General features: G+C 36.3%; 31 protein-coding genes (1 of these 31 running past the window's edge). 22 read left to right on the top strand and 9 right to left on the bottom strand.

Features of this window, described 5'->3' with window-relative positions; genetic code table 11:
• On the bottom strand, positions 1–638 hold the 5' portion of the coding sequence (locus tag EV197_RS12585; RefSeq protein WP_130287144.1) for a DUF2306 domain-containing protein. Its footprint begins 34 nt before the window's first position; 638 of the gene's 672 nt are visible here — the first part of the coding sequence; its start codon is at positions 636–638; the stop codon falls past the left edge of the window.
• Positions 639–739: 101 nt separating this feature from the next.
• A complete protein-coding gene (locus EV197_RS12580) occupies positions 740–1,603 on the bottom strand; it encodes a LytR/AlgR family response regulator transcription factor (RefSeq protein ID WP_130287143.1) in 864 nt (287 codons plus the stop codon).
• Positions 1,604–1,832: 229 nt separating this feature from the next.
• On the opposite strand from EV197_RS12580, the gene EV197_RS12575 reads away from it, so the two are divergent.
• Positions 1,833–2,450 (top strand): MarC family protein, encoded by a 618-nt coding sequence (locus EV197_RS12575; protein ID WP_130287142.1) that lies wholly within the window; start codon positions 1,833–1,835, stop codon positions 2,448–2,450.
• 325 nt (positions 2,451–2,775) lie between these two features.
• Here the strand turns inward: EV197_RS12575 and EV197_RS12570 are convergent, their stop codons facing one another.
• The gene (locus EV197_RS12570; protein ID WP_130287141.1) at positions 2,776–5,820 is read right to left on the bottom strand and encodes a T9SS type A sorting domain-containing protein; all 3,045 of its coding nucleotides are present in this window, start codon (positions 5,818–5,820) and stop codon (positions 2,776–2,778) included.
• Positions 5,821–6,055: 235 nt separating this feature from the next.
• Here EV197_RS12570 and EV197_RS12565 point away from each other — a divergent pair, with 235 nt between their 5' ends.
• The 10 genes from EV197_RS12565 (at position 6,056) to EV197_RS12525 (ending at position 27,052) form a co-directional block, all read left to right on the top strand.
• Complete coding sequence (locus EV197_RS12565; RefSeq protein ID WP_130287140.1) at positions 6,056–6,532, top strand: hypothetical protein; 477 nt, start codon at positions 6,056–6,058, stop codon at positions 6,530–6,532.
• A gap of 160 nt (positions 6,533–6,692) precedes the next feature.
• A complete protein-coding gene (locus EV197_RS17095) occupies positions 6,693–6,851 on the top strand; it encodes a hypothetical protein (RefSeq protein ID WP_165389059.1) in 159 nt (52 codons plus the stop codon).
• 10 nt (positions 6,852–6,861) lie between these two features.
• Entirely contained in the window at positions 6,862–7,302 is a 441-nt protein-coding gene (locus EV197_RS12560) for a VOC family protein (RefSeq protein WP_242610731.1), read from the top strand.
• Between the two features lie 99 nt (positions 7,303–7,401).
• Entirely contained in the window at positions 7,402–9,069 is a 1,668-nt protein-coding gene (locus tag EV197_RS12555) for a tetratricopeptide repeat protein (protein ID WP_165389058.1), read from the top strand.
• Between the two features lie 101 nt (positions 9,070–9,170).
• Positions 9,171–14,081 carry an immunoglobulin-like domain-containing protein gene (locus EV197_RS12550; RefSeq protein ID WP_130287138.1) on the top strand — a complete coding sequence of 1,637 codons (4,911 nt, stop codon included), beginning with the start codon at positions 9,171–9,173 and terminating at the stop codon, positions 14,079–14,081.
• Between the two features lie 331 nt (positions 14,082–14,412).
• On the top strand, positions 14,413–15,294 hold the full coding sequence (locus EV197_RS12545; RefSeq protein ID WP_130287137.1) for a phage tail protein: 882 nt from the start codon (positions 14,413–14,415) through the stop codon (positions 15,292–15,294).
• An 11-nt stretch (positions 15,295–15,305) separates the two neighbouring features.
• A complete protein-coding gene (locus EV197_RS12540) occupies positions 15,306–23,861 on the top strand; it encodes a T9SS type A sorting domain-containing protein (protein ID WP_130287136.1) in 8,556 nt (2,851 codons plus the stop codon).
• 58 nt (positions 23,862–23,919) lie between these two features.
• Positions 23,920–24,834: a hypothetical protein gene (locus tag EV197_RS12535; RefSeq protein WP_130287135.1), complete on the top strand. Its 915-nt coding sequence runs from the start codon at positions 23,920–23,922 to the stop codon at positions 24,832–24,834.
• A 2-nt stretch (positions 24,835–24,836) separates the two neighbouring features.
• Positions 24,837–25,220, top strand: coding sequence for a hypothetical protein (locus tag EV197_RS12530; protein WP_130287134.1), 384 nt, complete (start codon positions 24,837–24,839; stop codon positions 25,218–25,220).
• A 173-nt stretch (positions 25,221–25,393) separates the two neighbouring features.
• Positions 25,394–27,052, top strand: coding sequence for a T9SS type A sorting domain-containing protein (locus EV197_RS12525; protein ID WP_130287133.1), 1,659 nt, complete (start codon positions 25,394–25,396; stop codon positions 27,050–27,052).
• A gap of 106 nt (positions 27,053–27,158) precedes the next feature.
• On the opposite strand, the gene EV197_RS12520 is transcribed toward EV197_RS12525, so the two are convergent.
• From EV197_RS12520 to EV197_RS12505, 4 genes are all read right to left on the bottom strand, one after another.
• Positions 27,159–28,319, bottom strand: a complete 1,161-nt coding sequence (locus EV197_RS12520) for a BamA/TamA family outer membrane protein (RefSeq protein ID WP_130287132.1) — start codon at positions 28,317–28,319, stop codon at positions 27,159–27,161.
• Positions 28,320–28,623: 304 nt separating this feature from the next.
• A complete protein-coding gene (locus tag EV197_RS12515; protein ID WP_130287131.1) occupies positions 28,624–30,165 on the bottom strand; it encodes an acyl-CoA carboxylase subunit beta in 1,542 nt (513 codons plus the stop codon).
• A 71-nt stretch (positions 30,166–30,236) separates the two neighbouring features.
• A complete protein-coding gene (gene accC, locus EV197_RS12510; RefSeq protein WP_130287130.1) occupies positions 30,237–31,679 on the bottom strand; it encodes an acetyl-CoA carboxylase biotin carboxylase subunit in 1,443 nt (480 codons plus the stop codon).
• A 5-nt stretch (positions 31,680–31,684) separates the two neighbouring features.
• Positions 31,685–32,170 (bottom strand): acyl-CoA carboxylase biotin carboxyl carrier protein subunit, encoded by a 486-nt coding sequence (locus tag EV197_RS12505; protein WP_130287129.1) that lies wholly within the window; start codon positions 32,168–32,170, stop codon positions 31,685–31,687.
• A 174-nt stretch (positions 32,171–32,344) separates the two neighbouring features.
• Between EV197_RS12505 and EV197_RS12500 the strand changes: the two genes are divergently transcribed.
• Both EV197_RS12500 and EV197_RS12495 read left to right on the top strand, forming a co-directional pair.
• Positions 32,345–32,941, top strand: coding sequence for a LysE family translocator (locus EV197_RS12500; RefSeq protein WP_130287128.1), 597 nt, complete (start codon positions 32,345–32,347; stop codon positions 32,939–32,941).
• 60 nt (positions 32,942–33,001) lie between these two features.
• Positions 33,002–33,502 (top strand): DUF1761 domain-containing protein, encoded by a 501-nt coding sequence (locus EV197_RS12495; RefSeq protein WP_130287127.1) that lies wholly within the window; start codon positions 33,002–33,004, stop codon positions 33,500–33,502.
• Positions 33,503–33,538: 36 nt separating this feature from the next.
• On the opposite strand, the gene EV197_RS12490 is transcribed toward EV197_RS12495, so the two are convergent.
• A complete protein-coding gene (locus EV197_RS12490) occupies positions 33,539–34,543 on the bottom strand; it encodes a metal-dependent hydrolase (protein ID WP_130287126.1) in 1,005 nt (334 codons plus the stop codon).
• A 1-nt stretch (position 34,544) separates the two neighbouring features.
• On the bottom strand, positions 34,545–35,744 hold the full coding sequence (locus EV197_RS12485) for a hypothetical protein (protein WP_130287125.1): 1,200 nt from the start codon (positions 35,742–35,744) through the stop codon (positions 34,545–34,547).
• 262 nt (positions 35,745–36,006) lie between these two features.
• Here EV197_RS12485 and EV197_RS12480 point away from each other — a divergent pair, with 262 nt between their 5' ends.
• From EV197_RS12480 to EV197_RS12440, 9 genes are all read left to right on the top strand, one after another.
• Positions 36,007–36,435 carry a response regulator gene (locus tag EV197_RS12480; RefSeq protein ID WP_165389057.1) on the top strand — a complete coding sequence of 143 codons (429 nt, stop codon included), beginning with the start codon at positions 36,007–36,009 and terminating at the stop codon, positions 36,433–36,435.
• Positions 36,436–36,472: 37 nt separating this feature from the next.
• A complete protein-coding gene (locus EV197_RS12475; protein WP_130287123.1) occupies positions 36,473–37,375 on the top strand; it encodes a sensor histidine kinase in 903 nt (300 codons plus the stop codon).
• Positions 37,376–37,584: 209 nt separating this feature from the next.
• Positions 37,585–40,020 carry a TonB-dependent receptor gene (locus EV197_RS12470; RefSeq protein ID WP_130287122.1) on the top strand — a complete coding sequence of 812 codons (2,436 nt, stop codon included), beginning with the start codon at positions 37,585–37,587 and terminating at the stop codon, positions 40,018–40,020.
• A gap of 12 nt (positions 40,021–40,032) precedes the next feature.
• The gene (locus EV197_RS12465) at positions 40,033–44,829 is read left to right on the top strand and encodes a fibronectin type III domain-containing protein (RefSeq protein WP_130287121.1); all 4,797 of its coding nucleotides are present in this window, start codon (positions 40,033–40,035) and stop codon (positions 44,827–44,829) included.
• 8 nt (positions 44,830–44,837) lie between these two features.
• On the top strand, positions 44,838–46,259 hold the full coding sequence (locus tag EV197_RS12460) for an EndoU domain-containing protein (protein WP_130287120.1): 1,422 nt from the start codon (positions 44,838–44,840) through the stop codon (positions 46,257–46,259).
• A gap of 2 nt (positions 46,260–46,261) precedes the next feature.
• Entirely contained in the window at positions 46,262–46,987 is a 726-nt protein-coding gene (locus EV197_RS12455) for a hypothetical protein (RefSeq protein ID WP_130287119.1), read from the top strand.
• Positions 46,988–47,126: 139 nt separating this feature from the next.
• Complete coding sequence (locus EV197_RS12450; protein WP_130287118.1) at positions 47,127–51,764, top strand: hypothetical protein; 4,638 nt, start codon at positions 47,127–47,129, stop codon at positions 51,762–51,764.
• Positions 51,751–53,853, top strand: coding sequence for a fibronectin type III domain-containing protein (locus EV197_RS12445; RefSeq protein WP_130287117.1), 2,103 nt, complete (start codon positions 51,751–51,753; stop codon positions 53,851–53,853). Before EV197_RS12450 ends, EV197_RS12445 begins: the two co-directional genes overlap by 14 nt.
• Positions 53,854–54,201: 348 nt before the next feature.
• Positions 54,202–57,671, top strand: a 3,470-nt coding sequence (locus tag EV197_RS12440; RefSeq protein WP_207224213.1) for a hypothetical protein, incomplete at its 3' end; no start/stop codon positions are given.

Below are 57,671 nucleotides of genomic sequence, written 5' to 3'. Positions count from 1 at the left end.
TGATAATACAGTAAAAGTGGTATACCAATTAATGAGGGCAATGCAAAGGCCAAAAAAGGATTCATTAGTTCAAACCGGGTTACTATCGTTGATAAAAAAGCAGTAAAGGTGGCAATATATCCGCCCATCATATTACCAATATGCGCCAGATACCAATGGTAAGGCTCTTTAGGAGTTTTTATAAATTGTTTTAGATTGGTATAGGAGATTAATAATCCGCCGATACCAAATCCGATACTTAATAAAGCGCCTGAATTTATTCCGGGTCTGGCAAGGAGGTAATATATGCCTAAGAGTATAAAAATACTATTAGCTAAACCATTAACGATGCCGGCAGTCCAGTCGTACCATTTTGGTCGTTGACCTTTATGAAGCTTTTTTAACTTAAGAAACCGTACACCACTAAAAACACTATAATAGCTTAAAAATGCAATTAGAAATAAAAAACGGTTAAACCGATATCCAGCTATCACAATTCCAGTGATAAAAACGACTGTCATCGCTAAGAAATAAATTCTACCAGCTTTATTATGATTTGCTCTACCTTTTTTACTTAGGATAGCAATAGCACCGGTAATAAGAGATAAGGTACCAGCAAGAATATGTATGTATAGGATATAGGTAATGATTGTCTCCATATTTTTTTTGACAAAAATGGTAATGGAGAGGCCTTCTAACCATGTGTTAGTAAGGTTTTGGTATCAAATGGAAGGATTAGTTACCAATGGGATGCTTAGCGTTATAGGTTTTGAATCAAGCTTTCTAATTCTTGCCTTTTTTGTCGGGACACAGGCACCCTTTCTTTGATGTTTCGTAATACTAATTCTAGATTACGCGCATTGCCATCCACTCGTATTATTTTTTCTAAGTTGATCACATAACTTTTATGGCAATGAAAAAAAAGATGTTTTGGGAGTGGTTCTTCTAAAGATTTTAATCGATTACGAATTAATTTTTTTTCAATTTTGTTAATACCTGAATCATAATACACTTCGACATAATTGCCGTCGGATTTGAGAAAATAAATTTGCTCAGGATTTAAGATAAGTTCCGTTTTTTGGTTTTCGGCATCAAGTTTTATTTTATGAGTTGAAGATTCTGTTAATTGCGCTGTTGATCTTAATTTTTTGGTCAACTTCAGAGCTTGTTGTAGCTTTTTTTGATGATGTGTGTTCTGATCAATAACGATCAATACTAATACAGGTATGGCTCCTATTAAGACGGTTTTTATAACTATAGAAACAAAAAGAGTGGTAATAGGTTGATCTGATAATCCGCTGATAACAAAAATCAAGAAAATACAGCATATTATGGAAAAAAGAACGCTCAAAACGAGCACAAATTCTTTCCCAACGGACCATTTTTCTTCTTGCATAAAACCGGGAAAAATCTTTTTGTATAACTTTACAATACCCCAAACATTTAAGGAGGCGATCAATCCATTGAGAAAACCAAATGCGAATCTATAAGTGAGATTTAAAGTACCATAACCAAAAGGGGCAAATAGTAAGATAACCAAAAGCGTCACTACACCGGGTATTACAATACTCTTCCAATTGTATATGAAGGGGTGAGGTTTATTAAATACTTGTACTAGCCACATTATCTTTTGGGTTAATTGCAGAAGGAAATAAAAATAAGCTTTTCTTTACAAATAGCACTCACTTAGGTTTTAGTGATTAAATTTAAAACAGATAGCAATTATTTTTCCTTACATCTTTTTTATTTATCAGTCTTGGCAGTTTGTTGCTTGAAATAACTTAATTTGTTTGTATTTTGGTTATGCAAATTGAAAGGAATTAATAACAACAAGTTAGTTTCATACTATAAAAATGGTAGAGATTGTAACCACTATATTATTCTTAATTGCCGTTATAGATCCGATAGGGTCGGTGCCGGTATATCTGGAAGCAACAAAGCATTTGGACACAGCACATAAGCGATTGGTTGCTATAAAAGGTTCTGGCTGGGCATTTATTATCTTCCTCTTTTTTATTGTCATCGGTCAGTTGATTTTAGAAGGGATGGCTATTTCGCTAGAGGCTTTCCAAATCTCAGGAGGAGTCATTCTATTTTTATTTTCGTTGACTATGGTTTTTGGAGATGGTAAACCCGAACGCGAAAAAAGTCAAATAAAAGACTATAATCACGTTACTGTTTTTCCGGTTGCCATACCTTCTATTGCATCACCAGGAGCAATTATGGCTGTAGTATTGATGACCGATAATCACATTTATACCATAAAGGAACAAGCGCTTACCACTTTGTTAGTCTTGGTAGTAGTGGTGTTAACCTGTGTTTTACTATTGCTGGCAAACGGAGTTCAAAAACGTATCGGAGACTACGGTATTACGGTGATAAGTAAAATCATGGGATTAATCTTAGCTTCCTATGCCACACAAGCCATTTTAAGTGGATTGGGTACCTATTTTTTAAAATACCATAATTAACTCAATAAATAAATTGAATAGGGGGTAGGGTTAAATCGTGTTAAGACGTTTATAGTGTAAGGGAGATAACAATTTGATTGATATGGAGTCGGTTAAACTGATAACCTTATAAGCAAAGAAGAATTAGTCATCCAATGGTGGATTGGATAGCGCTAGGTAGCATGGAGTGCCAAAGAGTATGGTTTTGTAATTTGGGAGAATTAACCGGTTTAACTTTTAATTCTATACAAACTTACTAACTCCAGCTACAACTAGCAACTTGCAGGTATTAGGTAATCCTTATTTAAGGCTAACTGTGGTATTTTAATCTTTTCAATATCCAATTTTATTCTTTTACTACCTTTGTTACGTAATGCTTAGCATTGACTTGCAGAGTAATAAAATATACTCCCTTAGCATAAGAACTTAAATCGAGTACCAATTGACTTTCAGTAGCATCTAGTTGTTGAACGAGTTGACCGTTTAGATTATAAATGCTTACTGTTAGAGGCTTACTTAAATCATCCTGAATAGTTAGATAAGCAAAATTTGCAGTAGGATTTGGGTAGATGTTGAACCAAGAAGTGTTCTCCTCCAGATCTGATACCGATAGGGTTTGTTCTTCCATAACTTCTAAGTAAAATTCGCGATTAATCGAATTGCTATCATTAGTACAGGTCCATAGTTGTATGATGGTACCGTCATCGGATTGTCCACTTTTGAGATCCATACATTTATCTGCAGCTTTATTTACAAACTGGTATTTACAATTACTTGTTTCATTAATAATATAGAGTTGAGAGTCACTTCCATTAAATGCTTGTAGCTCCAGCTGTGTACCATTAGACACATCAGGAGCGGTTAGGTATAGGTTATTGCTTACATTTTTAACTGCATAATATCCTTCATTTTGCGCTTCCAAGACCCAACTGTTAATCGTGCTGTCAGTACAACTTTGTTGAATTATAGTATTCTGCTCATCCATTGTTACACATTTATTATGTCGAGTTCTTATGCGATATACTCGATCGGTTTGAATAAGATTACTCTCGCAACTCTCTGTAGCACAATTAGACACTTTTAGGCTGTTAAATCCTCCGTTTACTGTTGTATTACCGACCCTATTAACATTTGGCCAGGCATTATGGCACCAGTCTATTAATTCATTCAGTATGGTGCAGTCAACCTTAGTTTCTTTTAACCTTTGAATCGTATAAAACAGTTTAGCGCTAAAATGCCCCTGGTATAAACCAGAGTTAGGTAGATCACGGATTTCTGTTATGTTTTCCCTGTCCAACATATATTGAATTTCACTACCACCCCAATCATCATCAGGATTACGATCCCAATCATTCAGATTGTTTTTTGATTTGTTTACCTCATCCAAAAACTGAAGTAATAGTGCCTCAATAACCCATTTGTCCAGTTCTGGATGAATGTTTTGTAAGGGCTCTAAAATTCTTTCAGGATTATTTTTCCCATACCACATGGAATTTTGATGATTGATACCTAAAAAGATAAACGGACCTTGATTTCTTATCCTAAATCCTGATTCATCAGGTTTGTAATTATCAAATCGTTGGGTTCCTAGATTTCCGCTCCAGTTTCGGATTTGATACATTTGATTTACGGTAGAATAGTAGCGAAGCGGCTCATCAATCCCGGATTGCTGCATGGTTTTTCCTATAAATTCATTGAGGTAATTAAAATCTGAAGGTGTTGTACCTCCAACCAAGCCATTACCTCCGTTTAATATAAATTGCAAGTGATACCAATTGGTCGACTCAAAAAATCCAGTAGCTCTTGATTGCCCTTCAAAAGCGTCACTATTGTTATCATAGGCCAAACCGGTAAAATGAGGAGGTATTTCAAAAACGTTATATTTTCGAGAAGGCCATTGACGTGTGCCAGGTTGATCTTCAGGATTGGTAAACCAATCCGCCTTATCTTGCAGTTCATACTCATTCATGATTTGAAAATTCTTTACTGCCATATAACGTGCTAAACTGGTAGCAGCGATTTCTGCATTGATTCCATCATTTAAATGTTGATAAGCAGGGCTGTCATTGAATAAGGTCCTCCAATGTCTCGGGTTGGTGGCACCATCTTGTATAAAATTTCTAAATGTACCGTACCAATCCCAATGCTTTCTAATGAAGCGAGATCTAATTTCGTTCTCATTGTTTTTATTAGCATCTAACCATGCAATAAAATCCTCGGTAGCAGCCAAGGGTCTTGTGCCCTGATTATAAATAAAGTCATTTCGAGAAAAGGCATCCATAGGGTGTACTATGGGCAACCAATGTTTCCAATCCGGAAATTGAATCGCTAATGGTATTAGCGTACGATCGTCCATCTTGTTAGCGTTGAAATAATCATATACGGAGTATTTAGATATATTTTCACCAAACAGGTAGGGCGCCATTTCGGCATCGGTTTCTAATACCCATTCTAACCCAGCTCCAGCAGACCATTCTGCTATAGGTTTGTCTTTTAGTACAGGGCCTGGTTGATACGGCGGATTCCAAGGTCTACCATAACGTGCTACGCCGGGTTCGGCTGAGAGACTACGAATGTATGCCGCGATATCTTTACCTTCCTGCTCCGATAACCCGTGAAATTTTGATCGTTCAATAATCGATAGATTAGAGTAACTAAAAATTTCAAGGTCTCTACCGTCTCGGGTATGACAGTCAGTGCATTTGGCACGTATAGTTCTTTTAGCAGGTACCGAGTGGCTATACCAAAAACCTTCTGTATTATTTAAATCATAGTGATTCCAAAGATTACCTCGATTATGCCATAAGTCCCTTCCATTAGATACGGAGCTTCCGGCTGGAGCTGTCCAATCTGCCGGATCCTCTTGTGTAAACCTCGATTCTGGTAAAAGTTGTTCACCATTACTATCCAATATATTCAGGGCGACCACTCTATAGCCAATAGAGATACCATCAGAAGTATTAAATCTAAATTTTAAGGTATTAGCACCCGTAATCAGACCACTCAATGGAATGATTAAACGAATTGTACTTACTGCTCCGTGTGCCATGCCTCCATAGGCAAGCTCTTTAGGGTGAACATTAGCTGTTGTATGATTTAAAGAGATCCAATTTCCATCATTTACTTGTATACTCGCTTTATCTTGATAACTGATATTGTTCATTAGTAACCAAAGCTCATTGGCCGCTGACACCTCAGAAGAAGATAATGTGATGATGCGCTCTACTACAGTGCCTTCATTGCCTAAAACTTCTATGGGTAGTAATATAGATTCATTTTGAGAAGGAATGTCGGTATAATTACCTCGAATAGCTTGATTGTCATTGGAAATAAAAATGGCACTGAAAAGTAAAGAAAAAATAATTCCAGTAGCAAAAGGGATATGTTTCATTTTGGGGATTTAAAAAAATAGCAAAGTCTTAATGTTATGTTAATTTTTAAAGATACAAATCTTTTCAAAAAAAGCTACATCCTTTATAAAATAATAGCAATTAATAAATTTTAGAGCTACAATTTAGTATGTAAAGGACTGATTACTAGGGTAAAAAAGTGAAAAGCCTTATGATTTTTCATTTGTTTTTATTATACTTGCATAGCAATAATTACGGTTTTACCTCAAATCTATTATGTTTAAATACTCATTCATTTTCATCGCACTATTGTGCATTGGATGCAACACGACCCCAAAAAAGGAACTTCCTAATACGCCAGAATACACCAATTTAATTGGACAATGGCAAGTAACCCAATCAGATCTTTTACCTTTTGAGCATCAATCCTACTGCAAACAACTAGGATTGGAGAGTGTATTTGCTTTTGATAAGTATGGAAAGATTAAGATCTACGGAGATAAGAAAGAAGAGCAATTCTGTAATCTAGATCAAAAATTTTGGATTAAAGATGATAAATTAGTCATTTTTGAGGATGATTTTGGATTTGATTACCAGATAGTTTCTCTAACTTCTGAAAAATTGATTCTACATACAGATCATATGCCTGCATACCTTTTTGAGAATAGCGCAAACGACGCAAAAAGTAAATCTTTTGATATTACCAGATTGCAGGATAAGGGTATTACAATACAGCTATCTAAAATACAGTAATCAAGGTATTGGTTGTTTTGTAGTGCTTCCTTAGAGCTCAATGTTTTTTTAAAGAATAGGTCTAAAAATTTACTAACAGCAGCTATTCACTTATTTAGCTACTAGTTTTTATCAAAAACGTTGCTTATATTTAGGTTTTAATCTTAAAACCTTTAATTTCATGTTACAAAATCTTTCAAAATTAGGAACAAAGCTTACAAAAGAGGAAATGAAAGCCACCAAAGGGGCTTGGGGAGGAAGAACAACTCCTTGTTTCTGGTGTCTTTGCGATTATTCAAATCCACCAGCACCAGAGTCTAATTGCTGTTGTGTAAACTAAATTACTATAAATGAAAGCGGACTTCGGTTCGCTTTTCTTATTAAATCTATTTTTTTTTGATATGAACATGAAAAATCCAATAGTCTGGTTCGAGATTTACGTTAATGACCTGAAAAGAGCACAACAATTTTATGAAACAGTATTTCAGGTATCTTTAGAATCCATATCACCACCTTCAGAGGAGGATAAATCTTTCCAAATGCTATCTTTTCCATCAGATATGAATAGTCACGGATCTTCTGGTGCACTAGTAAAAGTAAACGGAATGACAGCTGGCGAAAATAGCGTACTCGTATATTTTGAGAGTGAAGACTGTGCTATTGAAGAAGCTCGTATAGCATCTGCTGGGGGTAAGGTCATCAAATCAAAATTCTCCATTGGTGAATTTGGTAACTGTACTTTAGCTGAAGATTCAGAAGGAAATATGTTTGGGATTCATTCCATGGCATAAGGTGTTTAATAATGCTATCGTGTACCTTAAAACTATTTTTTGGTGATTTATCGAGACCAAAGTGTATTTTTGTGTAGAAACCAAATCGAGTATTTGATCTTGAAAACTCCTTATAAACTCATACTTTTCTTTTTCTTATTTACTATTGCTTTAAGTTCTCAGACTGAGGAAAGCTCCCTAGCTGATCTAAAACGCAAAGTAGCCGAGTCAGAGTCTGATTCAGCTTTTGTAGCTCATAAGATAGCGCTTATCAAGTACGTATTAAATAGAGATATTGATACGACAAGGGTACTGGTAAACGAGGTTTTAACAGACTTGGAAAACATAGACAACAGTACTTCTCCTTTTTATTATAGTAAGCGGGTAGAGGCTATTAATTACCTGGCAATTGTTGACGCTAAACAGAGTTTTGCTGAAAAAGCGTTGTCAAATTACTTAAAGGCTTTAGAGATGGCTGAAAAAATAGAGGACTCAATTGTATTAGGTTTTACCATACATAACCTAGGAATGTTTTACAGAAGACAAAAAGAGTATAATAAAGCCAAAGTTTACCTTAAAAAGGCAATTGCCATCAAAGAAGCTATTTATCAAGACTCAGATGATATTGCATTATCCTACAATATGTTAGGGGTAACACATTTCTATAAGAAAGAGTTTGATTCGGCACTTACTCGATATAGTAAGGCAAAACAATTATATAAAACCAAACTTGGTAAAACCAAAGTAAATGGAAATTTAGCATTATTGTACTATTCTTCGAAACAATATGATAAAGCCATAAACACTTTTCAGGAAAATGCTGAGATTTTTAAAGAGTTAGGGATTTTAAGTGAATTGAGTATTACCTATCAAAATCTTGCCGCTTCTTATAATGGGTTGAAAAATTACCATAATGCAATTTTAATATTGGATAGCGCAATTGCCTTGTCAAAAAGGATCAAACATAAAGAGCGATTAGTTCAGCAGTATGCTAGCCGTAGTTCTGCGCATAGCAATAATGGCAACTACGAACTCGCACTAAGAGATTATAAGATGCATAAGGCATATTATGATTCCATAAATGACATTGATCGGGCAAAACGCATCACAGCTTTAGAATTGAATTATCAATTCGAAAAGGAAAAATTACAAAGTGACTTAGCGTTACAGAATGAAAAAACGAAGCAGCGATGGTATTTAGTACTACTGCTATTGTCGGTTTTATCAGCCCTGATCATATTTTGGCTAATTAGAAAAAATACCAGGCAACGATTGGATTTGTCAAATGAACGGCTTCAAAATGAGCGCTTAGAAAAGGAAACGACCCGGCGAGAACTTGAACTCAAGGAATCAGAATTAAAAAATGAATCTTTGAGTAATCAAGTTAAACACGAGTTTCAAGAACAGATAGCAGTTCAGTTACAAGAAATTATTAAACTTAACGATGATCACGCTAAAACCAAGGCGATAAAATCGCTATTAGCATCTCTAAAATCAACTACAACAAAAAATACGGTTTCGACTAATTTAAGTGCATTTATAGAAAAGGTCAGTCCTGAATTTAAGATCAAATTGTCAACTGATTTTTCGTTTTTAAATGACAAAGAAATAAAGTATTTGTATTTGATGAAAATGGGATTATCTAACTACGAAATTAAAGATGTTTTAAATACCACATTAGCCTCTGTAAAATCAACTAGATACAGGATAAGAAAAAAGCTTAAAGTGGATTCTGATCAGGACATCATTCAATACATAGAGCAATATTCAAATAACGATATTGCTTAAGTCTTTTAAAATAAGAGTTGATACCCATTTGATACCCCTTATTACTTTCACATTTTATTAAGAAACGTTTTATTTGCACTAAATTATCAACGTCTTAACCCATGGCAAAAAAACTACTTTCACTTTTAGCTTTATTTTTTTCTTTAGTAACATTTGCACAAACTACTGCTATTCCGGATAGTAATTTTGAACAAGCCCTAATAGATCTGGGGATTGATTCTGATGGAATAATCAACGGGCAGGTATTGACCTCAGATATTTCTTCTATTACTTCTTTAACTATTGAAGGAAAAAACATAAGTGACCTTACTGGTATAGAAGACTTCGTAGCCTTAGAAGCACTGGAATGTAGATACAACAATATTACGGAAGTAGATATTTCTAATAATGTACTATTAAAAGATGTGTTATTCGGTAATAATAGGTTAACCACATTAGATTTAAGTGCAAATAATGATCTTATTTTGATAGGAGCTGAAAGTAATGATTTGAATGAAATAGTTTTACCTTCTACGCCTACAAAAGTTATAGGAGTTAATTTTAATAATAATGAGTTGACCAAACTGGATTTAAGTGTGCTTCCCGAGCTCAGGCAAATACGATTGAATGATAATTTACTATTAAGTGAATTGATAGTCACTAACATAAGCTACACTAGGGTAACCACTTTTGAAACTCGACGTACACCTTTATTAAGCTGTATTGAGGTGGATGACCCCACTTATAGTGCTGCTAACTGGACTACTATTGATGCCAATAATAGTTTTAGTACGGATTGTCCACCTATTATTACGTTGATAGGAGCTAACCCACAAATCATTGAATTGGGTGCTGGTTATACGGAACTGGGTGCAACTACAAATGATGGATCAGCGATAGTGATTGATGATACAGAGTTTGTTGATGCTACAGGCACATACACTATTTATTATGATGCTACAGATGCAACAGGTAATGATGCTATACAGATAACCAGGACGGTAAATGTGGTGGATTCCAATTCTCAAGTAGGGAATGCGCTGGATTTTGATGGTGCCGATGACATTGTGGTAGTACCTAATAACACAGTGTTAGAATTTGAAACCGGAATTATTGAAACTTGGGTCAAGCCAGACTGGGATTCCGGAACTCAAGGGTATAATCCTTCTTTTCTTGGGTTACGAGACCAAAATGGTGCTCGATTTAGTTTTCATATAAGAGATGACTATTCGGCATTAGACCTCTATAATGGTGGTGTAAGTACACTTAACTATACTTTTACACAGGGGCAATGGTATCATATTGCCTTAGTTTTAAAAGCGACTGAGACAGATGTGTATATCAATGGTGATTATGAAGGAACCATAAATAGATCGATTAATACAAGCCAAACGGGAAAGAATCTTAATATCGGTAGTAGCAATGGAATTTCTGAATATTTTAAAGGGGAGATAGATGATATTCGTATTTGGTCTGGTAGCACAACCTATTGCGAAACCGTGTATTATAGATATGCTGAACTAGTAGGTAATGAAACTGGTTTGATTGCCTATTATAATTTTGATCAAGGCATTGCGGGAACAGATAATTCCTCTGAAACTGTACTCACCAATTTATCCTCAAATGGATTAAATGGTACACTTTTCAATTTTACATTAGCCGGAGGGAGTTCAAACTGGATAGTTTCAGGCGCAACTCATGTGCTAGCAGACAATTGTTACACCGCTATTCTAGATCAAAACTTTGAACAAGCATTAATTGATTTGGGAATTGATTCTGATGGAGTAATTAATGGTTTGGTATTGACCTCCGATATTTCTGCTATTACCTCATTGGTGATTGAAGAACTTGATATTTCTGATTTGACTGGTATAGCTGATTTTACAGCATTAGAATTGCTTAGGGTACGAGGAAATGATTTAACGCAATTAGACCTGTCGAGTAATTTAGAGTTAAGGACATTGTATGCAGGTTATAATTTTTTAACTACTATTGACTTATCTTCAAACACAAAACTAAGTCGTTTAGGATTGGAGGGTAACGGATTAGTGGAATTTATCATATCTCCTTTAGCATCTAATTTATTTGAATTTAATGTTGCAGATAACAACCTAAAAGAAATTGATTTAAGTAGTTATCCAACTTTGGCTTTGGTTATAGTAAAGAATAACCCTGTACTTGAACGCATTTCGGTAAAAAATGGTAATAATGGTGACATCTCTGTATTTCAATCTGCTAATACACCCTTGCTATCTTGTATCGAAGTAGATAATGTTTCTTATAGTGAAACTAATTGGACCGATATTGACAGTGCTAATAATTTTAGCACAGATTGCCATTTGGATGATACATATGTACCCGATAATAACTTTGAACAAGCGCTTATAGATTTAGGGTATGATAGTGTTTTAGATGATTATGTGTTAACAGACAATATTGAAGTGGTTACTAGGTTAATTCTTGACTCTAAAAACATTTCTGATTTAACTGGTATTGAAGACTTTCAAGCTTTGGAGTATCTAAGATGTAGATCAAATAATTTGCCTGATGTCAATTTTTCTAATAATTTGGAGCTACAGGAACTTTTTATAGGAGCAAATGATTTAGAGCATATAGATGTATCAGCCAACACCAAACTTTTTAGATTGGCGATAGAATCAAATCAATTAACGATACTTCTACCATCAGAATTGCCTCAAAGCCTAAGCATTTTAAATGTTGATAATAATAATCTTTCCACATTAGATCTCAGTGATTTTCCTAATTTAAGAACTTTGAGATTTAAAAATAACTCTCAATTGAGCTATTTTGATTTTAGAAATGGAAACAACACTAATGTTACCACCTTTGAAGGCTCTTCTAATCCAATGTTAAATTGTATTGAAGTGGATGATCCTTCTTATAGCACAACAAATTGGACCAATATAGATGCACATACTTCATTTAGTCCGAAGTGCACTCCGCCTCTAATTACATTAAATGGAGCCAATCCACAAATAATAGAATTAGGAGCTGGCTATACGGAACTAGGAGCGACTACAGATGATGGTTCTGATGTAACTATAAATACGTCTGACTTTATAGACGCAGTAGGCAGTTACATTATTTATTATGACGCTACAGATATCTATGGCAATGATGCTGTGCAGGTTACTCGTACAGTAAATGTGGTAGACACTACAGCTCCTGTGATTACATTATTGGGGGACAATCCTCAAACTATAGAATTAGAAGCTGGATATGCGGAACTAGGAGCGACCTCAGATGATGGTTCTGATATCATTATAGATGCTTCAGAATTTATGGATGCAGTAGGTAGTTATACTATCTATTACGACGCTACCGATACATACGGCAATGATGCTGTGCAGGTTACCCGTACAGTAAATGTGGTGGATACAACAGCACCGGTGATTACATTAACGGGTGACAATCCTCAAATTATAGAATTAGGAGACGGCTATACAGAACTGGGAGCAATAACGGATGATGGTTCAGCTTTACAAATTGACACTTTAGAGTTTTTGGATCTCGTAGGTAGCTATACTATTTATTACGACGCTACCGATACATACGGCAATGATGCTGTACAGGTTACCCGCACAGTTAATGTAGTGGATACCACAGCACCGGTGATTACATTAACGGGTGCCAATCCTCAAACTTTAGAATTAGGAACTGGATATGCGGAACTAGGAGCAACTACAGATGATGGATCTGATGTAATCATAAATGCATCCGCATTTGTAGATGCTATAGGTAGTTATACTATTTATTACGATGCTACAGATGCTTCAGGTAATGATGCAGTTCAAATTACTAGAACAGTAAACGTGGTTGACACTACCGCTCCGGTCATTACATTATTGGGCGCTAACCCTCAAACTATAGAATTAGGAGATGGCTATACGGAACTAGGAGCAACTACAGATGACGGTTCCGATGTGATCATTAATGCATCCGCATTTGTAGATGCTATAGGTAGTTATACTATTTATTATGACGCTACAGATGCTTCAGGAAATGATGCAGTTCAAGTTATAAGAACTGTAAATGTGGTAGACACTACCGCTCCGATAATTACATTGACAGGTGCCAATCCTCAAACCGTAGAATTAGGAGCTGGGTATTCGGAATTAGGAGCGACAACAGATGATGGTTCTGATGTGATCATTAATGCATCCGCATTTGTAGATGCTGTAGGTAGTTATACCATTTATTACGATGCAACAGACGCTTTTGGGAATGCTGCGGCACAGCTTATCCGTACGGTGAATGTGGTGGATACTACTGCTCCTATAGCTAATTGTATTGGTGAGCTTCCGTTTTCACTGGACGAAACAGGAAATCTTACCATTACTGCAGATGCTATTGATAATGGCTCTTCAGATCTTTCAGGTATCAAATCCTTAAGTATTGATAGAGCTACCTTTGATTGTTCTGATATCGGAGCACCGATTAGCATCACCCTAACGGTTATAGATAATAATGATTTAGTAAGTACTTGTAGTACTACTATACGTGTAGTAGATACTTCATATCCAGTGTTTGATACAGCTACCTTACCCGTTGATGTCGTTGTAGGCTATAATAATGCAGAGAATACAGGATATATATTACCAGATTATAGAGAACAAATTATACTTACGGATAATTGTTCCACTACCTTGGATATTCAACAATATCCTTCACCCGGACAAACCGTTGGTAATGGAGTACGCACTATTACTATTGAGGTTTTTGACGAGTATAACAATTTTAATTTCTATGAATTTTCATTAACTGTTGATGAAACCTTAAGTATAGAAGACAATACTATTGAAGGCCTATCCGTCTATCCGGTGCCTACAAAAGACATAGTGTATTTTGGCATGGAACTAGATGAAATCTCAGTGATTACGATCACAGGTCAAAAAGTTCAACAACTAAATAATACAGCGTCCATTAATATTTCAGCCTTACCTGATGGGGTTTATTTTGCTCATATTATAAAGGGTCAAAAGCAGGATGTTGTTCGTCTTATTAAGAATTAATTGAGTGTTTTTCTCATAGCATACCTGTAAAAAATTAAGCTAGAGAGGGTAACAAATCTCATTCAACAAAGTATTTATCAATGTTGATACCCATTTGATACCCTCTGTTTTTTCACATTTAATTAAGAATTGTGTTGTTTTGCCTTGACATTCAAATCAATCATTTTAGATAAAACGAAAACTAAACTTTTGGACATAACTTCAATGCGTACTCAGGGTAAAAGGTTTGTAATTTCTTACATAAATAATACGTGTTATTACTTATACCGTAACTAAAATAGAACATCTAATTTTAAACAACTTTCAACCATCAAATAAATTAAACCTAATCATGAAACACACTTTACTAATCTCATTTCTTTTCACATTTTTTATTATTTCTACCGGTATTGCACAGTCTTCAGCTAATGCATCTGGAATTGCTATTCAGGGTATAGCAAGAAATGATAATAATACGGCATTAATTAATAGTGCTGTAAACCTTACATTTCAGTTATACTATCTCAATGCTTCAAATTTAGAAGAGACTGTTTATTCTGAAACCTTGTCACTAACTACGGATGCTTTTGGAGTATTTTCTCACGTAATAGATCCTGGATCTGTAAATAACGCTATAATCGCTAATAATCAGGTGTATCTGCGTATCACAGAAGGTTCCACAGTAATTTCTAATGAAAAGCTAAAGCACGTACCTTATGCTATTTCTGCAAATAATGGAGTACCTACAGGCTCTATAATGCCTTTTATCGGAACTACAGCTCCAGAAGGTTGGGTGCTTTGTAATGGACAGAGCTTAACCTCTGTGCCAGGTGCCGCGAACCTTATAATTTTATTGGGTTCTAATAATGCACCTAATCTACAAGGTATGTTCCTTAGAGGAACAGGAACCAGTCCGGTTAACAACGAAGCAGGTCCTTCTCTTATGGCAACGCAGGATGATGCTTTTGAATCCCATAATCACCCTAATGATTTATCCATAGTCAATGATGGAAATCACACACACGATTCTTCTTTCGGTACACAGCGATTTGATAATGACGACAATGATGGTCCTGGTGATGGTTATGTACGACCAGGTAACGGTACAGAAAATATTGTAGTTACCTCACAGGATGGTTCTCATAGTCATAATATCAATGGTGGGGTGCTAGCTACAGGAAATAATGAAACCAGACCGGTGAATTACGGGGTAAACTACATCATTAAACTTTAAGCAAAACACTTATGAAAAAAGTATATATACTACTTGGGCTTTTGCTCTTGGGGAAGGCTGTTTTTGCTCAAAATGAAGATGGAGCACAGATGGTAACCGTATCACAAAGTGTTCAATCTAATGGATATACGATACAGGTTGGAGTGCCTTTTTTAGGGCAAAACATGAACAATACGGAGCGTACTACAAATCCTGTAGACATTCGCTTTCCCTGGGAGGTTTTATATCTCTATAATACATTCGCAGAGGAATCCTTTGATGTGTCAAAGGGATATTTCGGTGATAAAGTACTGCTTACCTGGAGTATTAGAAATAATGCAGATTTAATTACTAATATTAAAATTTATCGCAGAGCGTATGGAACTGACGATTATGATTTTATCAGTAATGTGTCTCCTATAGCTACAGAATATGCAGATCAGTATGTAGAAGGAGGAGTGTTGTATGAATATAAGTTAGAAGCTGAAGGGATTAGTCATATACCGGACTTGTATAAAACTTTTATAACTGGTGTAGGGTTTAGAAGTCCTACGGCGGTGATTACTGGTAATATCAGTTACGAGGGTGGTAACCCGGTTAAAGATGTTGTTATCAAAGCAACGCCTCAGGGAAGTAGCCTAAATGTTGGAAGCGCTTTGTCGATTCCTGCTTCAGGAGAAATTGAAATAGAAGGATTAGATACTCCAATTACAACAAGAACAACATTACAGGCGTGGATTCGTCCTGCTTCATCTTACCTTGATGATTCTGGTAATGCGATTAGAGCATTTGCCATCAGAAGTTCTACAAACCCATTAGGAGCAAATAATCCAATCGAAGTAAAAACAAAATTATTGGCCGCTTCAAATAGTTTGCAAATAGATGTTGCCGGTAGTGTTTATGAATTATATAATTATTACCCTTCAGGAAACGTAAATGATCGGGGGAATGACGAATTATTGCCGGTTTCAGAATTTAATACTAAATATGTACATTTCTCTATAGTGTTACAAGATGGATTGGTACCACTGGTATATATCAATGGTAGGCAGATTAACGAAGCCTACAGAGATAGTGTACATCAGGCATTAGTAGATAGCGATAGTTCATATAGCGAACCCTATTTTCAGGTTGCTGTACCTACTTCTACGGTTGCTATGAAAATTAATGGTGTATCTACGGATTGGGATGATATCTATATAGGAGGAAGTCGTGAAGCACATATTGATGAAATCAGGATCTGGAATGATGTGGTTAATGAGGACAAAATTCGCACCGATTTTAAACGATATATCAGCGGAAATAATAGCAGTCTTATTGCCTATCTTACAGCTAATGAAGGCATAGGGAATTATGCTTTCGATTTATCCAGAACTGGTTTTAATTATAATAAAAATCACGGTAAACTATTCAATGATTTTACCGCAGATAGTGATAAGGTTTCATGGATTTCAGGTACTGGTAATATTCCTACGTCAGATCAGTTAGGCGTATTAGGAGTAAGTGATAGTAATGGTAATTACGAGATTACAGCTATTCCATATTCAGGATCAGGCGAGTCCTTTAGGATAACACCTTTGTACGGACAGCACCAGTTTGAACCGAATCAACAATTAGTGTATTTAGGGCAAGGTTCTGAAGTCATCAACAAAATAGATTTTACAGATATTTCTTCATTTGTTTTTAGAGGAAAAGTGTTGTATGATACAGATGGCGTTTTTCCATCTTTCGTAGAGGTAAATGGGGGTAGTTTTGTAGGGCTTACAGATGGTGATGAATATGTTAGCGGTCCTGGAATTCTTGATGAAGGATATAATTATTATACTAAAGGATCTGAAAAGTTTTCAAAAGGAGCATATGCATACAATAACAATAATACACCCGATGATGATTCAGACGACTATCTGGAGCGTTATGCTCAAATTCCTTCAGAAGGCGTTCAGGTATTTGTAGATGGTGAAATTGTACTCGATGAAAACAACGTTCCTGTAACCTCTGATAGTGATGGAACTTTTGAAATTAATGTACCTATCGGTAATCATTATATTTCCGTTAAGAAAGATAGTCACGAGTTTGCATACAGCGGACGTTTTCCTGCAGGAAGTGGTAATTATTTTGAATTTTTTGAGGATGCTGAGGAATCAGTAGTTTTCTTAGATAATACACGTGTTACACTTGTTGGTAGAGTTGTAGGAGGAGCTGTGGAATCTCAAAAAACAATAGGTTTTGGTGCGGATGGTGTATTTTCAGGTTCATATACCGACGCTGATGGTAGTCAACAGAATGTTACAATCAGTTCAAAAAATAACATAGGTGTCGCTAACCTTACCTTAGACTATACACCAGTAGGAGCTAGTGTCACTCCTTATACACGGTATAGTTTTGTGACCAACGAAGAAACCGGTGAATATAGTGTTTCGGTGATGCCTTTAGCTTACGAAATTAATCAAATTACAGGGTTACAAATAGCTAGTAATACTACCCTTAATATATTGAGTGCCAATGAGACTGTAAACATGAGTACTATTCCTTTGAAGGAAACTCCTATTTATGAGTATCCTGATGGTAGTATTGAACAAGGGCCAGAATACCATTATGAAAAAAGTTTTACCTACCGTGCTACACCTGTTTTAAGAGTTGTAGAGCAAACTTCAGATCAGACTATTGATGTTAATGGAGATTTACTAAGTACCGAAGGTTTCGAATATCCTGTTTACACACAATTTGGTACCTATTCCATAACTCTAAAAAGTTTTGAGCGATATATTAATTATGATGAGGCAGATGAAGTAGAAGATTTAGTACCTGTTATTGATGGAGAATTAAATATTACAAATAACCTGGCATTGGATAATTCAGAATCAGTAGAAAGAGACCCTAATGAGGCGAGTATCATCCATTATACATTTAAGGGAGGTATACCATCAATAACCCCTCCTTTTACGAATACACTGGATATCAAATATAGAATACAGGGAGTGGATTATGAGGCAGAAAATTACATTGCTGAAGGGATTATTCTTGGAGGTCAATCAGACGGGAGTCAGACTTTTATTACCCAGGCGCCGGATATTCCTGACATCATCCTCCGTGATCCTCCAGGATCAGAGAGTTTCGCTTCAATTGAAGCAGGAGAAAGCATTACTTTAGAAACAGAATACGAATACGAAAGTAATGTAGGAGGATCTCAGAGTTTGAAGTTAATGCTAGGGGCAAAGTTTGAAGCAGGAGGAGGCCTAGCAGGTCCTGTTATCACTTCAGAGAATACCAATAGTGTATCTACAGGTATAAGTATAAATGTAGAATCTGAGAAAGGTTTTGATCTTTCAAAGACCTATACCTTTAATCAAACCATTTCAACAAGTGATAGTCCAGAATTTGTGGGTGCTGAAGGCGACTTGTATATAGGACAATCCAAAAACTATTTTTATGGAGTATACGATGATATTCAATCTTCAGCATCGGCTGTTGATGGTTCGGATAACTTTGAGTTAACCAATATAGACGGACAGAGTGTGTACTTAAGTAAACAGAAAGCCATGTACTTTGTTCAGGAGCCTTCAGAGACATTTTTTGTCTACTCACAGAAATATATTCTAGCATCATTAATACCTAATTTAGAGTTAATTATAGCTAATATCGATAATGGTATCATTTCAGAAGATGATCCAGGTGTCTTAACCAGGGCTGAATATGTGCAGCAAATAAATCTTTGGCGAAAAGCAATTCAGCGAAATGAAAGAGCAAAGTACAGAGCATTAAATGATAGAACTGCATTAAAATCTGAACTAGATACCAATGCCGAGGATTATGTTAATGACCTCGAAAGCGAAATAAACTCAGGTCGTCTAACACCAGATGTGGTAGCTACTTACAGAGAGAAACTTGCTCAGTCATTGGCTTTAAAAAATTTAATCACTGATTCTTTTGAAGATAATATCTCATTTGACGCCGGTGCGGGGGAAATATCACGAAGTGCAGAAACGGCTATTGTGGATACAGAAGCTACTGAATATGAATTAACAGTGATAGAGCAGGTAGCTCTAGAGTTAGGTTTTGCATTGAATAGCATGGGGCTGATTAGCAAAACGAAAGGCCATTTTAGGCAAGAAGCTGAGATTAAGGTCAATGAATATGAAAATACAACCTTAGATATTTCGTATACCTTAAAAGATGACGATCCTGCAAACTTATTTAGTGTTGATGTAGTCAATGTATTTGATGGTAATGGACCTGTATTTAGTACCATTGGAGGAGCTACTTCTTGTCCTTATGAAGGACCTGAATATTCGCTGTTTTATAATCATTCCACATATGATGCAGGTGATGACGATATAGAGGAATTAGTAGAGACAGAACGGGAACAGTTGTCTTATGCAACACAAAAGACAGAGGATCCTCGTATCAGTGTTGAAGTAGCAAGTGTTACAAATATACCTGAGGATAACAAAGCAGAATTTGTTTTAAAACTAGAGAATAGAGCAGACTTTACCAGTGATGCAGCTAGTTTCAACTATTTTGAGTTGTTGATTGATAACACTACCAACCCAAATAATGCAGTTTTTAATCTTTTTGATAATGGTACGGTAGTTTATGTGCCTTATGGTCAAGAGGTTCAGTATACGCTTACCTTAGAAAAATCTGTATCTGATGTTTATGAATATAATGATATCAGGGTAGTATTACAGTCGCGTTGTGATCCCGTAAATGTGTATAGTGATGTACGTGTTTCTGCAGCATTTGTTCCTTCTTGTTCAGAGGTAGCAGTAACATCTCCCACAGAAAATTGGGTATATAATAGAGATACTGCCTATAATAGTGATGGAACCAGCAACCCGCTTGCTATTAATTTGACAGAGTTTGACACTTCTTTTAATAGTTTCCAGAAAATTGATCTGGAATATCGATTAGCATCATCGCCTACCTGGACGAGGTTACATACCTATTATGCTACAGAAGATTTTTATAATGATGCGGTTGCGAATAATGAAACGGATATATCAGTAATCACTACTGCTAATTTATCATACGCTTTTGCAATTGCAGAACGTTCTTTAGCGGATGGCCTTTATGAAATAAGAGCCAGAAGTACATGTACCAATGGTACAGAATATATTTCAGATATCATATCTGGTACCGTTGATTTAACTGCACCAGAACGTTTTGGTACGCCATTACCAATAGATGGTATTTTAACTGCTGGAGAAGATATTCAGGTTAACTTTAACGAAGGTATTGTTTATAATCCGTCAGTAAGCAATATCGAAATCAAAGGGGCTACCAATCAGTTACCTATTAATAATAATGTTTCGCTTTATTTTGAAGGAACTAATAATACGGCAGTGATTAGTAACCCGAGTATTATATCAGGGGATTTTACTTTTGAATTTTGGATGAATAATGCTACAACTTCTTCAAGTGCTACTATTTTAAGTCAAGAGGGCGATTCATTCGAAATAGGAATCGATAGCGGGCTCTTATATTTTAATCTTGCTGATTTATCAGTACAAGGTGCAATGAGTAATGATGGACTTTTTCATCATTATACCTTTACGTATAACAAAGGCACTGGTGAAATCCAAATCTTTGAAGATGATAGGATATTGTCAGAAGGTCCAGGTAGGGTAAATATTCAATTTACCAACAAGAATGACCTAACCATTGGAGGTAATTCTTTTGTAGGAAATATACACGACCTAAGAATGTGGAATAAGTCCTTTACACTCGAAGAAGCCTATGCAAATCGTTATACACAATTGGTAGGTAATGAAAATAATCTTGTCGGCTACTGGCCGATGAACGAAGGTCGCGGAGAACTGGCTAAAGATATAGCTAGATTTAAACATGCGGTTTTAAATACTATATCTTGGGATATTAAACCAAAAGGTAATTCTTATGAGTTTGATAATGGACAATATTTAGAGTTAAATAATGTGTCCTTGGTTCAGCTAACCAACGAAATGGATGCCACATTGAGCTTTTGGTTAAAAACAGATAGAGCTCAGGAGGCTACACTTTTTTCTAATGGAAGAGGAGATGGTACTGATATAGTTCAAGCTGATGGAAGAGCTAACAAATGGTCTGTTGCTATGTCAAATGCAGGTAACTTATCACTTATAAGTGAAGGAACCTCCTATGAACTTACTACAACAAATGTAGCCGATAATGGATGGCACCATATAGCAATTTTGTTCAATCGAAAGGGATCACTACAAACCTATGTAGATGGAGCCTTAGTAACTTCTAATGCCATCTCAAATGTCGGAGGTTTTTATGGAAATAAAATATGGTTAGGCGCTAGAGGTCATATAGATCTTGCTGGTGTTGAAACCGTTGACCAAAATTTTACCGGAAAAATAGATGAAGTTCGGTTGTGGAACACCTTAAGAAATGAAGAGCAGATTATCAGAGATCAGTATAATGAAATCGACCCTGAAAATTTAGGTCTGATGCTATATGCTAAAATGAATGCTCCTGAAACAAGTACAGGTAATGGACCAAGCTATTATCACGATGATAGTAATCAAACTACAAATGTAAGCAATGCATTACTATCCTCTGGAATAGTGAATTACACTGAGGATACTCCAGCTATTCAGCCAGAGCGATCAGTGATTAAATTTGATGTAAACCATATTATTAACGACGATGAAATGATTTTGGAGCCTGTAATTACGGATTGGGCTTCATTAGAAGGACAGATCATCGATATTACGGTGCATAGAATGTTTGATCAGGCAAATAACATGCAATTATCACCTATTACCTGGACTGCTTTTGTCAATAAAAATGAAGTGAGTTGGTATGCAGAAGGTTACAATGATATAGTAGAACTAATACAGGAAAATGAAGAGCAAAGTTCCTTTGAAATTACCTTGTTAAATAAAGGAGGGAATAATCAGCCTTATACTATAACTAACATACCAAGCTGGATGTCATTAAGTTCAACTTCTGGGACACTTTCACCTGATAGTAGAAAGACAATTACGGTTACTATTGATGAAGGATTAGCTCCTGGAGAATATGTGGAGGATTTATATCTAGAAACTGATTTTGGTTTTGATCAGAAGATTCAGGTTTCTATAAAAGTTCTCGCGGATGATCCAGATTGGACTATTGATCCTACCAACTTTGATTATAGTATGAATATTGTTGGTAGAGTGACTATCGATGGTGTCTTTTCCAATGATAGTTATGATAAGATAGCTGCATTCTATAACGGCGAAGTAAGAGGCTCTGTTAACTTGGCGTATAATGCTTCGTATAATGAATATTTTGCTTTTCTTACGGTATATAGTAATACAATTCAGGGAGAAGAACTGACATTTAGTATTTGGGATGCGTCTCAAGGTAAAATTATTCAGGCAACTATAAACCAGGAAGCGATCTTGGTCTTTCAAGAGAACGATGTGGTTGGGACCTTGAGTGCGCCTGCTATCTTCGAAAATACAGATGAGCAGACTAGCGATATAAACTTAAATCAAGGCTGGACATGGATTTCCTTACCTGTTGAGGATGAAAACTTATCAGATGTCAATAGGTTAACAGCGGGAATGCGTCTGGAAACATCGGATAGAATACTTAGCCATTCACCATCCTTACTAGAAACCTATTATCAGGGTAACTCTGGTGGTAGTTGGTCGGGTACGGTTAGTACCAATGGTGGCTTATCCACGGGTAAAATGTATAAAGTCTATACTGCAAATGGAGAAGTTTTATCTCTAAATGGTGCAGCCGTTGATGTTAATACTTGGAGTTTCGATATCAAAGAAAATTGGAATTGGTTACCCTTTGTTATAGGTAGCAGTCAATCAGTAAATGAAGCCATGGCTTATTTTGATGCTACGGATGGCGATGTAATAAAATCACAGAATTTATTTGCGGTATACGACCCTATAAATGGTTGGGTAGGTACTTTAAAATATTTACAACCAGGTAAGGGGTATATGATTAGTTCAGCTATGGACCAGAGTTTCCGTTATCCAGCATATTTAGATTTGACAGCTAATCATATGATGATTAAAAATGCCGGAGATCAGCCTGCAATTGATCGTGAGTTTGCCAGATACGGGCAGAACATGAATGCGATTGTTGAACTTCCTGAAGGGTATACCATGCTGTATGTGTATGATCAAGAAGGAAATGTAAAAGGAACGTCTTCAGTAAAAGATTATATGAATAATAGTCTTGCTTTTATTACTATTTATGGAGATAAATATGAGGAGCTGACGTTTTATGTGAGTAATGGTAACGAACAGCAAAGAACAACCACTAGTTTTGAGTTTACTGCTAATGAAGTATTAGGAACATTGAAAAATCCAATAGTATTAGAAGCTATTTCTGAGTCTTTTACAATATATCCTAATCCATTTACTGAACAATTTACCATCAGTGTGAAAGCTATGGTTGATCAAACCGTAAAAGTTAAATTATATAATTTAACGCATCAACTAATACTTTCTACAACTGAGGAAGTTAAGTCTGGAGAGCATACGTTTACTGTTAATACTAACATAGCACAAGGCACCTATATCTTACAAATAGAAACCAATACCACAATTATAACTAAAAAATTGATCAAGAGATAAGATTTAAATTACCGGAGTAGTAAATTATTTTGCTTCTCCGGTATTAAAAAGTATAGATATGAAAAAATATATAATTAACTTTTTAATAATGCTACTTTTTGGGCAGGCTGTATTTAGCCAAGCTCCTAATTGGCAGGTTAATGAAAACGATTTTCAATATACCATGTCATTTGTTGCATTTTTAAATATAGACGGACAGAATTTAGAAGATCCCAACGATCAGGTTGCAGCTTTCGTCAATGGAGTTTGTAGAGGGGTTACTGATCTTACTTATGTAGCTAGCGAAGATCGATACTACGCTTATTTAACCGTGTTTTCTAACACGAATGGTGAATCGATTCAATTTAAAATATATGATGCTTCTAATGATGCAATAAGTGATATAGCAACTGATGAGAGTTTCGAGATAAATCAACATTACGGAGATCTTTTTCAGCCCTATAGTATTGCTAGTCCTCAATTAAATAATGAAGCTGAAATCTTAGATTTTGAACTGGACAATGTTTATATGAATGATCAGGTTTTTGACGGTAACCAAATTACGTTATATGTTAATAATGGCGTTGATATTTCAAACTTAAGTGCTTCATTTAGGTTAAGCACGGGAGCAAAACTGTATCTGGACAGAAGTGAAGTACTATCTGGTGATACTCGACTAGATTTTAGCAGTCCTGTTACATTCGAAGTGGTATCAGAAGACAGATCGATCATACAAGACTATACGGTAGCAATAAATGTAAGCTCAGGAGATTTTACATTTTATAAAAAGGATGCAGTATGTTATGCAGGCGGTGCTTTAAAGATCACTGCTGTTAGGAGTGGTGATGAAGTTACATTATTACACAATGGTGTCATCATAAAATCTGGAACCATTACTAACGGTGCGTTAATTTTCGATGACTTGGAAACTGGGGATTATACCATCCGAGTAGCGGGGAATAGCAAAAGAATAATAATCAATTTAAAAAACTGACTATGAAAACATATATATGCATAATTCTTATAGCATTGGTATTCGTTGGTTGTTCCAAGGATGATGGAGTTACTACTTTTAGCGCAAATTCAATAAATTTTGTTCAAAGTGATGGCAGAGCAATAGTAGATCGTGATTGTATTGATCCGAATGGTCAGTATGCTATTGTAATCGAAGCAAATGCTGTGGGTAGCGGTCCTGATACACCAACCAAGATTGAATTTACAGTAAATGGCGCATTGTATAGTACAACTTTTACAAATGACGAAATGAAAATTATTCCAATCACTTTACAGGATGGAAATAATATAGCAGAACTAGTTACAAATGGTATATCTAGTTCTATTTATGTGATTGTACAAGATGATTTTGTGCTAGTGCCATAGACATCTATAATTTGAGCAATAAGAATAGAGTTGATCATAATTAATCTTATAAAACCTTGTAGAATAAAACGCTACAAGGTTTTTAGTTAAGATCTTAAAATTTAGTTTAGATACAGCTGTACACTAAAAAAAGGTTTTTTGTCGTTTGTAGTGTAAAACCAATCATCTACACTATGAACAACTATACACCTGCTAAGCATCAATTAGTTTATATATTTTTGCTTATTTGCTTTTTTGCGAAAGCAACCGATTACCATGTAGGACCATCTGAAACATTAATAACAATTGCTGAAGTACCCTGGGCTACATTACAGCCTGGGGATCGGGTATACATACATTGGCGTGCAACACCGTATAAAGAAAAATGGGTAATTAACCGACAAGGAACGGAAACTAATCCAATAGAGATTATTGGTGTTAGTAATGCCCAAGGAGAACAACCTATTATCGATGGAGCAGATGCAGTTACCCCCACTAATTTGAGTTATTGGGGCGATCAACGAGGTGTCATTAAAATCGGAGGATCTAGTGTTCCGCAAGATGGTTTACCATCCCACATTATTATTGACAACCTAGATATCCGATCTGCAAGACCAGCTTATAGCTTTATTGATGAGAATGAGCAGTCACAAACCTATACCAATAACGCCGCGGCGATATACGTTGAAAAAGCATCGAATTTAACGATCAGGAATTGTACATTAAGTGATTCCGGTAACGGATTATTCATCGGTGCTTTTGACGGACAGACCGCCAATATCTTAATTGAAGGTAATTATATCTATGATAATGGAATTGTAGGTAGAATCTTTGAACATAATGCATACACCGCTGCATTGGGGATTACGTACCAATTTAATCGTTTTGGGCCGCTGAGAGATGGAGCATTGGGCAACAACCTAAAAGATAGATCAGCCGGGTTAGTAGTTCGCTACAACTGGATTGAAAGTGGTAACAGACAGTTGGATTTAGTAGATGCAGAAGATTCTCAAGTATTGGTTAATGACCCATCATATAATACCACCTATGTGTATGGTAACATTTTGATTGAACCAGATGGTGCAGGTAATTCGCAAATGGTGCATTATGGAGGAGATAGTGGTACTACTGCGGATTACCGAAAAGGAAATCTGTATTTCTATAACAATACGTTGATATCTACTCGATCTGGTAATACCACCCTTATTCGATTATCGACTAATGATGAAACCGCCAATATTTTTAATAATATCGTTTATAACACGGCTAGCGGAAGTAACCTGGCTATGATAGACGGTAGTGGAACTGCGAATATCCAACACAATTGGTTTAAATCTGGCTATACGGATTGTCACTGTACACCTAGTGGCGCTGTTACCGATCTTGGTGGGAATATAACCGGAGAAAATCCAGGTTTTGAAGACTTAAACACACAATCCTATAACCTGCTGGCCAATTCTGCAGTCATCGATCAGGGGATGGCCGTTCCTGGTAACCTCCTTCCTGATTATGCTGTGGAATCAATATATAGCAAGCATCAATCGTCTTTACCTCGCGTAGTTAATAACGCTTTAGATATGGGAGCTTTTGAATTTGATGAAAACTTATCTGTCATTGATGTAGAGCTCAACGAACAAATTATTGCGTATCCCAATCCGATAAGAAATAAGTTGAATATCTTAGGGATTACAGATCGGTTAACTAGCCCTATTGTGCTCTATGATAATCTTGGGCGAAAAATAAAAACAGTTGCTCTTAGCCAAAACACCATAGATTTATCTGATTTTTCAAGTGGTGTCTATTATTTGAATTTAGGGAGTAGTAAATCAACGATAAAGTTAATCAAAGAATAGTTTTTTTGATTGAGCGCAAGGAGACTCAGCATTATTCTTTACCGGTTGAGGTCAAAGGTAACATGAGTTTTATACGATTAGTTGGAAGGAGTTAACTGCAGAGTGCTTAAAAAGCCTCTGCAATATTGAGATAAACGTTATTGGTGCTATCCCCAAATCCCCAATCAAAACGTAGGTTGAGGTTTTCCTTTTGATCTAGTAAAAACCTAAGCCCTACACCATAGTTAGGTCTTAGATTACTAAACTTAAAATCGTTTAAAGAAGTGTAAACATCTCCCGCGCCAACAAAAGCAACCAATCCAAATCTAGAATTCTTGAAGTTTTTTCGGTACTCCACCTGACCGGCAAGGAGATTACGGTCAATATACCTGCCTTCTTTATATCCGCGTAATATTTCGCTACTTCCAAAGAGTGCATATTCTGAAAGCGGGGCATCTTTATGTAAAAAATGACCTATAAACTGAAACCCCAGTACATCGTTCGTCTTTTTAGATGTTCTAATAAAATGACGAATATCAAATCGTGTAAGTTCAAAATTATATTCACCACCTAGAACCTGGCCGTAGAGACCATGCGTAAACTCCAGATACCAACCATTTTGAGCATTTAAGATATTGTTTCTACTGTCATATAGTACAGCAAATTCTGCGCCAACGGAAGTAGAGCCATCATATCCCAGCGGTTCGTTGGTGTCTAACAATCCATCTGCTACAATCTCGGTTTTGTAGATATGATTATATCTAAATCCGGCTCCTATAAATAGGTATCTGGCAAAGAGTTGTTTCAGGAAAATTGGTTCTACCGTAAGTTGATAAAAATTATAGGTTTCCTCATTGCTATCAGGAGTGTCTCTACCTAATCCATAAAATAGCCTAGGAAAATTCTGAAACAGTAAATTACCTTCAATGACCCATTTTTCCTGATTGGTAAACACTTCAAAGCCAGAGTATACAATAAATTGATTTTTTAAAGTGTATTGTAATGTCATAGGCATATTGGAGGTTCTCGTTTCTTCCCCGCTGCCTTTAAACTTAAAAAGATATTTGGCACCAATACCGAACCCTAAACTTGTTTCAGGCGCGTAGCTAATTACCGGAGCTGCGATGAATTTAGATTTATACAAGGTAGAATCCTCTGCTGCGGCTTTTTTATTGGGATAAAATGTAAAGATTTCCTTGAATTCCTCAAAATCTTCCTGACCTATTGCTGTAAGAGTTGACAAGGAGCATAAGCATAAAACCAGTACCCATTTATAACGTATCATCATATAAAGTTAGATAAATCTACAAGGGCTCAAAAGTAGGTAAAATGGTTAGAACTTATACGCTTAATTAGCATATGGAGAAATACTTTACGCGATAGCGTTAGTTTTTATTTATTAGTAAAAGCTACTGCTTTGTGAAAAGCCTCTTAAACTCTCAAAAATTTTTAATGCAAAATACTTAAGCGTAGTTATTATTATTGGTTAACGAATAAAAATATAGAAGGTTGCATACTTAATATGCAACCTTTTATAAACCAATACAGGTATCTTTTAATTGTTTTCAACTCAAGTGCAGATTGCAAATAGGTTATAGCGGAATATTACCATGTTTGCGATCAGGCCTATGTATTTCCTTATTTTCGAGCATACTAAACGCCTTTACTAATTTTCTTCGGGTATCCTTCGGAAGAATTACTTCGTCAATAAAACCGCGTTGTGCAGCTCTGTATGGATTGGCAAATTTTTCGGCATATTCTGCTTCTTTTTCAGCAAGTTTAGCCTCAGAATCATCCGCCTCTTTGATTTCTTTTCTAAAGATAATTTCGCTGGCACCTTTAGCACCCATAACCGCAATTTCAGCTGTTGGCCAGGCAAAATTCATGTCTGCTCCTATATGTTTTGAATTCATTACATCATAGGCGCCACCATATGCTTTACGGGTGATCAGAGTAACCTTAGGTACGGATGCTTCACTCAATGCATATAATAATTTAGCCCCGTGAACAATGATTCCATTCCACTCTTGATCTGTACCCGGTAAAAAACCTGGAACGTCTACCAAAACGAGCAGTGGAATATTGAAACAATCGCAAAAACGTGTAAAACGCGCTGCCTTTTTAGAACTGTTAACATCTAAAACACCGGCTAAAAACATAGGTTGATTGGCCACTATACCAACGCTTCTTCCTGCGATGCGTGCAAATCCTACGATGATGTTTTCTGCATAATCTTTATGAATTTCAAAGAAAGAATCCTGATCGATAATCCCTTTAATAACCTCGTGCATATCATAAGGTTTGTTAGGATTGTCTGGTATCAGATCCGTCAATTCTTCGCGAAGCTCTTCATTTAATTCATAGGGGAGTTTAGGAGTAATTTCTTTATTGTTTTGTGGCAGGTAACTGATCAATTGTTTCAAATCTTCTAAACACTGTACATCATTAGCAGATGTAATATGAGCCACCCCAGATTTAGTAGCGTGTGTACTGGCGCCTCCTAGTTCTTCAGAAGTTACCGTTTCGTTAGTTACTGTTTTAACCACGTTTGGACCAGTTACAAACATATAACTGGTGTCTTTAACCATCATGGTAAAGTCAGTAATCGCTGGCGAATACACCGCCCCACCGGCACAAGGCCCCATAATTGCAGAGATTTGTGGAATAACCCCTGAAGCCTTTACATTTCTGTGAAAAATATCAGCATAGCCCCCTAAGGATTTTACGCCTTCCTGGATACGAGCACCACCAGAGTCATTTAGTCCAATAATTGGAGCACCGACCTTAACGGCCATATCCATTAACTTACAGATTTTTTCAGCGTGGGTTTCTGATAAAGAACCTCCAAAAACGGTGAAATCTTGAGCGAAGACGTAAACAAGTCTACCGTTGATCGTTCCATATCCAGTAACGACACCGTCTCCATAGAATTTTTGCTTTTCCATACCAAAATCTGTGGTACGATGGGTAACCAGGATGCCTATTTCTTCAAAAGATCCTTCATCCATTAGATAGGTCACACGTTCTCTGGCGGTCAATTTTTTCTTTGCATGCTGTGCGTCGATCCTTTTTTGTCCGCCTCCCAGTTTTGCTTCGTTTATTTTATCTTGTAATGTCTTTATTTGTTGATCCATCTTATAAATTTTTAGGGAATAGGATTGTGCTTAGCGAGGTATTTAGCGCTTATCACTTCGTCCTAAATTTCCTAATTTAACGGTAGTCTTAATTTTTTCTGATCCTTGAGGTATTGCTGAACTGCAAAAAGCGCAGCGATTTTCGCTTCACTTTCTTGAGCGCTTTCAATTTCTTCTGGGTTGTAGTATTTTTTTACGAAATGTGTATCAAAATTACCACTTTTAAAAGCGTCGTGCTCGCATACATAACGTCCAAAGGGCAGTGTAGTTTCTATTCCCTTTACCTCATAATTATCAATAGCTTGCTTCATCAAGGCAATTGCTTCCTCTCTGGTATCGGCATAGGTAATTAACTTAGCTAACATCGGATCGTAATAAATAGGTACATCCATACCTTCCTCAATACCGTTATCCACTCTAATTCCGGCACCTTCAGGTAATTTATAGGTTTCTAAATTTCCTACGCTAGGTAAAAAATCATTCAGTGGGTCTTCGGCATAAACCCTTAGCTCTAGGGCATGACCTTTGATTTGCAATTCCTCTTGAGTGATCGGTAATTTTTCACCTCTGGCGACTCTAATTTGTAATTCTACCAAGTCTACATCAGTGATTAATTCGGTCACAGGATGTTCTACCTGTAGTCTTGTATTCATTTCTAGAAAGTAGAAGTTATGTTGCTCATCTAACAAAAACTCTACGGTACCCGCACCTAAATAATCACAAGCTTTAGCAACTTTAACCGCGGCTTCTCCCATTTTAGCTCTAAGATCAGGAGTTAATACGGCAGAGGGTGCTTCTTCTACTACTTTTTGATGGCGACGTTGTATACTACATTCTCTTTCGAATAAATGAATGATATTACCATGGCTATCTGCCATTACTTGTATTTCGATATGTCGAGGTGATCCTACATACTTCTCAATGAATACCGATCCATCGCCAAAAGCGGATTTAGCTTCGCTTATCGCCCTATTCATTTGCGATTCAAAATCTTTTTCTTCCTGTACGATACGCATTCCTTTTCCGCCACCCCCAGCAGATGCTTTGATTAAAATAGGGTATCCAATATCTGCTGCAATTTTTTTAGCTTCGGTTACATCTGTAATGGCTTTATCGATACCGGGAACCATGGGTATGTCATAGGCTTTCACGGCATCTTTAGCCGCAAGCTTGCTTCCCATTACGGTAATGGCTTCAGATTTGGGACCGATAAAGATCAATCCACTTTTAGAAACAGCTTCCGCAAAGGCTGCATTTTCACTCAAAAAACCATATCCAGGATGTATGGCATCTGCATTTAGCTCTTTGGCTACAGCAATGATTTTATCTCCTCTTAAATAGGATTCGTTTGAGGGTGCTTCACCTACACAAACCGCTTCATCAGCATAGGTTACGTGGGGAGCATTTCTATCTACAGTAGAATATATAGCTACTGTTTTAATTCCCATTTTCCTAGCGGTTTTCATTACACGGATGGCAATTTCACCTCTGTTGGCAACTAATATCTTTTGCATATGTTCTACTCGAATTCTATTAATAATTGATTTTTATCGACCGGTTGGCCTTTGTCTATTGTAATGGACTTGATAACTCCGTCTCTGGGAGAAACAATAACATTTTCCATCTTCATAGCTTCAAGGATAAGTAGTGGGTCATTCTCTTTTACTTCTTGTCCTGTTTTTACCATGATATCTAATAGCAGTCCTGGCATTGGTGCTGTAATGGAGTCGATGTTTGCAGCAGTGTTGAGTGCAAACCCCATTTCACTGATCTGTTGATCTAACTCATCCTTTATCTTTACAGTGTAGCTGGTATTATCAATTTTAACCACATAGTGTTTGTTAAGGAAATCTTCCGCAATAATAGAAGCTTGTGTAGAACTATGGTCCTTAATAATGTGAAACGTAGATTTTCCTGCGGCCACACTATCCAATTGTAGTGCTTCTTCTTCGGTAATACTATATTCCGAAGAATCATTTAAAAGTACTTTATAGGTTTTGCCCATTAAAATGATTTTTTCGTGTGGTTAAAGATAGTTATTATTACAAAAAATGTAGAAGATCCATAATTTTTTAAGAATATATTAGTTAGTAGAAGCTCTTTGTGGTGCAAGAATATAAAATAAGATACCTTGCGTATTATTTCTTTACGCCAATTAGAATATTAGTTATTGCCACACATGCCATTTATTGAAGGATTTTTTATTGGATTATCAACGGTCATTTTTGTAGGGCCTGTGTTTTTTCTGTTGCTCAACAGTAGTATTCAAAACGGTTATAAAGCAGGTTTTGCTGTAGCTACAGGTATTATCGTTAGTGATTTGGTTTATGTAATTTTATGTTATTTGGGTATTTCTGCTTTAGTAGGTACTACAGTTCATCAATTTTGGATTGGAATTTTAGGTGGATGTATGGTATTGGGTTTGGGTGTATATTATCTCGTTAAAAAGAAGTTTGCACGCCAACAAAAAACATCTGTTAAAAGTGTACTAGGCTTTTTTTTAAAAGGATTTAGTATTAATTTTTTCAATCCCTTTGTGCTTGCGGTTTGGATCGGAATTTATCAGTGGGGTCAAGTAAAATATGATTTATCTTCTTCATTTTGGATGTATTTGACTGCAGTACTATTGGGTATATTTTGTACAGATAGTATCAAAGTGATTTTTTCTAAAAAGTTGGGCTATTTTTTATCTGAAACCAGATTATTACTTCTTTCACGAATTATTGGATTGTTATTAATATGCTTTTCTCTACGCTTGTTTTATAGCGTTCTATGAAGTATTCAAGCTATCTGTATTTTGTTTATCTTTGAGTAACAACCTTATAAACAAATCATTATGGAATTCAATTTTTTAATCGCTGCGCTTGCGGCATTAATCCCACTTGTTGTGGGTTTTATTTGGTACAACCCTAAAGTTTTTGGTACTTCTTGGATGAAGGTTACAGCTCTTAATGAAGAGAACCTTAAACAAGGTAATATGGCAATCATCTTCATTTTGAGCTATATTTTTAGTTTGCTCTTGGCAGTGATGCTGAATACTATTGTCATTCATCAGTTTGGTTTTTATTCGACTTTAATGAGCGATCCAGACGTATTGGTCGAAGGCACAGAGCTCAATATGTATGCCCAAGATTTTATGGCAAAGTATGGACAAAACTTTAGAACGTTTAAGCACGGAGCATTTCACGGTTTACTAGCTGGATTATTTATTGCCTTACCTATTTTGGGGACAAATGCGCTTTTTGAACGAAAAGGGTTTAAATATATAGGGATCAATGTAGGCTATTGGACAATTACCTTAGCTTTAATGGGAGGTGTAATTTGTCAATTTGCTTAGTTTCTAGAGAAAAAGAAGCTTTTGAATACGGTACTTTTAGTCACCAGCGATTCTGGATAGGAGCGCTGGTAGTAATTTGGAGGCATCACGCTCAGTTCTTTCTTTTTCTTTGGCTATAAGTTTTCCATTTTCATCATAGTATAAAATATACGAAAAGACAAAATCACTTGTTGAGCTAAATCCCATTTGCCCAAATCTTAGATCATTAAAGATCCATTTATTATGATCTTTACGGATGGCGTACCAGCCTCTGGTTAATTGTATTAACCGTTGGACAATCGATTCATCTTTAATAGCGGTTAATGCACTGTGATTTTTGGGAATAGATGTGAATTCAACTTGCTTAGTGTTATCAAAAATTGAATAATATCCGATAAGGTATGTATCATCGCAAGCCACATTGGCCGTCCATAAAAAACTGGTTAATGGAGCGGGTCGAGTTTGGATTTCGGTATAGGATATTTGTTGTGATGCTAAACTTTGTTTGAAAACAGTAAAGGTATACCATTTTAAGGCCAAGGTAATAAGTAGATAACAGGAGCTTATCATAAGCCCCAGTCGGTTTAGCTTTTGACGTTTGGGATTATTTCGTTTATAAAACATCGTAGCGATAACTAATCCCAAAAAAGGTAAGGTGTATAGGGGATCCACTACAAAGATGTTCTTAAAAGACAGTTTGTAAGGTAATGGCCAAAATAACTGAGTTCCCCAGGTCGTAAAGGAGTCTAGCAAAGGATGTGTAAAAAGTCCCCAAAACATAAGCAGGGTCCAATCTTTCCAGCTTGCATTATTCTTTTTGTATACTTTATGCAATAGCCACCCAAAAACAGGAGCTGCCATTACACAAAACAGAATGGAATGTGAAAAACCACGATGCCATTCATTAGCAGTTACATCATCTACAAAAAATTTAGTGAGTACATCTAAATCGGGTATGGTGCCGGCAACAGCTCCCCATACTATGGCTTGATTGCCTATTTTTTTTCCTAATACAGCTTCACCAACAGCGGCACCAAGTACAATCTGAGTTAAGGAATCCATATTAACTTAGCTGTGCTTTAAACGGGGTTCTTATTTCATAGTCATTAGGAGTAATGAAATCAACCAGTGGTTTTAGTAATTGATTGGAAAGGGTATTACCGTGTTTTACATACAATTTCATTCTCTTAGGTGTCGCACCAACAGTGCTTTTAATGGTCTCTGCAGTTCTGCCTAACCGAAGCTCTTTGGTCCGAAGTTGAATAGCAGTGCTTACATATTCATATAACATTCTTTGGTACAAGGCGTGGGATTTGTTATAGGTGTAATTAATTCCGATATGATTAGCTTCAAGTACTTGATCTTGAGGGACAAAAGCAGTAGTAAATCCTATCAAATCGTCATCTAAGAAATAGCCTTTGAATATGAATTGATCTCCAAGTTGATCTTTGAAACCTTCAAATGCTCTAGCATTTAAATGCCCCAGTTTAAAATCCGCATTTTCAATTACAGAGCGGTATAGCTTATCGATAGCCTCAGCATAAAGTCTTATGTTCTTACTATTAAAATCTTTAATTGAAACAGCAGCTGATTTTTCAAATGTTTTTTTAGCTCTTGTTCTGAATTTGGTTCTAAAGTCTGTTAGATAATCCTCAAAAGTATTCCAATGGGGTTGTAGCTCGAGAACCATATTGACATCTACCTCAAAAGCTTTGTAGTGGAGTTCTTCAAAATCATTACCCAGTAGTTGCACTTTTTCCTGCCAAAATTCTTTCAAAAGAATAAAAGAGGGCTTATCATCGGCGTGGACAACAGTTCTGATGTCTTTTAAGGCTTCAGTGAGCGCTTTGGTTGCTTCTTGAGTATTTATTTTAGTGGTGTCAAAAGAAAATCCATGCGCACCGCAGGCAAATAGATTACCACAAACCAGGGTTTTAATTTCAAGATTCTTTAAAAAAAAGTTTTGTATGGCATCACTTACCTTACAAGGTAGTTTTTGTTGGCTAATCTGTTTTGGGTTTACTTTAATTAATTGCGTATACGCTATCCCAACAGGTATTTGATCTTGATAAAAAATAACATACCAAAAATCGATAGTGGCTGCTAGCGAATCCTCAATAACAGCGAGATAGGGTAAGACTAAGTATAAATTGTCTTCTTTATTTATAGCTTGCCAATCCTTATTTGGTACCTTATTACAGCTTTGAAATAACGAGTAGGTAATTGCTTTTGATTGAGAATTTGATATGATCCTATGTAGCATATTCTATGAATAACTATTCCAATACGTATTAGTTGTTTTTATTGCTTAAAGTTACAGGTATTAGGGTTAAAACTTTTGTAAAAATAGAGTTTTATCACTATTCGAAAGTACTGTTGCAATAAAAATCAATGGAAAGTACTCAATACAAATATGGTTAAACCGTACTTTTTGTCGAAAAAAGATTTGCTTATAACGAAAACTAAATGCTGAATAACAGGCTTTTGATAAAAACTTACGTTCTTTGATCCGTATTTAAATGGTTATGAGGCAATCTGTTAATTCTGTTTTACTGGTTGATGACGATAAAGCAACTAGTTTTTTTAATGAAATCATAGTGTCGAGACATAAAGGATTTAATCAAATTGAAAAAGCCTTTAGTGGTCAGGAAGCATTAGCGTATTTAAAAGAAATAAGGGATAAACAGCAGATAAAGCCAGATTTGATATTACTAGATATCAATATGCCAGCAATGAACGGATGGGAGTTTATAACAGAGTTTGAAAAGTTAGATAAGTCATTTACTAATTCAATTAAAGTTGTGCTATTATCTACATCTTCTTGTAAGGATGATTTGGAAAAGTCTTTGACTAGCCCTACGGTCTTAGATTTCATTCATAAACCGTTGTCATTTGATGCTTTAGATATACTGATCGACACTCATTTTAATGAATATACAAAAATTAATGCCTAAAAATAGTTTATTAATTTAAAGATAATTACCGCCCCAAATGCTTTACATTCTTTTACTTTTATTTGCTGTTTTTGCTATCTCATTTGCCATTCTTTGGGTTCATCATCAGCGTCTAAACAAACAGTTAGTGATTGATCTGGCACAGAAAGAGAAAGACCTTGCAAAACAAACCTATTTGCTAGAGTTAAAAAATACAGAGCTCAAGCAATACAATTACCTGGCGAATCATGATTTCCAAGAACCGTTAAATACAATATCGTGTTTTGTCGGTTTACTACGAGAAGATTATGAAACGAATTTTGATGACTCTGCAAAGCAAAGCTTAACTTTTATTGAAGAAGCTTGCGACCGAATGAAAAATTTAATGTCAGATCTAAACCATTATAAAGTATTAGGCAATCAACAAAAAATGGAGTACGTGGATACTACTCAAATAGTCAATGATGTGCTTTCAAAACTAAGTGATGACATTAAAAAATATAATGCCTATATCCATTGTGATACCTTACCGAAAATAAAAGCAGTACCCGATGAAATTCGGTTGTTGTTCGAACATTTACTATCTAATGCACTCAAATTTACGGATAGTCAAACCGAACCGCGGATCCATATCACTTCCGAGATGGTTATAAATGCCTATGATGAAAAGCTGTATCAATTTTCAGTCACTGATAATGGTTTTGGAATCTCAACACAACATCAAGAAAAAATCTTTTCTATCTTTCAACAATTACATCCCAGAGGCCAGTATAGTGGCCGCGGCACCGGCTTAGCTGAGGCTAAAAAGATTGTAGAATCTCACAGCGGAAAAATGGGTTTAGCTTCTGAAAAAGGTAAAGGAAGCACATTTTATTTTACCATACCCATCCCGGAAATGGAAAAATCACCTAAAAATTTCAATACAAAAATCACTGAAAACAGGTATAGTACAAACGTATAATTACAATACTTTTGGACCAAAATTTAAATATCAAGATGGGAAAGATATACCTAGATAGAAAAAGTTATAGAAATGTTAATGAAATTTTGGCTTCAAGCTTTCTAAGCTATAGTTTTGCAAATCTTTTATAAAAATCTAGATTTTTGGGCTCAAGATCACTACTTATTTTCACAACTTTTATCTGTTCTTTAAGTTTATATAGTCAGGATTTGGAACAAATTGGCAAAGCAAAACTGCTTAATTTAACAGGAGGTATAGCAGCCAACGGCGTTTTCTATGATGGTACAGCGAATAGAGATCCGTTTACCTATTTCGTAAACGGTAATTTAAATTTAAATATAAGTGGGGTTTATAATATTCCATTTTCATTTTCCTATACCAACCAAAAATTTAATACCAGCAATCCTTTTTCGTTCAACAGATTAAGTATTCATCCTTCATATAAGTGGATAACCACCCATATAGGTGATGTTAATATGACATTTTCGCCCTATACGCTAAATGGACATCAGTTTACGGGAGTTGGAGTAGATTTGGCTCCACCGAATACCAACCTTAAGGTTAGTGCCATGTACGGTAGGTTGCTCAAGGAATCGGAACATGACACAATCGCAGTTAATTCTGAGCCCGCCTATAAAAGGATGGGCTATGGATTAAAAGCTGTTTATGCTAATGAAAAATTTTCTGTAAGTGGAACTGTATTCTCTGCAAAAGATGATGAAGGTTCTATAAATCAACCGGTACCGATTGAGTTTGAGCTGCAGGCAAAAGAAAATGTAGTTGCTAGTGCCGAAGGAAGTGTAAAGCTGTTTGATAGAGGAGAAATACGAGTAGAGTATGCAACATCATTAATAACTGAGGATATCAGTGCTGAAGGAATTAATCAAAAAGCAGTGTTTTCTAATCTAATTGCTACCAATGCAACAACTCGGCAATACAGGGCCTACAACGCCAATTTTAACTATCAAGTTGGACAGGGTACTGTAGGTGCAGGTTACGAATATATAGATCCGGATTATCGAACTTTTGGAGCGTATTTCTTTAATAATGATTTAGAGAATTTTACGGTAAATGCTTCACAAACCATATTTAATAATAAAGTAAATATTAGCGTCAATGCAGGACTACAACGTGATGATCTTGACAATACCAAAAGCAGCCAATTACAACGTGTGGTTAGTGCGGTTAATGTAAACTATGCGGCTTCAGATAAAATTACGTTTACAGGGGGCTATTCCAACTTTCAATCTTACACCAATATCAAAAGCCAGTTTGATTTTATCAATGAGGTGTCACAATCCGATAATATAGACACCTTAGATTTTCAACAAATTACACAAAGCGCTAATCTTAATGCCAACTTTATTTTAAAAGATGCCGAAACCAAAAAGCGCAACTTAAATATAGCCGTATCGTATCAAGGAGCTACAAATAAGCAAGGGGGAGAGGTGGCTGAGAATGGAAGTTCTAATTTTTACAATGGGAGCTCTACGTACACCCTGGGATATCCTAACATCAATTTAAATGTGTCAGGTTCAGTGAATGTTACTTATAACACTATTGGTACCGAAGAGAATATCACTTTTGGTCCTATCGTATCTGCAAACAAATTATTTTTTGATAAAAAACTAAGAACTTCGGCATCGGTAAGTTACAATCAAACCAACATAGCTGGAGAAAAACAAGGTGATGTTACTAATATTCGATTAGGCGGAAATTATATATACAAGAAGAAACACGGTTTAAACCTTACTTTACTTACTCAATTTAGAAATTCGGAGAACTCTTCCAATCAGGATTTTACAGCGACTATAGGGTACAATTATACCTTTGATAAAATTAAACCTCCAAGAATTCAATTTAACAAACGCGAAAAAACAAAGAAAGAGCGTACTAAAAAATCCAGAGATAAACGCAAACGATCTAAAAAAGAGGAAGAAGCATTACTTAATTTTAGATACCGAGACTCTAGCTATCAAGGTACTATGGCAGAAGTGGATGTGCAGTTAGAAGCAATGCAAAATCATAGTTATTTTGATCATATTCCTGCCTATAAAAAAGGAGAGCTAACCATGCTGAGGAGTATTGCTTCAGATCAAAGAAATACAGAGGACTATAAGGAGAATGCTTTGATATTTTTGAAGGAACTTTATAGCTATGAAGATTTCTTAAAGAATTATAATCAAATGGTTTTTGAAATTCTAACCGAGCTACGAAGAGATATGAATCGCCTGGATTATGCCTTTGAAAAAGCATTTGTAAAAGCCAAAGTAACCGTTGATAATCATCAATTACATCAATTAAGTGATGAAGAAAAACAAACTAAGGGTAGGGAATTACAAAAGCAATACGTTACTCTTATAGAAGCCAGAGAAAAAGCGTTAGCTCGATTAATCGGACACCGCTGGATGTTGCCTATAATCAGTAGTTATAATACCTTGGTTAAGGTTGAAAAGCCTGATAAACTTTTAGCAACCCTGATGGAGAAAGAGAAGGATAATATTTTTAGGCTAAAAGACAAAGGCGAATCTGAACAGAAAATTGAATTATATTTAATAACACGAATCATTGATTTTTACTTAAAGGAATCGTTGAAACATACCAGTCCTGATAAGTTTGAATTAAAGTACATTGATAAAAACTAACCAGCTTAACCTATGAAGAAAACTTTATTTGTTCTTTGTGCATTTTTATTGGTTTATTTTCAGGCATCCGCTCAGCGTTTTCCTATAATTGTAATACCACAAGTCAACTCACCGGCGCCCGTTTATTTTTACAATTACGCAGATGCCACTACATTGAATAGCCCGCTGCGTGTTCAGCTTATTCTTAATGATATTACCATATCAGATAGACAAATTGCGCTACGTATCGCTTTTCAAGGTAATGGGTTAAGCTTCAGAAGTACCGATGTAGTTGTTGGTGCAGCACCTTTATTTATTAGTGGTGGAGAACCTCTGAGATTGACTAATGTAGAGTTAGCACCGTATTTTGAATTGCAAAATATCCAAGGAATCAACCCTAATGTATATGGACAGGTAATTCCAGAAGGTAGCTACCAGTTTTGTTTCGAAGTATTTGATTTCATGACGGGCAATCGTTTATCCGAATTAACTTGTGCAAATACCTATATTTTTAGAAATGATCCTCCTTTATTAAACCTTCCCTTGAATAAAGTAAATATTGAGCCACAAGCCGTGGATAATATTGTTTTTCAATGGACGCCCAGACAGATCAATGTAAGTAATGTAGAATACGAATTGAGCATAGTGGAGATTTGGGATGATGGAGTAGATCCGCAAACTGCTTTTTTATCTTCACCACCAATTTTTCAAACAACTACCAGAAGCAGCTCATTTGTATATGGACCCAGTCTACCCCCCTTATTAACAGATAAAAGATATGCGTGGCAAGTAAGAGCTAAAGCCTTACAAGGTGCAGAAGAAATAGGCTTGTTCAGAAATGAGGGTAAAAGTGAAATCTTTTGGTTTTCGCGCACCGAGCCTTGTGCTGTCCCTAATGGAGTAGCAGCGCAAGCCCAGGGAATGTCAAAAATCAATGTCTATTGGGAAGAAAATCCTGCTTTATACAGTGAATACATTATTCGCTATCGCGAAGCTAATAAACCCGGAGCGCAATGGTTTACTATGAAAACCAATAGCGGTTGGGCAACGGTTTGGCACCTAAAACCCGGAACCACCTATGAGTATCAAGTGGCGGGTAAATGTAAATATGAAGAAAGCCCCTTTAGCGAAGTACAAGAAGTAACTACTGCGACAGAAGAAGATGAAAGTGCGGATTACAATTGCGGTATTGTGCCAGATGAAGTAGCAATCAGTAACCGCGATCCACACCCAGGATTAAATACTGGGGATCGTATTACGGCTGGTGATTTTATCATAACACTTACCGAGATTTCTAGTCAGTCCAATGGCGTCATCTCTGGTAAAGGATTTGTGCAGATTCCATACTTAAAATATGCTCGATTTGCGGTTACCTATGAAGGTGTTTTAGTCAATACGGATAATCAACTAGCTCAGGGCGAAGTGGTAACGGTACATGATGGTGATTTTGGTGAAGGAGAAGAAATGACCGTGGATGTAGATATTGATATTGATGAAACGATTAATGGCGATGATGGTACCATAGACAGTGTTGAACTTGACTACGAAATTGAAGAAATAGTTATCAATGAAAATGGAGGTATAGAAATAACCGGTACCAACGGAGAATCCGGTACACTACCCGGTGGAGTGGATACTGTAATTACAGACAGTGAAGGTAATACGTATACCGTATCTGAGGATGGAACGATTACGCAAGGTGAAACAGCTCCAGGAGGACCAATCGTTTCAGGAAATGAGGGAGGCAGTGGTTCTTCTGTAGATCAAATAGAAGATTTAGGTATTCGCATTAGTTTTAAAGAATCTGGTACATATGCCTATGATGCTGCTCCTGATGTAGAGAATCAAAACCTGTTAAGTCAATACCCTACTTTACCTTTAGGAGAGGATACTTATTCCATAATCTACAAAGCCGTCTCCAAGCTTAAGGGCGATGATACGATTACCGCCGAAGCTGTTATTATTAACGAGGATTACAAGCTTGAAGATGTGGTATTTAAAACCAAAGAAGGGATTAAGATAAACCTAAACGGAGAATGGAAAGATAATAAAGTCGAATTAAGTCTTCAGCAAACGATGAAATATGCAGAGCAAGAGATTTTTGCTACGGTACCTTCAAAAATAGAAGAAGGGAAATATGAGGTAGTAGGTACCTTTAAGTTAGTGCATTTAGATGCTTCTTTAGCTAATATCAAACTAGTACTGGTTCCGATAAACAATGCGCAAGTTCCTGGGGATTTAGCCAATCAGATCAACACAATTTATAACAAATCAGGGGTTAATTTTGAAATTACTACCGCTTCACCACTTCAACTCCCAGAAGCCCTTTGGAAAGATGATGGAGTCTTTGATGTAGGAGATAGTGGTTACTTATCATGGTATTCTCCCGAAGAAAATGCCGTTATAGATTATTATAAAGAAAACACTACAGTGGCCGAGGAAACTTACTATTTGTTCATCAGTGACTTACCAACCAATAACGAGGGCCTCGATGGATTTATGCCACTAAAAAGTCAGTTTGGATTTGTGTTTTCAAATTCCAACCAGGGTAAAGTGGCAGCACACGAGTTAGGTCACGGGGTGTTTGGATTAGAGCATACGTTTAAAACTTACGGAACAACAGAAGGCGAGACAGAATTCTTAATGGATTATGGTTCCGGTACCCAATTAACCCATATGGATTGGAAACAGATGTATGCCGATGGGTTTAAGCTGTATTGGTTCCAAGGAGATGAGGATGGGGCTGCAGAAAACCCCTATACTGATGCTCAATCTAAATGTGGAGAAACTGTTATAAAGGATTCAGATTTGCAGTATGTGGAAAAATTAAAAGAGCTTAGCCAGAATATTGCTAATGCAGAGGTCTCTTTAATAGAGGATACCATAAATAACATCGAAAACATTTGTGCACTCAAGTACTTAGATTTTACGGTACTTGAAAAATTACTAAATAAGTTAATAGTTGAAACTAGTATTGATGATGACTTGGAAAAGGCGATACTTAAATTGTTGGTAAGTGTTCCTGAGGAAAAGTATTCTGAGTTCCACAATAATATATTAGCATCAGATGATTTTAGTGCTTTAAAGAATTTGTTGGATCGAATGGATGATGAGTTTGCATTTTATGGAGATGATAATAAAACTTATTTTTTAGATACCCTTGCGAATATTATTGCTAAGCTAACCAATGATGTTCAAAAGTGGAATATTGTAAATATAATTATCAAAGAAAGTTACGGTAATATTGAAACCAGAGAGCAAGATGCGTTTTTGAAAATATTTTCATCAATGCAATCAAATCAAGAAAAACTTGATCGACTGGCTTCAATAAATCTGTTATTCACAGAAATGTTAATTGAAGATTGCAGTACATTAAACGATTTTAAAATAGTTTTTGAAATAGCTGAAAAAAGAGATAAAAATCAAGAGGCATTTGCTCGCTTCACACAATCTGATAAAAGGAAAATTAAAATAGATAATTATTACTTTGAGCAATCAGGCGCTTTAAACTGGCTATTACCTTATACAGTTACCTTTAAAAACCCATATTATGAAGATAAATATGCAAGCGCAGAAAGTTTGTACGATTGGGCAGCGTTTCTGAAATATGATTTAGGGAGATATAATCGTCAAGATATAAAAAATAATTATTTAACTAACCACGATCAAACGTATGATTATCTAAATAAGTTTAAGGATAGATACGACGCATTTATTGTTAATCATCAAAATGAAAATACTCAATTTTGGGTTAGGTATAAGGGTAACGGTGGAAATCAATTAATAAAACAGGAAATATCGGAAATAATTAATCATATAAATAATTATGAAAACTCTGAATCTTTAAGGAAAGTAGGTTACTCCACAATGCTTAAAGTATTAATAGCAATACTAGAAAATTCGGAGGTACAAGATGATTTAGATCCAGTGCTTAAAAATGTTCAAAGCGATGCGCTAATGAAGGTAGCATTTAGTGTACCCCAAGGAAGTAGTAGAGTATTAAGAGAGATTGAAAAAGTGGGGTTAAAGATCATATACAAAAATCTTTCCGGAGATCGTTTAAGTAAATTTCTGGCTTGGGTAGGTCAGCAATCAATTGAAGCGAAGGAACTAAAAGGAATAACTGAAAAAGAACTTCTGGATATGGAACTTGCTTCTCAGAATGATTATGATAGCGACTCCATACTTCAACTAGAGTCAAATATATTCCAGTTTGATAACTTCTCCTCAAATGTTGTTGATAAAATTAACATTAAAGCTAATGGAGCAACAATACCATATAATAAAGAGGTCTTGGTTTATGTGGCTGATGATTTCACGTTTTTAGGACAAGACTTCAAAAAAGGTACCATATTAAACTTGCCGATGATACACGCTTTTGCGATCAGCAATAGTAATTGGAATCAAGTTGCTGAGAACTCTGCTTGGCTGGCTGCGGACGTAATTTCTTTTGCTGTTGGTATTGGTGGAATCAAAATTTTATTTACTACTGGTAATATTATTAGAAAAACTATTGTTGTTGCAGATGTTGCAGGTTCTGCATTAGGAGCATTAGAAACTGCAATGAATGCCAGTGCGTTATCCAAAGAAACTAGAGCTAATATTCAATTAATTTCACTTATAGCTTCGTTACCAGATTTAGGGTTGATTACCTCTAAAAAGTTTGACGATCTCGTTACAAGAACCGATAGATCAATTGATCAGCAAGGAGGGATTAGTCAGGTAACCAAATCCACTTTAAAAAATTATTTAGCACGCTTTAAGACTCCAGAATTTAGAGCGAGCAGTATTATCGATAAAATAAAAACTACTAGGCCAAACTGTAAATAATTTGACACATGAAGAATTTAAAATTTTACATCAATAATGTAGTAGTCGCTTTATTTATAGCGCTCAGTTTTCAGTCTGTCTTAGCTCAGGGAGAATGCTCTCTAGATGCTTTGAATAGCGAGTTGGTAACTAAAAATTCTGACGAGGTCTTTAAACATTTTGAAGCCAGTCCAGAACAAGCGTATGATGCTTGGAAAGTATTGTATAAAGCAGATCAAAGTGCAGACAGACTAAATCTTGATATTTTAAAAGAACTCGGCGAGTACATTTCTTTAACCTCTAAGGGGCTTAAAGTAGTAGAAGATGAAATAAAAGCAGTTGGATCGTTTTCAAGCTGGTTCAATAACTCTTCAGGGATATCTAAATCTAATTTTTATAAATCTTTCCAATCATCAGAAGAAGTTCAACTAAGTGCTTGGATATTATATAAAGAAAAAAACTGGGCAGAACTAGAGAAATTATTTACAGATAATAATATTAAATGGCCACCAGCTTATGGTGGATATAATATCGAGAAAATTTCACTTTCAAAAGGCATGAAGTTTGATCGATATACAGACGATTCAGCTGGATTTGAAAATGATATACCAATTTTTAGGAGTGGATTTACAAGTCCACTAAAAAATGATGGTACACCTTATGAATTTGCCCAAAGAGCTTTAGATAGACCAAAGTCTGATTATGATTTTTATTATGAAATAGAGGTTCTCAAAGATCTGCCATTTGAAGGGGAATTGGCAGATGTAATTCCTTGGTTTGGCTTAGTGGGAAATGGAAAGCAAACATCTTGGGATATACCAGTAGAGAGCAGTGGATACCCAAAAACTTTCAGTCAGCTAGCAGAAGAAGGGTATATTAAAATCACTATTAAAGATTCACCTAGTGGAAAATATTCTAGTTTAGTCGGTGATGTAATAGGGCGGGTTGAAATTGACAATGTAAGAGAAAAGGTTTTAGCAAAAAAAACTCATGTCTTAAGTGTTGAAGGTCTTAACAAGACAAGAAATTATCAAGGAAATGAGTTAAAAGGTTTTACAGGTTGCCATACAGAAAAAGCATTACAAGAATTTGTAGAAAATAATGGTGGCTCTTATTTTATTAAAAATAAACCTAATTCTCTTTCTAATAATGAAGTTTACGAGGGGCAACCAATAATAATAATCGAAAATATAGCATATGTAAAAACAAACGGAAAGATTGTTGAATATGAACCAGGAAAGTTTGCAGGTACTTCAACTTTCTTTCCTGAAAATTGGAGTATTACTAAGATATTGCAGGAAGTCGAATACGCAATTCAAAATAATAGGGGAAAGGTTCCAGGTAATAACAAAAATGAATATTATGGGTTTTCAGAAGATGGCAATGTGGAAATACATTTCTATTTAAATCAGAATGGAGAAATAGGTTCATATTTCCCGGTAAAGAAGTAATTATGAATTATAAAATAAATAAGGAAGGTATTATTTCTTTAGAGCATAGGTACTGGATATTATCAGGTGAGTTAAATGATTTTTCAATATCTGAGTTAGATACTATTATTAAGGATATGAATAATGTCTTAGAAGGTAAGTATTCTAGTTCCTCCTTTAGTAAAAATATAATAACGGTCAATTTTGATAATCAAAAAGTAATTATCGAAGATTTGGATAAGGTTATAGGTGAGGAGAAAACAACTCTATTTTTTAAAGCTATTAAAGAATTAATAAATATTAAAAGGAAAAACTTAACAAGTCTTGATAATTTAAATGAATTGATTTTTAGTGTAACTAATATAAATTTTTTAGATATAGTCATTTTAAAAGAGAAACATTTTGAATATAACCATCCAAAGGTTACTATCCACTTTAATTGTTTAAAATGTTGTTGTAATAACAATGTAGATATAATTAATTATCAAACGGGAAGAAATTTTAATGATTTGGTAGAATTAGGTAAAATTGATGTAGAATATCTTCTCAAAAATGACATAGTCAGATATGATAAGGCAATTAGTAAGTACTATATAATCCAAAAATTACCAACACTTTATGAATTGCTTTCTTGTGATTCATGCCAAGAAAAGTATATGATGTTTTTTTCATTAGGAGAGTATCAACCAGGAAGAGATATCTGTGAAGTATCAGGATTGCTAAGAATCGATTTAGGTAAAGAAGTTTAGATAAAGAAAAAGAATGAATTTAGAAAACCCCAGAAAACCGTTATAAAATCGAATCCATTAGTAACTAATATTGTAAAACATATCAAATTTTAAGTTTTTGTTTACACTTATGCTGACCAACTTATTTTCACATAGACCTATGAATAAGATTATTCCAAACCTAGCGTTATCCTTTCTTTTTTGTTTTGCATTGACTTCAATACAAGCCAATGAGAACACCTTATCCGATAATCTAAGAAATAGAACTGAGATTATAACAAAAGATTCGATAGCTACCCCAATAGCTAAGAAGAAGGTTAAAAAACCAAACCCCCCAGTAAAAACCTTTCGTAAGTTTGCTTCGCTCGATAAGTATGACACCCCAACGATCCGAGTAGCACCCGCTGTGTCAAAACCTAAGACTAAAGGGTTTCAGTTTGATGGTGCCAATGCAGCGACCAACCAGGACTGGTTAGAGCTGGCGCAAAGCACCTTTGCCACCATCGAGGAAAATCAAAACTATATCGACGTACTGACCGGGGATAATTTAGCGCAACTGCCGGTTGCGATCGCTCCAAAAACGATTAGTAATACCAAATATACCGTAGGTATCGCTAAGGCTAGTTTTAAACCTTCATACGCGGAGTTGACTGCCTTTTTAAAAGTAGAAACGGCCAGAGGGACTTTGATTTTAGGCGCACAGGATATTAAGTTGTCTCACGATGGCGGTATTGTAGGCGAAGCCAAATTGAACTTGATCTCCAAGTTTACCATCAATATCAATCAAGAAAAAATACTACTGACTCTTAATGGTAGTTTTTCTGAGCCCAAAACCTATGCCACTATGGATTGTGATGGGTTTAAGGAATTGTTCTTAGATGCAGATGTCTCCTTTCATAGTGATATAATTTTTCCGGTAAATGAAGATGGTAAAAAGGTTGAAACTAAACGATTAGAGGGTTCTTTTAAAACGCAGGTTGCGGATTGGAACGATTGGGTAGCAAATGTGACCTTACCCGAATTTGGTGTCAAAGGGTTAGAGGGAACAACCTTTAAATTAAATACGGCGGTACTGGACTTTAGTGATTTGCGCAATGATGAAGCCGTACCACAGGATTATATCAATACCTATTATTCCAATAGTCCTAATTTGTGGAGAGGAGTGTATGTAGAAAGTCTAAAAGTGCTTTTGCCAAAAGCCTTTAAGAATAAAAACAGCAATGAACGTATCTCTTTTACAGGTACCAAAATGATTATTGATGATGCTGGAGTTACCGGTACTTTCGAAGGTGAAAATATTTTATCCATTGATGAAGGATCAGCATCGAAATGGCAGTTTTCATTAGATTACTTTAAAGTAGGATTACGCAGAAATTCAATTACCGAAGGTGCTTTTAATGGCGAAATGATTCTACCAGTTTCTAAGGTAGGTCGATTGAAATATAATGCCGTGATTCAACCCGATGAGTATACCTTTCAAGTATCCAATACCGAAGATTTAGATTTTGATGTGTGGAACGCCAAAGTGAACCTAACACCAGATTCTTTTGTGGAAATGAAGATAAAGGATGATGAGTTTAGACCCAAAGCCAGTCTAAATGGCTCCGTGAGTATAAGCTCTGATCTTAAAAAAGAAAGTGAACAGGGAGATGATAAAACGGTAAACTTTAAGGGTATTGTTTTTGAAAAAATGGTCATTCAAACGGAAGCACCTAAGTTTTCGGTTGAATATTTTGGATATCAAGGCAAGCAAAAATTAGCCAACTTTCCGGTTAGTTTAAATGAAGTGGGATTACAATTAAGTGGAGAGGAAGCTAAACTTATCGTTGATTTTAGTGTCAACCTAACTTCAGAATCTGATGGAGGTAATGGAGGAGGTTGTAGGCTTGCTATCAAAGCAAAACTGCAGGATGAAGGCGGCCGAGAACGCTGGAAATACGATGGTATAGATCTCGAAAGGCTTAATGTACAAATGCAAGTTGCTGGGCTTGAGCTTAAGGGAGCCATTTTTATCTTCGAAGACGATCCTACCTACGGTAAGGGATTTGCCGGTGCCTTAGGTGCTAAATTTACAATGGGTATGGAGCTCGAGGTAGAAGCCAAAGCGCTATTTGGACGCACGGATACGTATAGATATTGGTATGCAGATGCTGGAGTAACCCTTCCAACACCAATTCCTATTTTCACAGGTTTCGCAATTAACTATTTTGGTGGAGGGTTCTATAACCGTATGGAAATGGCAGGTATTGATCGTAGTGCCAATGGTGCCTTTGAAAACATAGGAACTTCCATCTCAGGTGTCGTCTATGAGCCTAGTGAACAAAATGGTTTTGGTATGAAAGCCAGTGTGGGGATTATTACGCAAAATTCAGAGGGGTTATTTAATGCGACTTTGGAATTTGGTATTTCCTTTAGGCGATCTGGTGGAGTGGAAGAAGTTTATTTTAAGGGTGAAGGAAATTTGATTTCGAGTATCCCAGGTAATTTCTACGAAAAACTAACGGATAAACTAGGCGTGTTAGCCAATGGAGCGGATAGCGTTATCGCTTCGTATCAACCAGAAGGCCGTATAGCAGCCAATGTATTTATAAAACACGACTTTGTTAATGATATCTTCCACGCTACTTCAGAGCTTTATGTTAATTTAGGGTTCTTAAAAGGTATAGGACCTAATGGAAGAGCAGGATGGATGGACTTCTACGTGGGGCCAGACACTTGGCATATTCTTATAGGAACACCTGAGGATCCTATTGGTACAAAGTTAGATATTGGTATTCTTAAGGAAGAAACCCGAGCGTACTTTATGACTGGTAAAGATTTACCAGGTAGTCCGCCTCCGCCACCAATGGTAGCACAACTTTTAGGAGTAGATGCAGCTCAACTCGACTATACGCGAGATCTAAATCGATTAGATTCTGGTCGAGGTATGGCAATGGGGATGCATTGGGCGATGTCTACAGGAGATCTAAAGTTCTTAATCTTTTATGCACGTTTTGATGCCGGATTTGGTTTTGATATTATGTTGAAGGACTACGGAGAAGCGCACTGTAAAGGATCGTCAGAACCAATAGGTATGGGTGGTTGGTATGCTAACGGCCAGGCTTATGCTTATTTACAAGGGCACGTAGGGCTTAAGGTTAAAATATTTGGTAAACGCAAAAAAATAAACGTCTTTTCGGGTAGTGGAGCAGTTCTGGTTCAGGCCCGACTTCCTAACCCAACCTGGTTACGAGGATATCTCAAAGGAAAATACAAGCTTTTAGGAGGCTTGGTAAAAGGAAGTTTCCGATTTAAGGTAGAAGTTGGTAATAAATGTGAAGTAGTAGGAGAATCTGCTTTGGATGGTATTGTAGTCATTGGAGATATTCAGCCTAAAAAAGATGCTACCAATGTAGATGTATTTGCCGCTCCACAGGTTTCATTTAACTTACCTGTAAACAAGGTATTTGAATTACCAGATGATACTGGTGATCACAAGTATAAAATCATCCTAGATAAATTCGAGACGTTACATAATGGTCAAGCAATAGAAGGCGAAATCGAATGGGGCTACGGTAATGACTTGGCTACATTTTATTCTCACGAAATATTACCGCCAAACTCCAAATTAACAGGTGTGGTTCAGGTACATTTTGAAGAATTTTTAAATGGAAATTGGCAAGTTATTAAAGACAATGGTGCTCCAGCGACAGAAATAAAAGAATTTGGTTTTGAAACTGGCGAAGCACCAGATAATATACCCTTGTCTAATATTGAATATATGTACCCGGTTATCGATCAACAAAATTTTTATATAGATCAGTATGAAAACGGATATGTAAAACTTAAACGAGGCCAATCTTATTTATTTGATCCTGTTCCAGATTGGGAAAAATCGGTGACTATAAAGGCGGAAACCGCTGCAGAAGAAAAAGTCACGTTTGGTTACAATGCAGCACAGAAGCAACTCAGTTTTGTACTGCCAAGAAACATGGAGCTACAAAGTACCTATAGCTTAATGCTATCGCTTGTACCACCTGGAGACCAGGATACAGAAGATACAACAGCTACCTATTCGACTACAAAATTGGATGATGAAGAAGAGGATGGAAATACCGTATCCATCCGAACCAATACCATCAGTCAGTTAAAGGTACGAGGGGATGAGCGAGAACTGTTAAATTTTGGATTCCATACCAGTGAATACAAAACCTTTCAGAAAAAGATTGATGCTATGAGAAAGGTTGATGATTCCTATGAATTTACCAGCTATCCATATGGATTGACATTATCTAATAAAATTGATCATCAAGAACCTTTTGATATAGAAGAGTTAATAGGAACTCGTTTTACAGGCGATCAACCTTTAGTTGTAGTTCGTGCTGTGTTAAACAATAAGTATTACAATGATGATATTTATCCACTGATCTATGAAAACTATCCGATAGCAGAAAATATAACCGTAGATAGGGATACAGAAAAAGTAGGTATTCCTCCGATAGAAGGGGTAGAGCCAATGACGTGGTATTTAACCTATTTAGAAAATGATATCAATACAGATCTTACATTGAACAATCCGTATCGTTATAATCTTACCTATTATTTCTATGAGGACTATGAAGATTTAGTAGTGAAGCTAGCAAATTCTAATATGCCACCATCACAACTAGCACAGTATACAGATTTACTTTCAGGTCCGTTCCCAATGATGGAATATGGAGATTATGATGCGGAATATAAATATATATTGCCTGGAGGTATGGAAAAAGGGAGAACGAAAAAAATAGAATATTTCAATAAGCAATATGGGCCTAATTAAAATTAAAGGAACGCTATTACTAGTAATAACATTATGCTGCCTGAACGCTAGTTATGCGCAGCAACCTATAGGTGATGAAGAACCATCAGTTAAGGTAATAGCAAGAGTAATTGACAATTCCATAAAGTTGAGGTGGGCGCCAAATACACCCACCCTGTGGAAATATGCCAATGAGTTTGGGTATCACATTGAGCGCCATACCATTTTAAAAGATGGACAGGTACTAGAGCAGCGCGAGATTAAAAGACTAACGGCCACTCCAATTAAACCAAGACCAATGATGGAGTGGGAGTCTTTTGTGGATCAAAATGATAATGCTGCGATAGCAGCACAGGCCTTATATGGAGATGATTTTGAAGTGGATATGCAGGAGGGAGGAAACCCAATGATGCAAATTCTTAATCAAGCCCAAATGTTAGAACAGCGATTTGCATTTGCGTTGTATGCAGCGGATAATAATTATGAAGTAGCACAATGGTCGGGCCTTGCCTTTGAAGACAGCAATTTAGTGCAAGGAGAGCGCTATTTGTACAAAATTATTCCCGCAATCCCAGCAGAAAAACTACAAGTTACTAATGGTGCTGCCTATATAGGTTTAGCGGATGTAAAAAAATTACCCATGCCACAAGAGTTTGTAGGTGTGTTTAAGGATCAAAATGTGTTGTTAACCTGGAATTACAAAATTTTAGAAGCCCAATACAATAGTTATATCTTAGAACGTTCAGATGATTTGGGTAAAAGTTTTAGTCCAGTTTCTAAAGAGCCGCTAACACCATTGAGCGATCCAGAAGTTCAAAATACCGGGCGAATGGTATATATGGATAGTATTCCACAAAATAATAAAGAATATCAATACCGACTTAAAGGAATATCTCCTTTCGGAGAACAAGGTCCAGTGTCAAATACTGTCAGCGGTAAAGGTGTTAAAGGACAATATTACAATCCGGCTTTAATTGATGCAACCTTGTCCAAGGACGAGCAAAGTGTAGTACTAAAATGGGAATTTCCGCAAGACGGTATGGAAGCCTTATCACATTTTGTAGTGTCAAGAGCCAATCAAGCAAAGGGGGATTATGTTCCAATTGTGACTAAAGTTGATAAAAATAAACGTTCACTTACCACAACCTCAATTGAGGCAATAAACTATTATCGCATTACTGCGGTAGGATTGGATGGAAGTACTAGAAACTCGTTTCCATCAATGGTGCAACCTAGTGACACTACTCCACCTGCGGATCCAGTTGGTCTATCAGGGGTTATTGATTCGACTGGAGTCGTGACCTTAAAGTGGAATCAAAACATAGAACCTGATTTTTTAGGATATAGAGTATTTAGAGCGAATTTAGAAGAAGAAGAATTTACACAGATTACGTTTAAACCTACCCCTTATAACACAATAATCGATACGATACCTGTGAAAACTTTGGTTAAAAAAGTGTATTACAAAGTACAGGCATTTGATAAGCGATATAACCCGTCTGGCTTTTCTGAAATTTTAGAATTAAAACGCCCGGATATCATTCCACCAACGCCACCTGTTATCAAAGCCTTTAAAGTTGAGGATGACAGTGTAGCATTACAATGGACACCTAGTAGTAGTCAGGATGCTGTAAAAACGGTCATCTATAGAAAAGTGCAAGGATCAGAAGAGGACTGGCAACTAGTTGGTGAAATACCAATAGCGGACACTTCATTTGTAGATACCGAAGTAAAGGCAGCTACTGGTTATTTGTATACACTGCTAACGGTCGATGATTCTGGTTTAGAATCCGAACCCATTGTTCCGGTGCAACTCAGTATTCCCGCGGCTGAGGTTAATGAGGAGATTAATCGTTTTAATAGTGCAGTAAATAGAGAATTGCAGCAGATCAACTTGAGTTGGGGGTATCGACAACAAAATGTTTCAGAATTTCAATTGTTTAGAGCTAAAGAAGGTGAACAGCCTACTTTGTATAAAGTTTTTGAAGCTGACCAAAAGAGATTTATTGATCGGGATTTGTTGATCAATACAAAGTATACCTATTTATTACAGGCTGTATTTGCTAATGGAAGTAGATCAAAGATTGCTAAGGTAGAGGTGAATTATTGATAAATAAATTAATAATTGAAGTTTAGATAATAGCGTTCTTAAAAATCACGGAAAACGGTTAGGATTTTCCTTAGATAAATCAATTATTTTGTCACACTGTAATGAATTTAGTTGACCAAGTTTTTTGTTATAAAAATGTTAAAAAATAATTTTGGTAACTCGTTGTAAAAGAATAATTTCGCCGACTTATTATAGGAAACAATAATTTTTTAGATATAACTATCAGCACAGCTTATTTTCACAACTGATAAGGTTAGGGGTAACCTTGTCAAACAAAATAATATCGTAGCATATTATGATAAGCTGTTTTTTGTAGTGTTAATACATATCAAATTGTGCTTAAATAATATGATGAAAAAAATTTTATTGATTGGTATTCTTCTGATGGGTATCACTCATACAAGCGCTCAAGATGATTATACGATATCTATCAATGGTAACGTAGGGCGTGGGGATAGATGTGGTTCTGGGGGAGACGGAATGCAAAGAGTTACCTTACTTTTTGAAAGCGGAGCACGGAGAGTAATACACGATGCTAGTGGTTTTCATAATACTTCCTTTACGTTCACGGAAACATTTAGTGATTCCAATAAGGTCACAGGGATAGAAGTATATTCTACTGGGCGAGATGATGATGTTGTGGATTGTAAAACGGATAGAGCTACAAAAACAGTTAGTGTTTCTACCGAACCCTGTTCCTATAGAATATATAATAAGGATGAACTTTTTGTACGTCGGATTCGATCAGGAAGAATGATTGTAAGAGTCTTTCCAAATATTGACCTGCAATTCACAGATGGAACTTTACCAACCGAAATAAATACGACATGTTTAAGTGATGCGGTTACCATTACTGCAGATAAGGATTATCTTCCAACTGAAATTTATACTTGGGAATTTTTCGACGAAATTAACCTGGATGTACAAACGCATCCTGATCTTCGTGCCTTAGAGCAGGAAAGGGATAGGGCTAGAGGTAATTATACGGAATGCGTAAGAACTACCGGAGACCCAGATCGATGTATTCCTCAAGAAAGGGCTTTAGATGAAGCTCAGCAAGCGGTAAATAATTATACTGGTCCTAGAACAATTTTAGTCCCAATTTGGAGGGAAATAACCAGTAAAAGTGAGCAGCCAACTATACAATTACGAGCTACTGATCTATACTCAGATCAAGATGATCTGGATGAATTAGTTGGCAGAAATGTTCAAATAAGAATGGTGAATTGTTCTTGGGGTTCTCCTTTAACTAATGTGTTGAACGTAAGATTTCTGCCCGATGCGCCATCGGTCAGTGGACCACCAGTAGTCACTCCGCCGACTTGTTCTTATGATGAGTTCAATAACATAAGAATTCCTTTTGCGGACGGTATTAATAGTAATCAAAAAATATCCATCTCACTAAAACGTCTAGCGGATGGTCAAAGTCCTTATACCAATGCAGATTCCGCATCAAGTTTAGGAATTACGGATCAACAGTTTAATACCAGAGTAAACAATCGATATCCTGTTGAATATAAGAATGTGGTTAACGTTCGCAATGCTAATTTATCCGCTGGCTCGTATAATTGGAATTTAAATGCCGCTAGTGATCCTGATGCTTTTGTGGGTGGATATTATGCGCTAATCGTTACCTCTTATGAGACTAGTGATACGGGAAACAATAATCCATCTTGTGTGCCTCAGTATTACTTTTTTGAAGTCCAAGCGCCACCAGCTTTAGAGTGGGCAACGTCCACTATAACGGATCAGCAATGTTATGGCGTAAACGACGGGAGTTTTCAATTAAATGTTACCGCTGGTAATGCTCCGTATCGTTATAGTTTGGATGGAGGATCGTATCAAACGATGAGTGGTTCTTCTGTTACAATTACTAATTTATCTCCTGGAGATCATACAATTCGTGTTATAGATGCTAATGGTTGTGAGAATAGAAATTATACTAGTGGGACTACCACTGTTCGTATATCTGGCTTACAAGCACCGATCAGCCATAATGTGCCAACAAACCGGATACAAAACCCTACTCGACCGGGAGCCACGGATGGTAGAATTGAGGTAGTTGCTATAAATGGCGGTACGCCCTCAACAAGTTTTGGTTATAGATATTGGGTCTATAGGAATAACCTAGCAGTAGCTTCCTACCAAAACCTAACTTCACAAGGTAATTTTTTACTAAGTGGACTAAGTGCTGGTCGTTATACGGTTCGTTATCAGGATGGCAACGGATGCGAAATTACCTTGCCATTAGCAGAATTAACAGATCCGGTACCGATTACTTTTACCGTACAAAATACGCCAGCAACCTGTGACGTCTCGGATGACGGAAGAATTACGATAACTAATGTCGGAGGTGCTCCAGGACCTTATACGTATCGATGGTTCCAAAACGGGACTCAAATTACAGGCGAAATAAGTAATACAATTATACGTGGAACAGGTACAGGTTATACAGTAGAGATCAATTCTCCAACCGGTTTTGGTACTCGTCAAAATATAACGATAGGTACATTACCTCAGGTCAATGTAAGTTCGGTATCTATTCCGGATTTATTATGTTATGATGGTACCACTACGGCAACCGTTACGGCTACAGGCGGTTCTGGGAGTTATGAATATGGTATATGGAACGGTGTTAGTACCATTTGGCAAGCGTCCAATCAATTTACGCTTCCCTACGCTGCTTCAGGCTATCGTTTTGTAGTTAGAGATGCAGCCGCATCCGTTTGTACTTCAACACCAAGCGGTATATATACACCTGCTCGTCCAGCTGAACTATTTATAAATAGTAATACCATTATTAATAATACGATTTTTGGAGGAAGTACAGCTAGTATTTTGATTAATGTGGTCGGAGGAACAGGAGATTTGACTTATCAATGGAGTAGAGAAAATGATAATACATTTACTGCAACAACACAAAATATATCTAATCTAAGCGCAGGGCGATATACAGTAAGTATCAGCGATGCTAACGGTTGTTCCACGCAAGGGGTGTTTGAAGTTACCCAACCCGATCGCTTAGAAACAAGCACAGCTGTTACTCAACAAATTGATTGTTTTGAAGGAGTTGGGAGTTTAAGAGCAAGTGTACAAGGAGGACTACTGGATCAAAGTGGCCAATATCGTTATCAATGGGCTGTAAATGAAAACGGCGCTTTCAATCCAATAAACGGCGCTACTTTAGCTAATCTAACCAACGTACCCGCTGGTACTTATCAGGTACAGGTTTGGGATGATTATACCAGCACAAGCGCAATTCAAGTGCTTTCCCAGCCCAATGTGTTGACCTTATCGTTAACCAAGACCGATGCAAACTGTTATGCAGCAGCAGATGGTACCATTACACTAAACATTGAAGGAGGTACTGCACCTTATTTCTATTCTTTAGATGGTAGTACATATACCCCGGTATCCGATTTAAGTAGCAACACCATCACTGGGTTAGTCGCACAAGACTATCAGGTTTGGCTTCGCGATAGTAATGGATGTACTATCGATCGTCCCCAGGAGATTACCATTGACCAACCTGTGGCAATTACCATTACTTTGGATAATAGAGAACCAGCTACTACAGTTGGTGGCACCAATGGAGCATTAGATATCACCGCAGATTTAGGAGTAGCTCCTTATAGTTATCAGTGGACATTGGCCGAAGATGGTAGCTTTAGTGCAACGAGTGAAGATCTTACCGGCGTGGGCGCAGGAAACTATACGGTAGTAGTTACCGATGCCAATGGGTGTACAGCTACGGCGACTTATGAAGTTATAGAGCCAGCCCCTATGGAGGTTAGTGTGGAGATTACCATTCCGATCTT

It is taken from the genome of Aquimarina brevivitae (genome assembly GCF_004216895.1).
Taxonomy (GTDB): domain Bacteria; phylum Bacteroidota; class Bacteroidia; order Flavobacteriales; family Flavobacteriaceae; genus Aquimarina; species Aquimarina brevivitae.
This window is presented reverse-complemented; position numbering and strand designations above follow the sequence as displayed.

Excerpts from the sequence above, each read along its gene's own strand:
- EV197_RS12580 (WP_130287143.1), bottom strand. The coding sequence starts at position 1,603 with ATGTGGCTAGTACAAGTATTTAATAAACCTCACCCCTTCATATACAAT.
- EV197_RS12575 (WP_130287142.1), top strand. The coding sequence starts at position 1,833 with ATGGTAGAGATTGTAACCACTATATTATTCTTAATTGCCGTTATAGAT.
- EV197_RS12570 (WP_130287141.1), bottom strand. The coding sequence starts at position 5,820 with ATGAAACATATCCCTTTTGCTACTGGAATTATTTTTTCTTTACTTTTC.
- EV197_RS12565 (WP_130287140.1), top strand. The coding sequence starts at position 6,056 with ATGTTTAAATACTCATTCATTTTCATCGCACTATTGTGCATTGGATGC.
- EV197_RS17095 (WP_165389059.1), top strand. The coding sequence starts at position 6,693 with ATGTTACAAAATCTTTCAAAATTAGGAACAAAGCTTACAAAAGAGGAA.
- EV197_RS12560 (WP_242610731.1), top strand. The coding sequence starts at position 6,862 with ATGAAAGCGGACTTCGGTTCGCTTTTCTTATTAAATCTATTTTTTTTT.
- EV197_RS12550 (WP_130287138.1), top strand. The coding sequence starts at position 9,171 with ATGGCAAAAAAACTACTTTCACTTTTAGCTTTATTTTTTTCTTTAGTA.
- EV197_RS12545 (WP_130287137.1), top strand. The coding sequence starts at position 14,413 with ATGAAACACACTTTACTAATCTCATTTCTTTTCACATTTTTTATTATT.
- EV197_RS12540 (WP_130287136.1), top strand. The coding sequence starts at position 15,306 with ATGAAAAAAGTATATATACTACTTGGGCTTTTGCTCTTGGGGAAGGCT.
- EV197_RS12535 (WP_130287135.1), top strand. The coding sequence starts at position 23,920 with ATGAAAAAATATATAATTAACTTTTTAATAATGCTACTTTTTGGGCAG.
- EV197_RS12530 (WP_130287134.1), top strand. The coding sequence starts at position 24,837 with ATGAAAACATATATATGCATAATTCTTATAGCATTGGTATTCGTTGGT.
- EV197_RS12525 (WP_130287133.1), top strand. The coding sequence starts at position 25,394 with ATGAACAACTATACACCTGCTAAGCATCAATTAGTTTATATATTTTTG.
- EV197_RS12520 (WP_130287132.1), bottom strand. The coding sequence starts at position 28,319 with ATGATGATACGTTATAAATGGGTACTGGTTTTATGCTTATGCTCCTTG.
- EV197_RS12515 (WP_130287131.1), bottom strand. The coding sequence starts at position 30,165 with ATGGATCAACAAATAAAGACATTACAAGATAAAATAAACGAAGCAAAA.
- accC (WP_130287130.1), bottom strand. The coding sequence starts at position 31,679 with ATGCAAAAGATATTAGTTGCCAACAGAGGTGAAATTGCCATCCGTGTA.
- EV197_RS12505 (WP_130287129.1), bottom strand. The coding sequence starts at position 32,170 with ATGGGCAAAACCTATAAAGTACTTTTAAATGATTCTTCGGAATATAGT.
- EV197_RS12500 (WP_130287128.1), top strand. The coding sequence starts at position 32,345 with ATGCCATTTATTGAAGGATTTTTTATTGGATTATCAACGGTCATTTTT.
- EV197_RS12495 (WP_130287127.1), top strand. The coding sequence starts at position 33,002 with ATGGAATTCAATTTTTTAATCGCTGCGCTTGCGGCATTAATCCCACTT.
- EV197_RS12490 (WP_130287126.1), bottom strand. The coding sequence starts at position 34,543 with ATGGATTCCTTAACTCAGATTGTACTTGGTGCCGCTGTTGGTGAAGCT.
- EV197_RS12485 (WP_130287125.1), bottom strand. The coding sequence starts at position 35,744 with ATGCTACATAGGATCATATCAAATTCTCAATCAAAAGCAATTACCTAC.
- EV197_RS12480 (WP_165389057.1), top strand. The coding sequence starts at position 36,007 with ATGAGGCAATCTGTTAATTCTGTTTTACTGGTTGATGACGATAAAGCA.
- EV197_RS12475 (WP_130287123.1), top strand. The coding sequence starts at position 36,473 with ATGCTTTACATTCTTTTACTTTTATTTGCTGTTTTTGCTATCTCATTT.
- EV197_RS12465 (WP_130287121.1), top strand. The coding sequence starts at position 40,033 with ATGAAGAAAACTTTATTTGTTCTTTGTGCATTTTTATTGGTTTATTTT.
- EV197_RS12460 (WP_130287120.1), top strand. The coding sequence starts at position 44,838 with ATGAAGAATTTAAAATTTTACATCAATAATGTAGTAGTCGCTTTATTT.
- EV197_RS12455 (WP_130287119.1), top strand. The coding sequence starts at position 46,262 with ATGAATTATAAAATAAATAAGGAAGGTATTATTTCTTTAGAGCATAGG.
- EV197_RS12450 (WP_130287118.1), top strand. The coding sequence starts at position 47,127 with ATGAATAAGATTATTCCAAACCTAGCGTTATCCTTTCTTTTTTGTTTT.
- EV197_RS12445 (WP_130287117.1), top strand. The coding sequence starts at position 51,751 with ATGGGCCTAATTAAAATTAAAGGAACGCTATTACTAGTAATAACATTA.